Origin of the sequence: Pseudomonas sp. NY11955, from assembly GCF_048068035.1 — a bacterium.
Taxonomy (GTDB): domain Bacteria; phylum Pseudomonadota; class Gammaproteobacteria; order Pseudomonadales; family Pseudomonadaceae; genus Aquipseudomonas.
The window spans coordinates 111430-165904 of the sequence record NZ_JBLUPS010000004.1; the positions used below are offsets into that span (position 1 = coordinate 111430).

Genomic DNA, 54475 nt, shown 5'->3' on the forward strand with positions numbered 1-54475 from the left:
CTTTCCTTGTTCGCATATTTAATTTAGCCTAGAGCTAATGCAGCCACAAGAGTCAATTTAGCCATGCGCACATTTAGCAGCAAGCTAAACACTGGCATGCTTCGCTCCATGGACATCTACCAAATTCGCAAGCACAACCTGATCAAGCTGATCGGCAGCCAGAGGAAAGGATCCTGCGCAGAGCGCTGGGGGATGGCGCCTGCACACCTGAGCCAGATTCTTTCCGACAAGACCGCGAAAAACCTGGGCGATGACGTGGCCCGTCGCATCGAAAGCATCGAAGGCTTGCCACGGGGCTGGTTCGATGCGATGTCGCCAGGCGAACACGCGCAAGTTGCCGTCGATGCGGGTGACAGCAAGCTGTCTGCAGCCGACCTGGTCAAGCAGATGCTGGCCAGAAGCGGCAAAGGCATCTCCGAAGAAACTCGGCAAAGGTTACTGGCCGCTGCGCAAGAGCCTGCGGATGCCACGCTGCTGAAGGCCGAGCTGGTTCGCCCCGGCCTGGTCGGTGATGAAGTGTGGATTGCCCACTACGACGTGCGGGCAGCCATGGGTGGCGGCCAGATCCCCCACGACTACCCGGAAATGTTCAAGGACGTTCGCGTCAGCCCTAGCCACCTGCGCGAGCTGGGCGTGGAGTTCACTGAACACCATCACCTGAAGATGGTAACGGGCTGGGGCCAGTCGATGGAGCCGACCATCAAGCACCGCGACCCACTGATCGTCGACGTCAGCATCCGCGAGTTCGTCGGCGACGGCATCTATTTCTTCTCCTGGGGTGACCACATCTACATCAAGCGGCTACAGATCGCTGACGAGGAGCATTTCGAGATGATCTCCGACAACTCGCGGCACAAAGACCGCATGATTCGCCAGGAAGAGACTTACATACAGGCCAGGGTGCTGCTGGTGTGGAATGCCCACCTTGTGTAAAGCGAAGCCCGCCCTCCACGGCGGGCTTTTTCTGACACTCAGAAAGGTGCCGCCTGCTCGACCTGCTCCTGGCTATCCTGCTCGACGATAAAATCATCACGCGCTTCCACGCAGCTTCGCTCCCAGCGCACCATCACGCTCTCGTCATCGTTGAAGGTCAGGTCCAGCTCGGGCGTTTCCGAAAGCAGGCCCATCACCTCCTCCCATTCCACATCACCGTCGGTATCCAGGCGGTGCACCACAACCCAGCGCTGCGTCTGCGCGAGTGGGTGGTTGATCATTGCCGACACCCGCAGGCTAAGCCGCTCTATTCCGGTTATTTCCTGGCGCTGCTGGGGTTCTGACGTCATGTGCTTAGCCATATTCTCATCCTGATAGCTGTATGCTTGTACAGTACTCAGGGAAGCTTATCTCACCGCCAAATCCAGCGTAAAGCCCCCATCACGGAAAAATTTCGCCATCAGGTAATTTCTCTTAAAGCGAAATTTATTTAGCCAAAAGCTATTGACTGAACTTTAGCTTGAGGCTAACTTTCGTTCCGGCAGCCGCTTGCAGGGCTGCTAGCGCTAGACCATGTCGTCATTCCCCCAACTGTTCGTCTGGAGTATTCCCATGGCCGTAGATATCAGCAACCTCACCATTGCCACCCCAGTAGCCGTATCCTCAACCAACCCGGTTGCCCTCGAAGTGAACGGTGCCGAAGCGATTGCCCGCTTCCCGAGCATCGTGAAAGTGCTCAGCGATGGTTCGATCCAGTTTTCAGCCCCCACCAAAGGGGCTTCGAGCAAAAGCACACACAGGACCCGCTGCGAGTGGACAGAGACTGAAGACTGGTCGCTTTCCAGCGCCCAGGATCACTGGAACCGTCAGACAATGGCGCTGACCAAGGTCAATTCGGCGCAGAAGGTGGTCATCGCCCAGATGCACGTGCGCGGGGATGACAGCCCGCCGGTGAAGGTGTTCTGGAACAAGGGCAACATCACCCTGGGCTTTCGCCGCACCTACAACCAGACCGACCCGGTGAACTCGACGGTGCTGAAGGGGGTGCCGTTAGGGGTAAAGTTCAACATCAGCATCCACACCACGGCTGACGGCGTGGTCAACGTAACAGCCAAATGCAACGGGGTATCCGCCACGTCGGGCGATTTGCAGCTCGACAGTACCTGGGCCTCACGCCGGTTCGAGTTCCACGGCGGCATCTACAACCAGGTCGACTACACCGATGCAACGCCCGCCGATGACGGCTCGATCTGCATCATCAGCGAGCTCTCGCTGATCCATCGCTGAGCGCCGTGCGGTAGGAGGACACCCCGATGCACCGCCCCCACCACGCGGGTTGCATCGGGGCCCAAGCTCACAGCGGATACAAGTGACACGCCACGCCAGTGATTAGTCCCGATGAGTCATATTGTTGCCTTCCCGCTCTCAGACTAATAATTAGCTATCTGCCTGGGGAGGCGCGAAACATGCAACCAAGATTCGTTATTGTTCCTGCCGTGCCAGTGGAAGGCGAGTCCTTCCGCATCGGCAACAGGTTCTACGCCGCGACCACTTCGGGCGGCTTCGATATCTACGACAACCAGGAAAAACAACGGCTCAAACGCGGCTTTATAAACAAGTCACAAGCGGCGGCGGCGTGCGACCTGATGAACAGCGAATCACGCAATCCGCTGGAACAATTCCCGATACTGCGTACAGATTGATACGCCAGCAGCCTGGAGCCTGGCCGCGCCGGGTGGCCATTCAGCTAGGGGCTCGCAAACAGCTCAAGCGTCTCTGCGGGTTCAGTACTTCATTGTTTGCCGTTCGGCATAGAAGTGCCAAAAGTGGGGAGCGGATCATGGGGAGCAGATTCAATGCAGCTCTTGATACCTCGCCGCCAACATCACCTTGCAATATCGAGGGCGTGTTTAGCGATGGCAATAACTCGATTTCTTATCATTGGGATCAGAACGGGTGCCGCCGTAGTAGCTGCCACGAATCGTCCGCCTACGATCCAAAGGAGGGCGTTAGGCAAATTCTCCCATGCGTTTTCTATGACGTCGCTAAGCCAAGAGAGGGGTTGATATCCTCTATCAGCGTCTGAAGATTTTGCCTAAGTACTTTGCGAGGGTGATGAGATACTCGCCGGTGTCACCCCCAAGACTCTGGACAGGTCCACTTCGAAGTAATCGTAGGTTATCGGTTCAAGCGCGCCGACGATGTCGCTGTAGATAACCTGACGTTCGCCCAATGCAGTGACGTAGCGTTGGAGCTGGGGGGGGCTCATCAAATACGCTTCCAGCAGGGCTTGCGCTTCGATGATGTCGCTGTAGAGACAGTACGCGTCCGCAGATTCCACCCCGTTTGCTTTGGTGACAACAATGTTCTGCCGTAGAACGCCTCTCAGGAAAGTCGCCAGAATCATGATGTCGACAATGGGCGTGCCGGCGTAGGGAATGCCACAGTGGGACTGCCCGTTGAGCAAAATGAGCGGTTGGATTTTGAAGTCTTCGGGAAGATGGAAATTACGTCTCGCGCACGCTTCACGAAACTGTTTTTTGTATTTCTGGATGTAGCCTATCTTGCGTTGTAGTTGACGCTGAGCATCAATGACCTTCTCCCGATGTTTGAATACTTCATCGGGGTCGACCGGTTGCAGAAAGCATTTTGCTTCGCCAATGACAACGGCATTGCCGATACGCAGCACGATGTCGATGTCTTCGTATGGAGGCTCTCCCTCAACCTCCCCAGGTAAATTGAATTTCAACGCATGGGGCATCAGAGCAACGTCACGCTTTATCGGGGAGACGCCGATGGTGGAACTCAACACGTCGCGCAGATAGTTTTCGAATGACAGGCCACGGGCATCAAATTTTGCACCGAGTTGGCGGATCCAGATGTCTACGTTGCGCTGGGTTGTGCCCAGTGAGGGGGTATAGAGCACCAGCAGTTCGCTGTCGTTCAAGGCGATTAGGGGCTGGGCCCACAGTTCATTTTCCTCATGCCGCTGTGCTGCTGAGGGTGAATAGGTGAAGAATTCCAGCAGTTTGTGGCTGATGTCGACGGTGACGCACAGTGAGTCACTGATGGCTTCTATTAGCGCCCCTCGTGGGATTCTGGGCGTGGTGAGTTCGGCCAACGCTTGCGTGGGGGTTTGCTGGTTGTTCGATACGTGAGAACCCTTCTTCAGAAGTGCCACCAAGCTTTGCAGCACGGTCCAGCACTTGATCACGTCGATTATCGTGCCTCCTGCGAGCCGAGGGCTTTTAAAACGGGAAAGTTCTACGTAGTACGGCTGCAAGGCTTCTTGCATGAGAACGTAGCTTTCGCGGGACCATTCACCGATTGTTTCATCCGCTGACAGCACGAATGTGTAGTTTCCGTCGACGGTAGTCACTGCAACGATGGGCCTCGGTATGGCGAGCTCGCCGTGGCTGCTTGAGCGGCGTGCTTGCTCAAACATCAAGTGATGATGCAGGTTACTGGCATGATGAACGGCACTGCGACGACTTAAGGTTATCCACTTCCAATGTGCGTCGGCGGGCCGTGCTGGCGATAACTTGACACCTTCAGCAGACTCGGTGAGGACGTAGTTATTCCACAGGCATTCTTCCCATAAGTCTTCGATAATTTTGTAGAACGTTCCGATGGCGTAATCCACCGTGATATCGCTTTGTGACGCTGCTCTCGTTTGCGTTCCTTTGGCGGGCGACGACTTCTGGCTGAGAATCATTCGAAGCGGAAGTTGTAGCCCGTCGATATCCGATTGTGCAACCTGATCCAGCGAATGGGCTACGCCATCACTGTCATGCACGCTGGGCAGGATATGGCTTGCACTTTGGTGCGCAGGACTCTGCGACCTGGACTCGCGAACGATGTTGGCAATCGATAACTGGTAGCCGATGGCGTTCAAGTTAGCATGGCTGACAAACGCTAAAAGCTTGTCGTCTCGGCTGACTGTCTTGTCCGCCGCGAAGCTCAACTCGCCCCTGATGGTTGAGAAGGCCCGGGAAAACCAGACACCGGCTTCGTATAAATTTTTGGACGCTTGATCAATTCCGTCGAGTTCAAAAGCCGCTTTCCATTCAGCCAGATTGAAACTTCTCTGATTTGGACGGGCGACTTGGTTATCCCTGACACGCTCTGCAAAGGTCATCGAAACGCCTTAATCCTTGATCCAATTGCATTGATTTTAACACCTAGGGTCCTTCGACGTGATCTGTCGCTTGCGTCCTAGTTGACCAGCATACTGGGTATTCCTTGACCGGCAGAAGTCAGCCAATCACACCCTTCTACATCATCTGAGTGGAGCAGCCTGGCGCTTCAAGGTGCTTGGCCACTTTCATCGCCAGTTCGACAAAGGCCCTCGCTGCAGCCGTTTGGTAAGCCCCTTTTCGTTGCATCAGAACAGCAGTGCGTTGCAAGCGCTGCTGGTCCAGCTCGATAGCGACCAACTGCTCATGAGCCAGGGCGATAGTGGCCGGCAACAAGGTCGAGAGCGTGGTCCTGCTGACCACTTCGATAAGCGCACTGATGGTATTGGCTTCCACGTGTACGTGAGGGCGAATGTTGTGCTGGCGGCAGTAGCTGTCGATCTGCCCACGCGTGGCGAATTCGGCGCTCAAGAGTATCAATGATTCTGAGTTCAACGCCTCCAGGCCAATACTTCCCGTCGAGGCCAGAGGATGATGCTTGCTGACCACCAGCGCGAGGGTTTCGACCAGCAGCGCTTGGGCCTCCAGGTCCAGATGATGGCCGTTGTCGAACGCAATGCCCACATCAACCTCGTCGGCCAACAACAGTTCTTCCATCGCCTCTTGAGCGATTTCTCGCACCACCAGCGTGATGTTCGGGTACCGGCTATAGAACGCTTCAACCAACGGGCCAACCAGGTAGCTGGTGAATGTCGGTGTTACTCCCACCCGAAGTGATCCGCGGCTCAGATCGCCGAGGTCATCAATGGCTCGTTTTGCCTCCTGCAGTTCCTGCGCGGCTCGCCTGGCATAGCGCAGGTACACCTCGCCGGCATCCGTCAATCGCGTGGTCCGGCCGGAGCGATCGAACAACGGTGTGCCCAGGCTCTCTTCCAGCTGTCGGACCTGCTGCGACAAAGCCGGTTGAGACACATGCAAGGCCGCTGCGGCACGCGTGAAACTGAGGTGGTTAGCCACTGCGATGAAGTACTGAATGTGCCGGGCAAGCATGGTTGCATCCATAAGATTATCTGATCGACATTATCATAAATCAGACTTTTACCTTATTGAAAGCGCTGCGTAACCTTTGCTTCAACACATCGCGCCACTCAAGGAGTCAGCCATGAAAGACATCATCGACGGGTTTCTGAAGTTCCAGAAAGACGCCTATCCCGAGCGGGTCAAACTGTTCAAGGACCTGGCCAGCCAGCAGAGCCCACGCGCCCTCTTCATCTCATGCTCCGACAGCCGCCTTGTGCCGGAGCTGGTCACTCAGCGCGAACCCGGAGACCTGTTCGTAATCCGCAATGCGGGCAACATCGTGCCGTCCTACGGCCCCGAGCCTGGAGGCGTATCAGCTTCGGTCGAATACGCCGTGGCGGCCTTGCAGGTTTCCGACATCGTCATCTGCGGCCACTCCGATTGCGGTGCCATGACGGCCATCGCCACCTGTAAATGCCTGGACCACATGCCCGCAGTGGCTGGCTGGCTGCGCTACGCCGATTCCGCCCGCGTGGTAAACGAATCCCGCAACCATTTCGGCCCGCAGGCCAAGGTCGATGCCATGGTGCGCGAAAACGTGATCGCCCAGCTTGCCAACATCCAGACCCACCCCTCGGTGCGCCTGGCCCTGGAAGAAGGCCGCGTGACATTACATGGCTGGATCTACGACATCGAAAGCGGGCTGATCGATGCCTTCGATGGCAATACCGGCACATTCGTATCCCTCGCCGACAACCCCGAAGTGCACGCCGTTTTCCATCACCCCAAGCGCGTTGCCTGAACATCTTTCAACCACGGAGAAACACCATGATCCAATCGCAAATCAGCCAGAGCACCCGCCTTGCCCTGAGCGAAGTCATCCTTTTGGCCAAAGCCCGCAAAGACCTGTCGTTCGCCCAGATCACCGAAGGCACCGGCTTGTCCGAAGCGTTCGTCACCGCAGCATTGTTGGGCCAGCATCCGTTGCCGGCGAGCGCCGCCCACGTGGTGGGTGACAAGCTTGGCCTCGACGCGGACGGCATCGCACTGCTGCAGACCGTACCACTGCGCGGCAGCATCCAGAATGGTATCCCGACCGACCCGACCATCTACCGCTTCTACGAGATGTTGCAGGTGTACGGCACCACCTTGAAAGCGCTGGTCCATGAAAAATTCGGCGACGGCATCATCAGTGCCATCAATTTCAAGCTGGACATCAAGAAGGTCGAAGACCCCGAGGGCGGATCGCGCGCGGTGATCACCCTCGATGGCAAATACCTGCCCACCAAACCGTTCTGATTTGACTGCAACACATGGGCTCTGCCGCCATTTTGCGGCAGAGCCACAACCTAGCACCTCGATATCGCGCGCGTCATTTCCCCAAGTACCGCGTGAAGGGCAATGGTTGCGCCAACAACTGAGCCCGAACTTCGCTGCGCCGCAGCCCCAACGTAAGGACTGAAGTTGATGGACCTTATCTTTCGAAATGTACGCATAGACGACGCCCAGCCACTGGTAGATGTGGCCGTGCAAGCCGGCAAAATCGCCGAGATCGCGCCACACATCGCCGGCACGGCAGCGCGCGAAATTCAAGGCGACGGCAATGTACTTGTTGCCGGGTTTGTCGAAGGCCACCTGCACCTGGAAAAAGCCAACGTCATGCAGCGCAAGGTCAATCGTTCCGGCACCTTGAAGGAAGCGATCGCCGTCACCGCCGAACTGAAGCCCACACTGACCCGTGAAGATATCCGCGAACGATCGATCCAAGTGCTGCGCGCACTGGTTCAGGCGGGTACCACCCATGTGCGTGCCCATGCCGAGTTCGACCCAGCCCAAGGCTTCACCGGGCTCGAAGTGGTGCTGGAGCTGCGCGAGGAGTTTCGCGAGGTGATCGACATCCAGGTCGTGGCCTTTCCGCAAGAAGGCATTCTCAAGTTCCCTGGCATGCAGGCCATGATGGCCCAGGCAATGCAGATGGGGGCTGATGTGGTGGGCGGCATTCCCTACAACGACGTGTCGCCGCTGGCGCACATTGATTTCGTCTTTGACTTGGCCAAGCGCTACGGCAAAGACATCGACTTGCACCAGGACTTCGCCGATGACGCCGAGCACATGACCATCGAGTACGTGGCACGTCGAACAATTGCCGAAGGCTACCAAGGGCGGGTCTGCGTTGGGCATCTGACCAGCCTGGCCGCCGTCTCACCAGCGCGACAGGCACAGGTCATTGCGTTACTACGTGAGGCCGACATCAGCGTGATGTGCCTGCCCGCCACCGACCTGCATCTGGGCGCTCGGGGTGACAGTCACAATGTAAGACGCACCCTGACACCAGTGCGTGCGCTGCGCGACGGCGGTGTCACGGTTTGCCTGGCCACCAACAACATCCGCAACGCATTCACACCGTATGGCACTGGCGACCTGCTACATATTGCGCAACTGGCCATTCCCGCATGCCACTTGGGCGGCGCGGATGATCAGGCCACCGTGCTGTCGATGCTCACGACGAACCCTGCCAAAGCCTTGGGGTTGAAACGCCACGGTTTGGCGGTGGGTAATGATGCCGACTTGGTGATGGTCGATTGCCGAGCTGTGGCCGATGTCATTCTCGACCTGCCGACACGGCTGATGGTGCTCAAGCGCGGCAAAGTGGTGGCAACGGCTGAACATCGTAGGTCAGTCGCATTTTGAAGGGTTCGTAATCCAGGAGGCTCATTTATTTGCCTGTAGAAGTGCACAGGCTGCGCCTCAGGAAGATGGCTTTGGATCGAGGGCGGCGTGATAGCGAACCGTAGCACTATAGCGCCGCTACTTAGATCCGCGCCGCCAGTGCCTCAACGCTTGTCGTGCAACTCAGCCGGCCAAGCGCTGAAAAACAGGTATATACCTGGACCACCTACCCAAGCCCAGTTGCTGCTTGGCCACACTATCGTCGCAGCGATCCAGGCGACGATCAGCGCTATCCCGGTGCGCCGACGGCGCCTTGGAGTGAGCCACTCTTGCAAAGCCTTATGCCTCTCCCGCAACCTCATTACCACTCTCCCTGTTTGGTAAGCGGCGAAGCATACCACCACGAAATAATTCCGCTAACGACTGGGCCGAATTGGCGAAGCTGGAAAAGTACGTGATTGGTTCAAAATTGATACAGGATTAAATATCGTTCACGTTGCGCCCTTTAGTCATAAGGCATTCGACAGCAATTCAGCCATACTCCAGAATGCATCGGTTTTAGGGGGAAAACCCTTGCACAGCCAACGACATACCAACTTTTAGTGAGCCTCAACGTGAAAACATCCCTGTCCATCCTCAGCCTGCTGCTGTTGCTCACAGGTACCGCGACCCTTCCGTCGACTGCTGCTGCACAACCCCCGGTCCAGGCTCAACGGGACCCGTCAAAGCTGCACCTGGCTTCAGGCAGCGCACTGCTGATCGACCTGAACAATAACCAGGAACTGTATTCGAGCCACGCCGACCGCGTGGTGCCGATCGCCTCTGTCACCAAGCTGATGACAGCGATGGTGGTGCTGGATGCCAAGTTGCCCATGGATGAGATGCTCACCATGACCATTGCCAACAACCCGGAAATGAAAGGCGTGTATTCCCGCGTGCGCCTGGGCAGCCAGCTCGACCGTCGCGAAACCCTGCTGATCACCCTGATGTCGTCGGAAAACCGCGCGGCCAATAGCCTGGCCAACGCTTATCCCGGCGGCTACCCGGCGTTCATCAAGGCCATGAATGCCAAGGCCCGCAGCCTGGGTATGGCCCACACCCGCTACGTTGAGCCGACCGGCCTGTCGACGCAGAACGTGTCCACCGCCCGCGACCTGGCCAAGCTGCTGATGGCCTCGCGCAAGTACCCGATGCTGAGCGAGCTGTCGACCACCCGCGAAAAGACCGTGGCCTTCCGCAAGCCCAGCTACACCTTGGGCTTCCGTAACACCGACCACCTGGTGAACAAGAGCAACTGGGACATCAAACTGACCAAGACCGGCTTCACCAACGAGGCCGGGCACTGCCTGGTGCTGCTGACCCGCATGGACAACCGCCCGGTGGCCATGGTCATTCTCGATGCCTTCGGCAAGTACACCCACTTCGCCGATGCCAGCCGCATGCGTCAATGGCTGGAAACCGGTGCCGCCAAGCCGGCGCCGGCGGTGGCCATGCAATACAAGGCGGACCGGCAGAACAAAGGCCGCTTGGTGACCGAGTAACCACCACCTGGTACTGCATGCGCGCCTGCAGGGGCGCGCATGCAGACGGGATAATCAAGCCGTGGCGCTGACCATCCCGCCCGCACTGCTGCCACCCTCTTGCTGCAACAGCTCCAGCAGTTGCGCCGTCGCCGCCATGATCTGCCCGTTGATGGTGGCAATGCTCGCCTGTTTGGCGCCCACCGCAGCGGCCTTGGCAGCCTCGTCCATCTTGCTGTTTTGCAGCGCAGCCAGTTGCTTCTGTTCCTCGGCCAGTTGCTTCTGCAAATCCTTGATCAACTGACGCAGCTCGGTCACGGCCTGCGACTCGCCACTGTCTTCAGTGTCGGTGGATTGCGCCTGGCTACCCGCTGAAACTTTCATGCTGTCACTGCTGATACTCAGTGGCCCCAGTGCCTCACCGGCCTGCTTGGCCTGTTCGCGTTCGGTCGCGGCGTTCGCGCTCAGTGTCTGCGCTGAAACGCCATTGATCATCAAGTTGCTTGCCGTGATTCCACTCATGTCGATTCCCTGCCAGAAAGATCGGTCCTTGCCGTAGCCACCCTATCGGCCGGCTCACGCAGTTCTTTAGCCCGCTTAAATTCCCCCCCGCCTGGCTCGTTCCAACTCATGTACTTGCGCAGGAGCCGGAGCCCCGGCGGGCGTCCATATTCGACCATTCAGGGAATCGCAGCCATGAGCCAGCCCTCACAGCAGGAAACCATCAAAGATCTGATCGGCGTGGGCTTCGGCCCTTCCAACCTGGCCTTGGCCATCGCCCTGGAAGAACTCGCCGAGTCCCAGGGCCATGCCCTCGACGCACTGTTCATCGACAAGCAGCAGGACTACCGCTGGCACGGCGAAACCCTGGCCACCCAGAGCGAGCTGCAGATCTCGTTCCTGAAAGACCTGGTGTCGCTACGCAACCCCACCAGCCCCTACAGCTTCGTCAACTACCTGCACCAGAAGCAGCGCCTGGCCGACTTCATCAACCTCGGCACCTTCTACCCCTGCCGCCTGGAGTACAACGACTACCTGCGCTGGGCCGCCGAGCATTTCGCGACCCAGGCGGTGTACGGGCAGGAAGTGCTGCGCATCGAGCCAGAAGTACAGGCTGGACGGGTCGAACACCTGCGCCTGGTCTCGCGCGATGCACAGGGCCGCGAATACAGCCGCCGCACCCGCTCGGTGGTGGTCGGCAGCGGCGGCACGCCGAAAATCCCGGAAAAGTTCGGTGCCTTCAAGGATGACCCACGGGTATTCCACCACTCCCAGTACCTGAGCAGCCTGAACAAGCTGCCGTGCACCGACGGCAAACCGATGCGCATCGCCGTGATCGGCTCGGGCCAGAGCGCCGCCGAAGCGTTCATCGACCTCAACGACAGCTACCCGTCGGTCAAGGTCGACATGGTGCTGCGCGGTTCGGCCCTCAAGCCCGCCGACGACAGCCCGTTCGTCAACGAGATTTTCTCGCCGGACTACACCGACCTGGTCTACAACGAACCGGCCGACCAGCGCAGCAAGTTGTTGGGTGAATACCACAACACCAACTACTCGGTGGTCGACCTGAACCTGATCGAGCGCATCTACGGCATCCTCTACCGGCAAAAGGTCGCCCACCAGTACCGCCACAACGTGCTGTGCCGACGTCAGGTGGAAGCGGTGGTGGCCACCCGCGAAGGCCTGGAACTGACCCTGCGCGACCTCGCCACCGGTCAGCAGCAAACCCACCGCTACGATGCCGTGATCCTCGCCACCGGTTACGAGCGCCGCTCGCACCGTGACCTGCTGGCACCACTGGCCGGCTACCTGGAGGACTTCAACGTCGACCGCAATTACCGCGTACTGGCCAGCCCCGACCTGCAGGCCTCGGTGTACCTGCAGGGCTTCTGCGAAAACAGCCACGGCCTCAGTGACACCCTGCTTTCGGTGTTGCCGGCCCGTGCCGCGGAAATTGGCCGAGCGCTGTACCAGGACCTGGCGCTGCTGCACGGCAAGCCGCAAGCGGCGGTGGCGCTGACCCGCGTCTAAGCCCTCTGCAACAAGCCTTCAAGGCCGGACTGGCGCCTCGCGCGCTGTCCGGCTTTTGTCTTTTGAAACATTTGCTTTCATTTTAAAAGGCAGGTTCTCAATTCTCATTCGTCCTTATCAGTACAGCCCTCTTTGGTTGGGCACACGCTCGACCACCCATAGCAGAAGACCGTCTGATGGCCAAATCACCGAAAAAATCCAAATCCAGGCTGTGGTTCCTGGTCCACAGCTGGCTTGCCTTGCCGATCTGGTTCTTTGTCCTGATCGTCTGCTTCACCGGCATGCTTGCCGTGGTCAGCCAGGAAATCGTCTGGCTGGCCGACCCGGCCGTGCGCGCCAACAAGCCAGATGCGGACATGCAACGCATGAGCTTCCAGCAGGTGCTGGAGAGCTTGCACAAGGCCGAGCCAGATATGATCGTGGATCGGCTCAGCCAACCCGATGGCTCGCATTTCGCGGTAAAGGCCAGTGTCACCCTGCCTGACGGCACCAGCCCGACGCTGTACGTAAACCCCTACACCGGCGCCATCCAGGGCAAGACCCCAGACTTCAACTTCGAAGCGTTCACCCGCGCCCTGCACGGTTGGTGGCTGGTGCCGTTCACCAATGGCTTCAGCTGGGGCTGGTACCTGGTGTCGCTGCTCGGCCTGCCGATGCTGGCCTCGCTGGTCACTGGCCTGGTGGTCTACAAGAAGTTCTGGAAGGGCTTTTTCAAACCCGTGCGCACCGGCCATGGCTCGCGGATTTTCTGGGGTGACTTGCACCGCCTGGCCGGGGTGTGGTCGATCTGGTTCATTGCGGTGATTTCCATCACCGGTACCTGGTTCCTGATCCAGGCGATACTGTTCGACAACCACATCACCATTTCCAGCCGGCCCATCGTGCCGGTGATCGCCCGTGAGGACGTGCCGCAAACGCCAGATGGCAGCCCTGCCCCGCGCATCAACCTGGATGAGGCAGCACGCATTGCCGGCCTGGCGATCCCGGGGCTGGAGATCAACTTCGTCTCGCTGCCCGCCACCGCCTACAGCCACGTCACCCTGTCCGGGCCGGGCTGGTACCCGTTGATGTTCCAGAGTGCGTCAGTGAACCCGTACACGAGCAATGTCGACAGCCAGTTCGTGATCAGCGACCGCTCGGCCCTGGAGTTCGTCACCGAGTCCATGCGCCCGCTGCACACCGGCGACTTCGGCGGCTTGCCGATCAAGCTGGTGTGGTTCTTCTTCGGCCTGATCCTCACCCTGATGGTACTCAGCGGCCTGCTGATCTGGACCAAACGCACCGCCCAGGCCACCGCCGCCGCCCTCAAGCGCAGCGAGCGAGCACCGCGTGCGGCACGCAGCGAAACCACCGTGGAGATCCACCCATGAGCCAGGCCCAAGCCCTGCCCACCAGCCCGCTGAAGCAGCTGTGGCTGAAGTGGCGTTTTCACCTGAACATCCTGCTGATCCTGATTCCGCTGGGCTTCATGCCTAAGTACTTCGCCGACGCCAAGCTGTTTCGCGGCGACGCCGGGCTTGGCGCCAACGTGATCAACGATATCCAGGTCGGCCCCTACCGCCTCGACCTGGCCGAACTGCGTGACGAGGCGCCACGCGCCGACGGCCCGGCCGGCTACTTCAAGTCGTTCAATGCATCGCTGTGCAAGGCCTGCATCAAGGACGTCAAGGCAGCCTACCTACGCATCGGCAAGCCTCGCAGCCTGCGCGCCGCCGGCACCATCTTCTTCGGTGCACCGTACAACATGGGCACCTCGCTGCCGATTCCGCCGCGCACCAAACCCGACGCGCAGATCTGGATCACCCTGGAAGGCTGGGACGGCAGCATGCACCAAGCCTCAGTCCCACTGGCCAAGGCATCGCCAGCCACCGTGGCCTGGCTCGAGAAACAAGGAGGCAAGAAATGAAACACCTGATGCGCACCCTCGCCCTGCCCTTGATGGTACTGGCCGCCGGCCCTGCCCTGGCGCACAACCCGATGTGCGAATGCGAAGAACTGGCCAGCGGCCAGGTCAAGTGCACCGGCGGCTTCTCGGACGGCAGCGGCGCCCCAGGGGTGACCCTGGATGTGATTGGTTATGACGAGCAGGTGCTGGTTGGCGGCAAGCTTGGCGATGATTCGACGCTGACCTTCAAGCGACCGGACGGTGAGTTCTATGTGCTGTTCGACGCCGGCCCCGGGCACGTGGTGGAAGTCGACTACGCCGATATCGCCCAGCCATGAGCCGCGCCCAAGTGATTCGCCCGGCCGGTGCCGGGCACGAAACCCTGTACGTGCTGCTGACCAGCCTGCTCATCGTGGTGCTGGCCGCCAGCGTGGTGCTGCTGCGGGGTGAGCGCGAGGACGAACAGGCCATCGCCAGCCACCAGATCGACGCCCGCCGCGACCTCACCGCCGCCGAGCAAGGCCTGTACACCGACTTGCGGGTGGCCTTCGACGAGATCCAACTGCTGCGCGAAGAAAATGCCGGCGTGCCCAGCGTACAGGCCCTGGCCGAGGAAGGCCTGCCGCCGTTCGTGGTCGATGCCGGCAGCCAGAGCCGTGGCGGCCACCAATGGTCATGGCTGGAGCCCGGCGCCTACCTGGGCCGCAGCCAGGCCCCCGAGGTTGCCGGCAGCCTGCTGCTGATCCTGCCGGCCGACAGCACCGGCCAGGCCGACGTCTGGCTGCGCCGCGACAGCGCCGCCGTGACCCCGGACGACCTTGGCCAGGCCGCCCTGATCGCCGCCGGCTGGCAGCAGGTGGTCAGCCACTACGACGCCGGGGTTACCCGCGAACACCGTCACTGAACCCAAGGACTCCCCCATGTTCCGTTCCGCCCTCGCCCTGCTCCTGGCCTTTGCCCTGCCGTCACTGGCCCTGGCCGATAACGGCAAGCCGCTGCGCATCGGCATCACCCTGCACCCCTACTACAGCTACGTAAGCAACATCGTCGGCGACAAGGCCGAAGTGGTGCCGCTGATTCCAGCGGGCTTCAACCCCCACGCCTACGAGCCACGGGCCGAGGACATCAAGCGCATTGGCACACTGGACGTGGTGGTGCTCAACGGCGTCGGCCATGACGACTTCGCCGACCGCATGATCGCCGCCAGCGAAAAACCCGACATCAACACCATCGAAGCCAACCAGAACGTGCCGTTGCTGGCGGCCACCGGCATTGCCGCGCGTGGCGCCGGCAAGGTGGTCAACCCGCACACCTTCCTGTCGATCAGCACCACCATCGCCCAGGTCAACAACATTGCCCGCGAACTAGGCAAGCTCGACCCGGACAACGCCAAGTTCTACACGCAAAACGCCCGCGCCTACGCCAAGCGCCTGCGTGCCCTGCGTGCCGAGGCGCTGGCCAAGGTCACCGAAGCCCCTAGCGCCACGTTCCGGGTCGCCACCATCCACGCGGCCTACGACTACCTGGTGCGCGACTTCGGCCTGGAGGTAACCGCCGTGGTCGAGCCGGCGCATGGCATCGAACCCAGCCCGGCGCAGCTGAAAAAGACCATCGACCAGCTCAAGGCGCTGGATGTGCGGGTGATCTTTTCGGAAATGGACTTCCCGTCGGCCTATGTCGAAACCATTCAGCGTGAATCCGGCGTGCGCCTGTACCCGCTGACCCATATCTCCTATGGCGAATACACACGGGACAAGTACGAAGTGGAGATGAAGCGCAACCTCGACACCGTGGTCCGCGCCATCCAGGAGAACCGCGCATGACCGCCGCCGCCAACCTGGCAGCAGCCCGCGGGCCGCGCATCGAGTTCGCCGGTATCGACCTGACCCTGGGCCGCACTCGCATTCTCGAACAGGTCAATTTCAACGTTGCCGCCGGCAGCGTGCACGCCATCGTCGGCCCGAACGGCGGCGGCAAGAGCTCGCTGATCAAGACCCTGCTCGGGCAGATGCCGCACCAGGGCCAACTGACCCTGCACTGGCCAGGTGAGCGCGAGGTGATTGGCTACGTGCCGCAGGCCCTGGAGTTCGACCGCGGCCTGCCAATGACCGTGGACGACTTCATGGCCGCCATGTGCCAGCGCCGCCCCGCGTTCCTCGGTTTGTCCCGGCGTGTGCAACCTGCCATCGACGCGGCGCTGGCGCAGGTCGGCATGCTCGACAAACGCAAGCGGCGCATGGGTGCGTTGTCGGGTGGCGAGCGCCAGCGCGTGCTGCTGGCTCAGGGCCTGATCCCCGAGCCGCAGTTGCTGGTGTTGGACGAACCCATGTCGGCGCTCGATGAAGCCGGTATCCAGGTGTTCGAACAGTTGCTGCAGGGTTGGCGCCGGGCTGGCACCACCGTGCTGTGGATCGAGCATGACCTGGAAGCCGTGTTGCGCCTGGCCGATCGGGTGACGGGCCTGAGCCGCCAGGTGCTGTTCGACGCGCCACCCGCCCAAGCCCTGACCCCGGAGCGCCTGCTCGGTTTGTTCTCCGTTCACCCGCGCAGCGAGAGCCTTGCCTGATGAGTTTTGAAATCTTTCGTCAAACGGTCCAGGACTGGGCCACTGCCGGCTACCTTCCGGAGGCGCTGGCCTACGGTTTCGTGGTCAATGCCCTGCTGGCCGGCCTAATGATCGGCCCGGTGCTGGGCGGTCTGGGCACCCTGGTGGTGGTCAAGCGCTTTGCCTTCTTTTCCGAAGCGGTCGGCCATGCCGCACTGACCGGCGTGGCCATCGGCATCCTGCTGGGCGAGCCCTACACCGGCCCTTACGGCAGCCTGTTCGGTTATTGCCTGCTGTTCGGCATCCTGCTCAACTTCCTGCGCAACCGCACCGGGCTGTCGCCGGACACGCTGATTGGCGTGTTCCTTTCGGTGTCGCTGGCACTGGGCGCCAGCCTGCTGCTGATGCTGGCAGGCAAGATCAACGTGCATATCCTCGAAAACGTGCTGTTCGGCTCGGTGCTGACCGTCAGCGGCCAGGACCTGGTGGTGCTGGGCATCGTCGCGGTGCTGGTGCTGGCCCTGGCCGTGCCGCTGTACAACCGCATCATGCTGGCCAGTTTCAACCCGCAACTGGCGGCCGTGCGCGGCGTGGCGGTGAAAACCCTGGACTACCTGTTCGTGGTGCTGGTGACGCTGGTGACCGTGGCCGCCGTGAAAGTCATCGGCGCCATCCTGGTCGGTGCGCTGCTGGTGATCCCGGCCGCAGCCGCTCGCCTGGTCAGCCAGTCGCTCAAGGGCTTTTTCTTCCTGTCGGTACTGATTGCCACCATCAGCACCCTGTTCGGCATCCTGCTACCCATCGTTTTCGACCTGCCAGTGCCGTCAGGTGCCGCGATCATTCTGGTCGCCGGCATCTGCTTTGCCCTGGCCGCCTTGGCCCGCGCTCTCGTCCCCCGCCTGCAAGGAAACCCGGCATGAACTTCAAACGCCTGACCCTGGCGCTGGCCCTGGCCGGCCTGCCATCGCTGTCTTTCGCCACGCAAGTGCTGACGACCCTGCCCGTCACCCACAGCCTGGCCAGCGCCCTGCTCGATGGCACGGCAGTGCAACTCAAGCGTGCGGCGCCGGCAACCCTGCCAGCCAGCCGCCAGCCCTCGTATTTCAGCTCGCGCGGTGGCCCCAGCCTGGAGAAAGCCGCGCAGCAGGCCGACGCGGTGATCGGCGTGCGCTCGATCTGGCGTGACGACCCGCTGTACCCGATGGCCCGGCGCAGCAACATCCGTATTGTCGAAATCGATGCTGCGCGGCCGGTGGACGGCGCGCTGCCAGGTATTGCGGTCACGGGTGACGATGCCTATGGCGCCTATCCCTGGCTCAACCCGACCAACCTCGGGCGCATGGCTGATGTAGTAGCCAATGACCTGGAGCGGCTGGCACCGGACGAAAAGACGAAGATCCAGGGCAACCTGGCGGGGCTCAAGCGTCAGTTGCTGGAGCTATCGGCCAGCAGCCAGATGCGTCTGGCCAAGGTCGACAACCTGACGGTGGTGAGCCTGTCCGAGCGGTTGGGTTACCTGGCCAGCGGGTTGAATCTGGACGTGGTGGAGCAGCCGCTGCCAGCCGAGTGGGATGCTGCCGCGCTCAAAGCGCTGGGTGAGAACCTGAAGGCGCAGGATGTGGCACTGGTGCTGGACCACCGGCAGCCAGACCCCGCGGTGACAGAGGTGATCAAGGCGGCCGGGGCGAAGCTGGTGGTGGTTGAGACTGACCCTGAGGATGCGTTTGCAGGGCTGAAGGCTAGCGTGGACCAGGTGGTTGGGGCATTGGGCGAAAGCTGATGTCGCCTGTGCTGGCCTCTTCGCGGCTAAAGCCGCTCCCACAGGGACCGCGCAACCTTAGGGTCCGGTCACATTCCTGTGGGAGCGGCTTTAGCCGCGAAGAGGCCGGTACAGGCAGCACACTGCTACCGCTTCATGCACCGCTGGTAACGCTCATCCACCCGCCCGGCGAACCACGCGGTAGTCAGCTTGCGAGTGATCTTGGGGCTCTTCAGTTCAATCCCCGGCAACACCGCCCGTGGTACCGGCTTGCCAGTCTTGGCATCCGCCAGGGCAAACACCCCGCTGTATAGCTTGCTGTCCTCGAACGCCAAGCTGTCGCCCTCCTCCAGCTGGCTGCGTATCTGCGGGTTACGCAGCCCCAACTTCCCCCCCAGCTTGCGCGCCGCCTGCTCGGTGGTCCCCGGCATGATCGCCCCCGGTGCAATCAGGTCGCCGTCCAAAGCAAGCGGTGCGCCGGTAGCCTTGCTCAATGCCGCCTGGAACGCCGCATTGCGGCTGGCGTACCAGCCCGCGTTGAAATCGCCAAAGCGGTAGAGCTGGCGCTCGTAGTTGGCTGGGTAACCCAACAGGTGGGCAATACCGAAGTACATGCCGCCGCGCCGGGTGAACACTTCCTGGCGAATCGTACCGTCATGGCTGTAGGGGTAATCCGTTGCATGCTTTTCGGCAAAGTCGATGCTGACCTGCATCGGCCCGCCGGTGTGCACCGGGTTCAGCCCGCCCAACAAGGTCTTGCCCAACGGCACGCGGGCAATGACCTCGTCGTACAGTTCGCTCAACTGTTTCTCGCTGCGCACCGCCTGCAAACGCTGCTGGTAGCTCTGGCCGTTGCCCGACGGCGTCTTCAGCGCACCGTCGACCAGCAGCTTGGGGATATGCAGGCGCGCAGCGCGGCGGTCGATTTCCTCGCGGGCGATACGCCCCAGGTTGGGCACCTGCGGGTCGGCCGTGAAGGTGGACTCCTGTTCGGTCACCGCCAGCACTGCGCACAGGTTGCTTTTGCTTGGCGTAATGCGCTGGGCTTCAAATGCCACTTGAATGTCCCTGGCCCAGCCTTCGCGGTCCTTGGCCTGGGCCGGCAGCAATCGCAGCAGCTGGGCGCGGACCTTGGCCGGGTCCGCTTCCGGCGCTTCTTCGCGGCGCCCGGCGCAGCCTTGCAGCAGCGCCAGGGCCATCAACCCGACAGCCAGTAACCGACCGTTCAGGGCTGTTCACCGACCAGGTAGGTTTTGCTGATGTGGCGGAACAGCGGATGGCTGGCGCTGCCCAGCAGTTCGAACAGCACCATCTCGCGGGTCACCACCTGCGCCCCGGCGGCGCGCATGCGCGCCAGGCCCGCTGCCTTGCTAGCCGGGGTTCGGCTGTCGCAGGCATCTTCGACCACGAACACCTGCTTGCCCAGGGCCAGCAGGCCGAGCACGGTCTGCAGCACGCAGACGTGAGTTTCCATGCCACAGACGATCACCTGCTCACGCGCCATCAGGCTGGCTGGCAGGCACTCGGCGGCCACACAGGAGAAGTGGCTTTTTTCCACCACCTGGGCGGCCGGCGCTGCAGCCAGCAGTTCCGCCAGGGTATGGCCCAGGCCCTTGGGGTACTGTTCGGAAATCACCGTCGGCAGCTCCAGCTCGGCAGTCGCGGCCAGCAACCAGCGGGCCCGCGCCCGAGTGCCTTCGGGGTCGCTCATGGCGCCGATGAGTTTTTCCTGGATGTCGACGACCAGCAGCGTGGCCTTGTGTGGATCGATCAGCATTAGTCTGCCCCTTGCCTGGGAAAAGCCTTAGCCTCCCCCAGGCAAGCGGTGACGTCAATCAGGCGGACAGCCGAAGCGGCTGCAGCGACGCGGTCAGCGCGTCGAGCACGCGGTCTTCATGCTCATGGATGAAGAAGTGCCCACCCGGAAACATCTGCTGCGAGAACTCGCCGTGGGTTTCCTTGCGCCAGGCCTGCAGTTGCTCGTCGTTGGCCCGGTCATCCAGGCCACCCAGCACATGCAGTGGGCACTGCAACGCCGGCCGTTGGCGGTAGGCGTAGGTGCCGCACAACAGAAAATCGGCGCGCAGGGTCGGCAAGGTCAGGCTCATCAGCTCGGCATTGGCCAGCACTTCCTCGGGCGTGCCCTGCAGCTCGCGCAGCTCGCCGATCAGCTCGGCGTCGCTCTTGGGCTCGCGCCAGTCCTTGCCGTCGTAGTCCTCACGCCGGGTCGGTGCCGCCGTGCCGCAGGCAAACAGCGCCAGCGGCGCCGGGCAGCCCAGTGCCTGCAGCTCATGGGCCAACTCGAAGGCCAGTAATGCGCCCAGGCTGTGGCCGAGCAGTGCATAGGGGGCACTGGCCGCCAGGCGCTGTTCGCTGGCCAGTTGCCGGGCCAGGGCTTGCATGTCGGTGTGCAGCGGTTCGGCCATGCGCGCGCCCCGCCCGGGCAGCTCAACCGGGCGCACCTGCAACCATGCCGGCAGCTTGCGCCGCCAGCGGCTGTAGACCATGGCGCTGGCCCCCGAGTACGGCAGGCACAGCAGGTTCAGCGTGGTCACTGGGCGGTGGCTTCGGCCATTTTCTGGCGCAGGCTCAGCGGGCGCATGTCGGTCCACACCTCATCGATGTAGGCCAGGCAGTCCTTTTTCAGGCCGCTCTTGCCCACGGCACGCCAGCCGTTGGGAATGGCCTTGTAATCGGGCCAGATCGAGTATTGCTCTTCGTGGTTGACCACTACCTGGAACTGGATGTCGTCGCGGTCGAAAACGGAAGTCATTGCCTGTCTCCTTGAATGATGAGTACCGCTGCGGGCTTCGCGCAGGGGGGCTTTCAAGTAGACGTGGGAGGCTTCGGAAAAATTAAGGCGCTAGGGTTTGTTTGCGCCGCCATGTGCATGACAGCCCCCCAAGACGCCAGCCATGCACATACCGGCCTCACTCCTCGCTCAGCCGTCACGCAGCAGGTCGTAGGTATCGAGCAGCCGGTAGGCAACCTGCGGATTACGCTCCAACCCGCGTCGTATCGCTGCCGGGATCGACTGCCGGGTCTTGCGGCACAGCCCTGGCTGGTCATCCAATTCGATGACGATACCGCGCATGGTCCGTACTTCATTGAAGCCGGGAGCGATATGCACGCGGATGCCGAGATTTTCGTACAGGCGCTGCTGCAGGCGTTGCAGGTCTTCGAGGTCCTTGAGGTTTTCCAGGCGTTCGAGCAGGCGCTTTTCTTCCTGGCGGGTCAGCAGGAGGATGCGTTGGGCGGCCTGCGGGTGATCGACCAAGTGTTCCCGGCCGCAGTCGCAGGCGCCAGGGGGGCAAGGTTGGCGCAGAGGCGGTGGTGTGCTCATGGAGCAAGCATAGCCCGGCGAAGGCCTCTAAAAAACTTTCCTGACAGGATAAAAAATTTCACAAACCTCTAGACCACCAACCCTCACTTCGCCTATAAATCGCCAAAAGGAAATTTATATTCCTACCAAGAAACACCCTTCGCGCCCTCGCTAATCTTCTTTTGCCCTTGTGCCCGACCTGCCCTACTCCATCACGAGGCCTATCCAACATGCACCCCGCTCCCGATCACTTCATCCTGCGCGTCAGTTGCCCGGCGGTATCCGGCATCGTCGCCGCGGTGACCACCTACCTGGCCGAGCACGGTTGCTACATCAGCGAAATGGCGCAGTTCGACGACGAGGACAACGGGCGCTTCTTCATGCGCGCGGTGTTCCGCTTCAACGCCGGTATCAACAGTGACACACCCCAGCTGGAAGCTGGCTTCAGTGATGTGGCCCAGCGTTTCGACATGCACTGGAGCCTGCACAGCAGCGCCCGGCCGATGCGCGTACTGCTGATGGTGAGCAAATTCGACCACTGCCTGTCCGACCTGCTGTACCGGCATGCCAAGGGCGAACTGGACATGCACATCACCGCCGTGGTCTCCAACCACCTGGACCTGCGCCCGATGGCCGAGCGCCAGGGCATCCGCTTCATCTACCTGCCGGTCACCAAGGAAACCAAGGCCGAACAGGAAGCCGCGTTGCTGCGCATCGTCGAGGAAACCGGCACCGAGTTGGTGGTGCTGGCGCGCTACATGCAGATCCTCTCGGATGAGCTGTGCCGCCAGCTGTCAGGCCGGGCGATCAACATCCACCACTCGTTCCTCCCGGGTTTCAAGGGCGCCAAGCCCTACCACCAGGCCTACCAACGCGGGGTGAAGCTGATTGGCGCCACCGCCCATTACGTCACCAGCGATTTGGACGAAGGCCCGATCATCGAGCAGGAGGTGCAGCGTGTGGACCACGCCTACGCACCGGACGACCTGGTGGCCATCGGCCGGGACACCGAGACCATCGCCTTGTCACGTGCCGTGAAATACCACCTTGAGCACCGCGTGTTCCTTAACCATGACCGCACGGTGATTTTCAAATGAACGCCATTCCCAGCGTCAAGCTGATCGACGGCAAGGCCATCGCGGTGCGGGTGCTGGCCGAGGTACGCGAACAGGTAGAACAGCTGCACCAGGGCGGCGTGCAACCGGGCCTGGCGGTGGTGCTGGTGGGTGCCGATGCCGCCAGCCAGGTGTACGTGCGCAACAAAGTGCTGCGCGCCCAAGAGGTGGGCATCCGCTCGCTGGAGCATCGCCTGCCCGCCGACACCAGCCCGACCGAGCTACTGACCCTGATCGGCCGCCTCAACCGCGACCCCGAGGTCAACGGCATCCTCGTGCAATTGCCCCTGCCGCCGCACATCGACGAACACCGCGTGCTGCAGGCCATCAACCCGCTCAAGGATGTGGACGGCTTCCACAGCGAAAATGTTGGCGGCCTGGCCCAAGGGCGCGAGGTATTGACCCCGTGCACGCCCAGCGGCTGCATGCGCCTGCTGCGCGACGCCTGTGGCGAGCTGCGTGGCAAGCATGCCGTGGTGGTCGGCCGCTCGAACATCGTCGGCAAGCCCATGGCTGCCCTGCTGCTGCAAGCCGACTGCACAGTGACCGTGGCGCACTCGCGCAGCGAAGACCTGCCAACACTGTGCCGTCAGGCCGACATCCTGGTGGCCGCCGTGGGCAAGCAGCAGCTGATCGGTGCCGACTGGCTCAAGCCCGGTGCGGTGGTGATCGACGTCGGCATCAACCGCATCGATGAAGGCGGCCATAGCCGCCTGGTCGGCGATGTCGATTTCGCCGCGGCCCTGCCCCACGTCGCCGGCATTACCCCGGTACCCGGCGGCGTCGGCCCGATGACCATCGCCTACCTGATGAAGAACACCCTGCTCGCCCTCGACCTGCAACGACAGGCCGCCCACCAGGAGCGCACCACATGCCCTTCGCCCTGCTGAAATACGGCCTGAGCGCCGACTACCCGGTGGAGGTCGACCTGCCGCCTCCGTGCGAACTCAAGCCCCGCTATGACGTGGTGATCATCGGCGCTGGCGGCCACGGCCTGGCCATCGCCTACTACCTGGCCAAGTACCACGGCGTGACCAACGTCGCCGTGCTGGAAAAAGCCTACCTGGGGGGCGGCAACACCGCGCGCAACACCGCCGTGATCCGCTCCAACTACCTCACCAGCGAAGGTGTGCGCTTCTACGCAGAGTCGGTGCGCATGTTCCAGAACCTGTCGAACGAGTTCGACTTCAACATCATGTATTCCGAGCGTGGCCAGCTCACCCTGGCGCACACCGACGCCAGCGTGCGCGCCTTCCGTCAACGTGCCGAGGTGAACAAGCACTTTGGTGGCCGCAGCGAAATGATCGACCGCCAGCAGATCCGCGAGCTGGTGCCCAGCCTTAACCTGGACCCCGGCCACCTGCCGGTGCTGGCTGGCCTGTGGCACATCGACGGCGCCACCGCGCGCCACGACGCGGTGGCCTGGGGCTACGCCAAGCAGGCAGCCAAGCGCGGTGTGGAAATCCACCCACTGACCGAAGTGCAGGACGTGTTGATCCGCAATGGCCGTATCGAGGCGGTGAAGACCAACCGTGGCACGGTGCAGTGTGGCTGCGTGGTCCAGGCCGTTGCCGGGGCCAGTTCGCTGCTGATGGCCAAGGCCGGCATCCGCGCACCGATTCACACCTACCCGCTGCAGGCCATGGTCACCCAGCCGTTCAAGCCGTTCCTCGACCCGCTGGTGAGCTCTTCGGCACTGCACTGCTACGTGCAGCAGACCAGCCGTGGCGAAATCGTCTTTGGCGGCGGCTCCGACCCTTACCCGCTGTACAACACCCGTTCCACCCTCGACCTCAAGGAAAGCTTGCTGGCCCACGCCATCGAGCTGTTCCCGTTCATGGCCAACGCCAAACTGATGCGCCAGTGGGCCGGGATGACCGACATGACCCCGGACTACAGCCCGATCATGGGCCTGTCCCCGGTGCGCAACTATTACCTGGACGCAGGCTGGGGCACCTGGGGCTTCAAGTCGACGCCGATCTGCGGCAAGACCATGGCCGAACTGGTCGCCAGCGGCGGCAAGGTGCCCGAACTGATCGCACCGTTCGCCCTGGAGCGCTTCAGCCGCTTCCAGCAAGTCAACGAAATGGGCGCCACCGCGGCCAGCCACTAGGAGCACACGACGATGAAGATCCTGACCTGCCCCTTGAACGGCCCGCGCAACATCAGCGAGTTCAGCTACGGCGGCGAGTTCAAGCACATGCCCGACCCCGCCAGTTGCAGCGACCGCGAGTGGGCCGACTATGTGTTCAACAGCGACAACCTGGCCGGTGTGGTGCTCGAGTGGTGGCTGCACAACGCTTCCAGCTATTGGTTTCTGGCCGAGCGCCACACGGTGAGCGACCAGGTGCTGCGCACCTTCGACCCGAAAGAACTGTTCGACCGCCGCGTCGACTTCACCCCCGCCGCCACCCCGGAGATCGCCGGATGACCAGCCACACTCGCCTTCCCGCGCCCATGGGCCTGCTGATCGACCGCAAGCGGCCCTTGCGTTTCCAGTTCGACGGCCAGGCCTGTTCGGGCTTTGCCGGTGACACCATTGCCAGCGCCCTGCTCGGCAACGGCCGCTGGTTGCTGTCGCGTTCATTCAAGTACCACCGCCCACGTGGCCCGTTGAGCATGGCCGGGCAGGATGCCAACACCTTGGTGCAACTGCCGGACGAGCCCAATGTGCTGGCCGACCTGGAAGCCGCCCGTGATGGCCAGGTGATCGAAGGGCAGAATTTCAATGGCAGCCTGGCGCATGACCGCGACGCCTACCTGGGCAAGTTCTCGCGCTTCATGCCGGTGGGTTTCTATTACCGTTCCTTCTACAAGCCCAAAGGCATGTGGAAGGTGTGGGAACCCCTGATTCGCAAGAAGGCCGGCCTGGGCGTGCTCGACCTCGGTTTCAAACCCCAGTACTACGACAAGGCCTATCTGTTCGTCGATGTAGCGGTTATCGGTGCCGGTCCGGCAGGCCTGCGGGCGGCGCTGGACGCGGCCAATGCCGGGGCCAAGGTGCTGCTGATCGAGCAACAGCCTGTGCTTGGCGGCTCGCTCACCTACGCCCGTTTCGACATCGCCGGCACCCGTGCCGCCAGCCTGCGGCGGGAGCTGCTGGCTGCCGTCGAGGATCACCCGAACATCCAAACGTTGCTGCAGGCGACCTGCAACGGCTGGTTCACCGACAACTACCTGCCGGTGATCCAGCACAAGCGGCTGTACAAGGTACGGGCCAGCCGCTGCCTGGTGGCAGCCGGTTCGTTCGACCAGCCGGTGGTGTTCCGCAATAACGACCTGCCCGGCGTGATGCTGACCAGCGCGGCGCAGCGGCTGATGAAGCTGTATGCGGTCAAGCCGGGCCAGCGTGCGGTGATCCTGACCGGCCACGATGACGGCTACCTTGCCGCGCTCGACCTGCAGGAACAAGGCGTGGCCGTGGCTGCACTGGTCGATATGCGCGCCGCGCCGGCCGATGCCGCGCTGGCCGCCGAGCTGAAGCGCCGGGATATCCCCGTGCACCTGGGCAGCACGGTGTACGAAGCGCTGCACGAAACGGGCATGCGCCATGTCAATGGCGTGGACATTCGTCCAATCACCGGCCAAGGCACAGTCGGCCCGCATGGCCTGCGCCTGGCCTGCGACCTGCTGTGCATGTCGGCGGGCTACATGCCGGTGTACCAGTTGCTGTGCCAAGCCGGTGGCAAGCTGGCCTATGACGTCGACCGCGACGAATTCGCCATCAGCAACTTGCCCGCCGGGCTGGATATTGCAGGCTCGGTGAACGGCCGCCACGCACTGAGCAACGTGTTGGCCGATGCCAGCCGTGGGGCCGCCGCCGCAGTGGCAGCGCTGGGCCTGGTAGCACCAGTGCAGCCGCTGTTCAGCGCCGAAGCCAAGGTCAATTTCCCCTGGCCGATCTTCCCGCACCCCAAGGGCAAGGATTTCGTCGACTTCGACGAAGACCTGCAGGTGCGCGACATCGTCAACGCCACCCGCAGCGGCTACCGCGACGTGCAACTGGTCAAGCGCTTTTCCACGGTCGGGATGGGCCCGTCCCAAGGCCGCCACTCGGCGCTGCCCACCGCGCGCCTGGTCGCCCATGCCACCGGCCGCAGCATCAGCGAGACCGGGGTGACCACCGCCCGTCCACCGTTCCAGGCGGAGAAGCTGGCGCACGTCGCCGGCCGCGCCTTCGACCCTTACCGGCAAACGCCGATGCACCGCCGCCACCTGCAAGCCGGGGCGAAGATGATGCCCGCCGGCATCTGGCAGCGCCCGGCCTACTATGGCAAGCCGCAGGACCGCGAACGCTGCATGCAGGAAGAAGCGCGGCATGTGCGCGAAAAGGTCGGCCTGATCGACGTTTCCACCCTCGGCGGCCTGGACGTGCGCGGCCCGGATGCGGCCGAACTGCTGGAGCGCTTGTACACCTTCGGCTTCGCCAAGTTGCCCGTCGGCCGCACCCGCTATGCGCTGATGACCAACGAGCACGGCGTGGTCATCGACGATGGCGTCTGCGCGCGCCTGGGCGCGCAGCATTTCTACGTGACCGCCACCACCAGCGGCGTCGACCGCATCTACCAGCAGATGCTGAAATGGAACGCGCAGTGGCGCCTGGACGTGGATATCAGCAACGTCACCACTGCCTTGGCCGCCGTCAACCTGGCCGGGCCGCTGTCACGCCAGGTGCTGGCCAAGGTGTGCGATGACGTAGACCTGTGCGCCGAAGCGTTCCCTTACCTGGGCGTGCGCCAGGGCAAGGTGGCAGGCATTGCGGCGCGCATCTTGCGCGTCGGTTTTGTCGGTGAACTGGGGTATGAGGTGCACGTGCCGGCAAGGCATGCCGAACGGCTGTGGGACACCTTGATGCAGGCCGGTGCCGGGTTGGGCATTCGCCCCTTCGGTGTCGAGACCCAACGCCTGCTGCGCCTGGAAAAGGGCCATGTGATCATCAGCCAGGACACCGACGGCATGACCCACCCGGCGGAGATCGACATGCAGTGGGCCATTGCCCGCAAGAAGCCGTTCTTCGTCGGCAAGCGCTCGATCGAAATCCTCGAAGCACAACCCCTCAAGCGCAAGCTGGTCGGTTTCACCCTGCCCAAGGGCAGCCCGCAACCCCTGGAGGGGCATCTGGTGCTGGACGGCCCGGACATCAGCGGCAACGTCACCTCCTGCGAGTACTCGCAAACCCTGGGGCAGATCATTGGCCTGGCCTATGCCGGTGCCCACCAGGCCAGCCCTGGCATGCACATACCGATTCGCGTGGAGGGCGGCGCGCTGGTGCATGCCAAGGTGGTACCGCTGCCGTTCCACGACCCCGACAATCTGCGCCAGGAGCTCTGATCCATGACCCGTTTGCAAGCCGAAGCGTTTGTACCTCGCAGCCAGCAGGCCGAGCTGTTGCATGCCTGTGCGTTGACTGACCTGACCGCGTTGGCGCGGGTTGGATTTCGCGGAAGTGACAGTGCCGCCTATCTTCAGCGACGTGGCTACCAATTGCCCACGCAGCCGAACCAGGCCGTGCGGCAGGATGATGGAAGCTGGGTGGCGCGATTGTCGCAGGCCGAGTACCTGCTGCTGGGTAGCCTGGCCGACGATGGTGCACGGGTGGCGGGTGTAGAGGCCGAGTGGGTGCAGGATGCCCAGCGCAATTACCTGCTGCCGCGCCAGGACAGCCATGCCTGGCTGCAGCTGTCGGGGGTGCATGGCAGCGCGGTGATGGCCAAGTTATGTGGGGTGGATTTGCGTGCTGGGGCGTTTCCGCCTGGGGCGGTGGCGCAGACTTCGGCGGCGCGGGTCAATGTCGTTGTGGTGAATGTGGGCAGTGATGCGCGGCCGGTGTTGCAGTTGCTGTTTGATCGGGCTTCGCTGGCGTATATGTGTGAGGCGGTGCTGGATGCCATGGATGAGTTCGGTGGGGGGATGGTCGAGCGGGGGGTGTTCGCCGCATGATTTTTGCCGCCTGGGAGATCGAGCGCCGCCCGCGCGGCGCATCGCGAGCGAAGCTCGCTCCTACATTTGTTTCGGGCCAATTTCCCCTGTGGGATTTGCGCGCGAACGCCTTGGCGCTTAGCTCTATATCGCGTCGTACAAACAAGGCGGTCGCGCGCGCCTGTCACAGGCAATACTGGCCCGAAACAAATGTAGGAGCGAGCTTCGCTCGCGATGCGCCGCGCGGGCGGCGCTCGATCTCCCAGGCCCTAAAAATCTCACGTCGAACACACAAGCTGTACAAAAAATTCATCCTGTATAGATTTACACAGCAACCTGCACTATACCTTGTACAATAATTTAATCTTGTACAGGTATTGTGCATGTCCACCTACCTGCAATCCTTCGCCGAACGCTTTGCCACGCTCGATACACACAACCTCGACCTGCTGGCTGACTTGTACAGCGAAGACGTCACATTCCGCGACCCTTTGCACCAGCTTTCCGGCCTTCCCGCGCTGCGGGCCTATTTCGCCCAGCTGTATGCCAAAGTTCCCGACTGCCACTACCGCTTCGAAGGCACCGACGAACTGCAGCCAGGCCATGGCTACATTCGCTGGACCCTGCACTATCGCCACCCGCAACTGGCCAGCGGGCAACTGATCAGCCTGCAAGGCTGCAGCCATCTGCGCTGGCATGAGCGGGTGTACTTTCACCAGGACTACTTCGACGCCGGCGCCCTGCTGTACGAACATGTGCCAATCATGGGCCGCGCGATTCGCTGGCTCAAAGGCAGGCTGGCATGAGCCGCTGCTGGCTGACCGGTGCCAGCAGTGGCATTGGTGCCGCACTGGCATTGCAGTTGCTGGAGCAAGGCCACCAGGTAGCGTTGGGCGCACGCCGGGCAGAAACGCTCACAGCGCTGGCCGCAAGGTTCCCGGACCAGGTACTGCTGGCCGTCGGCGATATCGATCACCCCGGACAAGTGGCGCAGATCGCCGAACGGATCAAGCACGCCTGGGGCGCGCTGGACCAGGTGATCCTCAATGCTGGCACTTGCGAGTACCTGGAGCCGGGGCACTTCGACCCGGCTCTGGTCGACCGGGTGATGCGCACCAACCTGACCGGCACCAGCCTGTGCCTTGCCGCCGCCCTGCCCTTGCTGCGCCGCGGTCAGCAGCCGCACCTGGTGGTCATGGGCAGTTCGGTGAGCTGGCTGGCATTGCCACGCGCAGGTGCCTACGGCGCGTCGAAGGCGGCATTGCGCTACCTGGTCGAGTCCCTGCGCATCGACCTGGTCGGCGAAGGCATCGATGTCACCTTGGTCTGCCCCGGCTTCGTCGACACGCCACTGACCCGCCGCAACGACTTTCCCATGCCCCAACTGTGGAGCGCCGAACGCGCCGCACTCCACATCATCACGCGCCTGCCGCGTCGTCCGCTGGAAATCGCCTTTCCCGCCACGTTCACCCTGGTGTTGCGGCTGCTTGGCGCATTGCCGGCAAGCTGGCGCCTCAAGCTGGGCCGCCACCTCGCGCGCGCCCCACAGGGCTGAGCCATGCACATCGCCATCATCGGTACCGGTATCGCCGGCCTCACCTGTGCGCACCTGCTGTCGCGGCGTAACGAGGTCACCGTGTTCGAAGCTGCGGACCGAATCGGCGGGCATACCCATACCGTCGATGTGCAATGGCAGGGCCAGGACTACGCGATAGACACCGGTTTCATTGTCTTCAACGACTGGACTTACCCGCATTTCATCCGCCTGCTCAAGCAGCTGGGCGTCACTTTCCGCCCTACCGAGATGAGCTTTTCGGTGCATGACCCACGCACGGGTTTCGAGTACAACGGCCACGATCTCGCCACCTTGTTCGCCCAGCGGCGCAACCTGCTGTGCCCGGGCTTCTGGGGCATGCTACGCGACGTGCTGCGCTTCAACCGTGAGGCCCCGGCCGACCTCAGCCAGCAACGCATCGACGAGGCCACCACGCTGGGCAACTACCTGCATGCCCAAGGCTATGGGCGGCGCTTTATCGACCATTACATCGTGCCGATGGGGTCGGCGATCTGGTCGATGTCGCCGGCCGCCATGCTGGACTTCCCGTTGCAGTTCTTCGTGCGGTTCTGCGACAACCACGGCCTGCTTTCGGTCAACCATCGCCCGCAGTGGCAAGTGATCGAGGGTGGCTCGCGCGCCTACCTCGCGCCACTGTGCCAGCCCTTTGCCGAACGCATTCGGCTGAGTTGCCCGGTGCATCAAGTAGCGCGTGACGACCTTGGCGTGACGGTTAGCTGGGCAAACGGCAGTGCGCGATTCGACAAGGTGGTATTCGCCTGCCACAGCGACCAGGCACTGGCCCTGCTGGCACCGCCAAGCGAACGAGAGCGCAGCATCCTGGGTGCCATCCGCTACGCCAGCAACGACGTGGTGCTGCACACCGACACGCACCTGCTACCAGATCGGTGCAGGGCCTGGGCCAGCTGGAACTACCGCCTGGGCGACAGCACGCAGGCACCCGCCGCACTCACCTACAACATGAACATCCTCCAGGGCATCGAGGCGCCGGCCACGTTCTGCGTAAGCCTGAACCAGACCCCTCAGGTGGACCCTGCGCGGATACTTGCCCGCTTCGACTACGCGCACCCTCAGTACAGCCTTGCCGCCCTGGCGGCGCAGGCCCGGCAGGGCGAGCTGCAGGGGCGCATGCACAGCTATTTCTGTGGCGCCTACTGGGGCAATGGTTTTCACGAAGACGGGGTGCTCAGCGCGCTGAACGTCGCCCGGCACTTTGGAGAACAGCTGTGAACAGCAGCCTGTGCCGAGGCTGGCTCGGCCACCGGCGGCTGAGCCCGCGCTACCATGCGTTTCGCTACCGGGTGGGCATGTTCTACCTGGACCTCGACGAGCAACCCCAGCTGCTGAGCCTGTCTCGCTGGCTCGGGCCCTCCCGGCTGGCGCCCTTGTGCTGGCGCGAAACCGACTATCTGCCCGCGCTGACCCGCCAGGGTAAACCACTGGCCGAGGCCGCGCGGCTGATGGTCGGCAAAGCCATCGGCCAGGTGCCCGAAGGCGCCGTGCATCTGTTGACCCAACCGCGTTGCTGGGGGCTGTCGTTCAACCCGGTGAGTGTCTACTTCTGCCATGACCGGCAAGGCCAGCTCATAGCCGTGCTGCTGGAGGTTCGCAATACGCCATGGCGCGAGCGCTTCCACTATGTATTGCCCGTGAACGCAGACCTGAACCGGACATTTACCGTGGCCAAGGCCTTCCATGTCTCGCCATTCATGCCGCTGGACATGGCGTACCGCCTGCGTTTCACCCTCGATGCACAGCGGGTGCGCCTGCACATGGAGAACTGGCGCGCCGGGCACAAGGTGTTTGAAGCCGACCTGGCGTTGCAACGCCAGCCGCTGGACCGCGCGGCCTTGCAGCGACACATCCTCACCTTCCCGTGGATGAGCCTGCGCACGCTCACCGCCATTTACTGGCAGGCCCTGCGCCTGCTGCTCAAGCGCACGCCCGTACACGACCACGTCGCCAGCCAGCACGACCTGGCACTGGGCCAACCCACTTCCGAGGAGCCAGACCATGCCCGAACCGACCTTGAGCGTTAGCAAAACGGCAAGCATTGCCCCGCTGCTTGGCAGCCTGGCCAAGCGCGCAGTGCTCAGGCAATTGCGTCAACTGCGCCATGGCAACCTGCGGCTGATCTGCCAAGGCCAGCAGTGGACGTTCGGCGACGTCGCCAGCCGGCTGTACGCAGAAGTGGAAGTCATTGACGAAGCAGCCTGGGGCCTGGTCGCCGGCAATGGCTCTATTGGTGCCGGGGAAGGCTACATCCACGGTTACTGGCGCAGCCCGGACCTTGCTGCGGTCACCCGCTTGTTCGTTGCCAACCTTGATGTGCTGGATGCCATGGAGGGCGGCCTGGCATGCCTGGCGCGCCCGGCCCTGCGCCTGCTGCACCGCCTCAACCGCAACAGCCGGCGTGGCGCTCGGCGCAATATCCTGGCCCACTACGACCTGGGCAATGACCTGTTCGAGCGCCTGCTCGACCCCACCATGATGTACTCCGCTGCGCAATTCGACCGCCCCGGGCAAACCCTGGAACAGGCCCAGACCAGCAAACTGCGACGCATCTGCCAGAAACTCGAACTCAAACCCGACGACCATCTGCTGGAGATCGGCAGCGGCTGGGGCAGCCTGGCCATTCACGCCGCCCAGCAGCATGGCTGCCGGGTCACCACCACCACGCTGTCGGCGGCGCAGCACGCCCACACCCTGCGGCGGGTCAAGGCCCTGGGCCTGGAACAGCGCATCACGGTACTGCTCGAAGACTATCGCGACCTGCGCGGGCGCTTCGACAAGCTGGTCTCGATCGAAATGATCGAAGCTGTCGGCCACCGCTACCTGCCGACCTACTTTCGCCAGTGCGCCTCGCTGCTCAAGGATGACGGCCTGATGCTGGTGCAAGCCATCACGATCCGCGACCAGCGCTACGCCCAGGCCAGGCGCTCGGTGGACTTCATCCAGCGCTACATTTTCCCCGGTGGCGCCTTGCCCTCGCTGACTGTGCTGCTGGATACCGCCAGCCGCCAGACCGCGCTGAACCTGGTGCACCTGGAAGACTTCGGCCAGGACTACGCGCGTACCCTGCGCCATTGGCGCGACAACCTGCGCCTGGCGCGCTCGGAACTGATGGCCCTGGGGTATGACGATACGTTCCAGCGTTTGTGGGAGTTCTACCTGTGCTACTGCCAAGGCGGCTTCGAAGAACGCACCATCGGCGTGGCGCAATTGCTCTGGGCCGGGCCGCAGGCACGTCGGGCAGCGCTGCTGGACCGTTGAGCATGACCCGCCGGTGGCTAATCGGCAATGCGCTGTGGCTGCAGGCCGGCTGGTGGGCCTGTGTACTAGGCGCACACCTACCCTGGCTGCTGCTGGCCCCGATCGCTGGCCTGCTGTTGCACCTGCACCTGTGTACGAACCCAGGGAGCGAATTGCGCGTCCTGTTCGGCGTGGCGATTGCTGGTTGCCTGCTCGACAGCCTGCTGGGCATGCTGGGTGTGTTCCGTTTCGAACAATGGCCCTTGCCGCTCTGGCTGGCACTGCTGTGGCTGGTACTGGCCAGCGGGCTGCGCCACAGCCTGGCATGGGCCGGGCAGCCTGTGTGGCGCGCCGCGCTGCTGGGCGTGCTGGGCGGCCCATTGGCTTACCTGGCCGGGGCCCGCGTGGCAGGCATCGAGTTGCCTTTGGGGCCGCTGCGCACCGCACTCGTTCTGGCGCCGATCTGGGCGCTTGGCCTGCCGCTGGCATTGCGCCTGGCGGCAAGGGGCTGAGGCTGGCCTACAACTGCACCAGTCGCTCGCGCAGGAAATCGACAAACCCCTGCACCGGTCGCGCCACCTGACGGTGCTGCGGGTACACCGCCGACAGCTGCAAGGCCGGTGGCGTCCAGTCTTCCAGCACGGGCATCAGTCGCCCTGCCGCCAACGCCTGCCCGACAATGAACGTCGGCAGGTACGTCACCCCCATCCCGGCAATCGCTGCATCCCTGAGCAACTCGCCATTGTTCGCCCGCATCCGCCCGGCAACCTGAATCGCCTGCACCTTGCCGCCTTGGCGAAACTGCCACTGCACCTGCCGCGAATGCCCATATGGCAGGCAATCGTGCCCAGCCAGGTCATCAGGTTTTGCCGGTGTTCCCCGCGCTTGCAGGTAGGCCGGGCTGGCACAGTACACCCGCTCGACACTGGCAATGCGCCGTGCAATCAGGCTGGAGTCTTCCAGTGCGCCAATGCGCAGCGCCAGGTCATAACCCTCGCCGATCAGGTCCACGGCCCGGTCACTCAGGTCTGCCTCCACATCCACCAGCGGGTGCAATTGCAGGAACTCGGTCAGCAGGCAACCCAGGTGCGCCATGGCGAATGACAGTGGCGCGCTCAGGCGCAAGGTGCCGCGCAAGGCCTGGGCCTGGCCGCTGATGTCATGTTCCACCTGCTGCACTTCGCCCAGCAGGCGCAGGGCCGACTGGTAGTAGTGCTGGCCCAGTGGTGTGGCATCCAGGCGCCGGGTGGAGCGGTTGAGCAGGCGCACGCCCAGGCGCTCTTCAAGCTGCATCAGGCGCCGGCTGACCGATTGCTTGGACATGCCCAGGCGCTCGGCGGCAGCGGTGAAACTGCCGGCTTCCATGACCTGGGCAAAGATCCGCATGTCTTCGTAGGGGTTCATTGTCTCGCTCACAGTGACAGTAAAACGCTTTATAGCGGCTTTTTCCCACAAGTGCATCTGCCTAATCTACCCACAAGTCGCAGCGATGGCTCAGCAGGCCAGGCAAGACGCCCACTACCAACACTTGCATAGAAAAGGATTCGCTCATGAACATTGTCCACAAAACCCTCACCGCCTCCCTCCTGGCCCTGTCCGTTTCCAGTGCCTTTGCCGCGGGCAGCCTAGGTGTCGAACAACATACCCAGGCCTTCCTCGAAGCCCTGGAAAAAGGCGGCGGCAAGCCACTGGAGCAACTCAGCCCGAAAGACGCCCGTGCGGTGCTGACTGGCGCACAGGCTTCAGTCAAGGTCGACCTCTCCGGTATCGAGATGAAGGAACGCACCATCCAGGCCAATGGCGAGTCGATCAAGCTGCAAGTGGTGCGCCCGGCCAATGTGAAAGGTGACCTGCCGGTGTTCATGTTCTTCCACGGCGGCGGCTGGGTGCTGGGCGACTTCCCGACTCATCAGCGCCTGATTCGCGACCTGGTGGTCGGCTCCGGTGCGGTGGCGGTCTATGTGGACTACACCCCATCCCCAGAGGCGCACTACCCGACGGCGATCAACCAGGCCTATGCCGCAACCCGCTGGGTGGCCGAGCATGGCAAGGAAATCGGCGTGGACGGCAAGCGCCTGGCCGTGGCCGGCAACAGCGTCGGCGGCAACATGGCGGCGGTGGTTGCACTCAAGGCCAAAGAGGCCGGCACCCCTGCCCTGCGCTTCCAGCTGCTGCTGTGGCCGGTGACCGATGCCAGCTTCGAGACTGCGTCGTACAAGCAGTTTGCCGAAGGGCACTTCCTGACCACCGGCATGATGAAGTGGTTCTGGGACAACTACACCACTGATGCCAAGGCGCGGAACCAGATTTATGCCTCGCCGCTGCGGGCCAGCAGTGAACAGCTGAAAGGGTTGCCGCCAGCGCTGGTGCAAACGGCCGAGTTCGATGTGCTGCGGGATGAGGGTGAGGCGTACGCCCGCAAGTTGAATGCGGCGGGGGTGACTGTCACTTCAGTACGCTACAACGGGATGATTCATGACTACGGGCTGCTTAACCCATTGAGCCAGGTGCCGGCGGTGAAGGCGGCGATGAGGCAGGCGGGCACCGAACTTAAAGTACATCTGCAGTGAGTCGATGAGCAAAAGACCCGCCTAGGCGGGTCTTTTGCTTCTATTGCGGAAATGGCCCGCAGGCTTCAATGAATCTGCCGTCGGTGCGGCTATCGATGGCACCGTCTGCCCCGGTGTAGATATCGATACTTGGCCACTTGGGTTTGACCTGAATGCAGTGTTGAAGAACGGGCCCCCTGTCCTTTGCCGTGTATGGATACGCGTGTCATGGGTAGCTCCCTGCCTGGAAAATCTGGAAGCTATCACCTGAGCAACTGGAGGGAACCAAACAGCCAGCAAATCAGAATCACCTTACAAAGCTGGGTGACACTGTCACTTTTTATGAGACAGTAATTCCGCATAGGCACTATTTTTCCAACATAAAAGTGACAGTAAAGTGTTCTCCATCAGCAGCCCGCCAGCCCTCACGGCCCCGGCGTTCAAGGAGAATCACCATGCTCACCCTACGCAACGCCCAAGACCGCGGCCTGGCCTTCCATGGCTGGTTGAAATCCTTCCACACCTTCTCCTTCGGCCATTACCGCAACCCGGACGAGCAAGGCTTCTCTGACCTGCTGGTGATCAACGACGACCGCGTCATCGCTGGCAAGGGCTTTGGCCAACACCCTCACCGCGACATGGAAATATTCAGCTACGTGCTTGAAGGCGCGCTTGAGCACCAGGACACGCTGGGCACCGGTTCAGTGATTCGCCCGGGCGATGTGCAGTTGATGAGCGCGGGCCATGGGGTTGCCCATAGCGAGTTCAACCACAGCCAGACGCAGCCGGTGCACTTCCTGCAGATCTGGATCGTGCCCAACGTGCAAGGGGCTGCACCGCGGTATCAGCAACAGCATTTCAGTGCGCAGGAAAAGCGCGGCACGTTGCGCCTGATCATCTCGCCGGATGGCGCCGGGGGATCGCTGCAGGTGCGGCAGAATGCGCGGGTGTATGCCGGGTTGTTCGACGGCGACGAACGCGCCACGCTGACCCTGCCGGACAACCGCCATGCGTATGTGCATGTGGCGCGGGGTAGTGTCGAGCTGAATGGGCAGCTACTGCATGAAGGGGATGGGGTGCGGGTTAGGCAGGAACACATGCTGGAGCTGGGTAATGGGGTGGATGCCGAAGTGCTGGTGTTTGACCTGCGGCCGCATGAGCTGCCAGGTATGCCATAACCAGGACCGGCCCTTTCGCGGGTAAACCCGCTTCCACAGGTACACCACATAATTCGAAATCTGTGGTTTACCTGTAGGAGCGGGTTTACCCGCGAAAGGGCCATCAGCCCAAACTCAGGGCTCGAACCCTTCCACAATGATCACCTCAGCCTTCGCCACCCCTTGGCGATGGCTGCAAGCCTCCTGATACAGCGCCGACCGGTAGCACGCCACCGCCTGCTCGTACGAATCGAACTCGATCACCACGCTACGCTGAGGGGTGGGCCGCCCTTCCATCGCCTCGCTGCGCCCGCCGCGGGCCAGGAAGCGGCCACCGAACGCCTTGAAGGCAGCCGGGGCGCGCTGGGTGTACTGCTGGTATTGCTCGGGGTCGGTCACGTCCACGTGGGCGATCCAGTAGGCCTTCATGTGCTGCTCTCCTCTCAAGGCGATATTTGTGTATGATGGTATACCATAATAATCACCCCGCCACAGTGAGCGTGCAACATGGCTTTCAACACCATCGAAGAACTTCTCGAGGACTACCGGCAAGGCAAGATGGTCCTGCTGGTGGATGACGAGGACCGGGAGAACGAAGGCGACCTGCTGATCGCCGCCGAGCGGTGCGACGCCCAGGCCATCAACTTCATGGCCCGCGAAGCGCGCGGGCTGATCTGCCTGACCCTTACCGACGAGCACTGCCAGCGCTTGGGCCTGGAACAGATGGTGCCGGCCAACGGCAGCGTGTTCAGCACCGCGTTCACCGTATCGATCGAGGCGGCCAGTGGCGTCACCACCGGTATTTCCGCCGCCGACCGGGCGCGCACCGTGGCGGCGGCCATAGCCCCCAACGCCCGCCCCGAAGACCTGGTGCAACCGGGCCACATCTTCCCCTTGCGCGCCCGCGAAGGCGGCGTGCTGACCCGCGCCGGCCACACCGAAGCCGGCTGCGACCTGGCGCGCCTGGCCGGCTTCAGCCCGGCCTCGGTCATCGTCGAAGTGCTGAACGACGACGGCACCATGGCCCGCCGCCCGGACCTGGAAGTGTTCGCCGCCCGCCACGGCATCAAGATCGGCACCATCGCCGACCTGATCCACTACCGCCTGAGCACCGAGCAGACCATCAAGCGCATCGGCGAGCGGGAACTGCCGACGGTGCACGGTAGCTTCCGCCTGGTCACCTATGAAGACCGCATCGAAGGCGGTGTGCACATGGCCATGGTCATGGGCGACATCCGCCGCGAGCAGCCGACCTTGGTGCGGGTACATGTGATCGATCCGCTGCGCGACCTGGTCGGTGCCGAATACGCAGGCCCCGCCAACTGGACCTTGTGGGCAGCGCTGCAGAAGGTGGCCGAGGAAGGCGCTGGCGTGGTGGTAATCCTGGCCAACCACGAGTCTTCCCAGGCCTTGCTGGAGCGCGTGCCGCAGCTGACCCAGCCGGTGCGGCCTTACCAGCGTGGGCAGTCGAAGGTGTACTCCGAGGTCGGCACCGGGGCGCAGATTCTGCAGGACCTTGGCGTGGGCAAGCTGCGTCACCTGGGGCCACCGCTGAAATACGCGGGCCTGGCGGGGTATGAGCTGGAGGTGGTGCAGAGCATCCCGTTCGAGCCGGGGATGGTTGACTGATTCGGGTGCCTGCAGGAGCGGCATTGTGCCGCTCCTTCAAAAGCAGACCGCGATGGATTCAAAGGGGCCGAGTGATGGCCGGTCGCCTCATACCTCTTGCCAAAAGTTTGGAATACCATAATATGATATCCCGTAGACCTTAAATCTGCAGGCCGGTACCTACAATTACAAACGGCCCAGAACACTTTGTTTTAGCTGCTCCCCGAACACTGTTGGCGGGCGCACCACAAGCCCCGCCTCGAATAACAAAAGCAACGAGGGCGTAACCATGCTGTTGAGCAAACGTGTAACCGCAGTGCTGTCCGCCAGCCTGCTGACTTTGGCATGTCAGGCCGTCCAGGCCGCCGACAGCCTGAATTTCGTCAGCTGGGGCGGTACCACCCAGGACGCCCAGAAAGAAGCGTGGGCCATACCGTTCAGCAAGGCCACCGACATCAAGGTCGTGCAAGACGGCCCTACGGACTACGGTAAGCTCAAGGCCATGGTCGAAAGCGGTAACGTGCAGTGGGACGTGGTCGACGTCGAAGCCGACTTTGCCCTGCGCGCCGCCAGCGAAGGCCTGCTCGAACCCCTCGATTTCAACCAGATCAAGCGCGACAAGATCGACCCACGTTTCGTCTCCGACCACGGCGTCGGCTCGTTCTTCTTCTCGTTCGTACTCGGCTACAACGAAGGCAAGCTGGGTGCCAACAAACCGCTGGACTGGACCGCGCTGTTCGACACCAAGACCTACCCCGGCAAACGTGCCCTGTACAAATGGCCGAGCCCCGGCGTACTGGAACTGGCCCTGCTGGCCGATGGTGTAGCCCCCGACAAGCTGTACCCGCTGGACCTCGACCGCGCCTTCAAAAAGCTCGACACCATCAAGCAAGACATCGTCTGGTGGGGCGGTGGTGCCCAATCGCAGCAGCTGCTGGCCTCGGGCGAAGCCTCGCTTGGCCAGTTCTGGAACGGCCGCGTCTACGCCCTGCAGCAAGACGGTGCGCCGGTGGGCGTGAGCTGGAAGCAGAACCTGGTCATGGCCGACTTCCTGGTCATCCCCAAAGGCGCCAAGAACAAAGACGCCGCCATGAAGTTCCTGGCCAACGCCAGCAGCGCCGAAGGCCAGGCCGAGTTCGCCAACAAGACCGCCTACGCGCCGGTCAACGTCGACAGCGTGGCCAAGCTGGACAAAGACCTCGCGCCCAACCTGCCGACCGCCTACGCCCAGGACCAGGTCACCCTCGACTTCGCCTACTGGGCCAAGAACGGCCAAGCCATCGCGGCCCGCTGGAATGAGTGGTTGGTCAAATGAAAGTCGCCATCAACGCCCTGCATAACGCGCAAGGTGCCCCCACGGGGGCCGGCGCGCCGGGCACTGCCCCGCGCCGCGCAAGCCTGAGCCAGCGCTGGAAAGGCAGCCGTAACCTGCTGCCGGCCCTGCTGTTCCTTGGCCTATTCTTCTTCGCTCCGCTGGTCGGCCTGCTGCTGCGAGGGGTGCTTGAGCCAACCCCTGGGCTGGGCAACTACGAGCAGCTGTTCGCCAACTCGGCCTACGCACGGGTGCTGTTCAACACCTTCTCGGTGGCCGGCGTGGTCACCCTGATCAGTGTGCTGCTGGGCTTCCCGCTGGCCTGGGCGATCACCCTGGTGCCCAAGGGCTGGGGCCGCTGGCTGCTCAACATCGTACTGCTGTCGATGTGGACCAGCTTGCTGGCGCGCACCTATTCATGGCTGGTGCTGCTGCAGAGCTCGGGGGTGATCAACAAGGCGTTGATGGCCATGGGTATCATCGATGCCCCGCTGGAAATGGTGCACAACCTCACCGGCGTGGTCATCGGTATGAGCTACATCATGATCCCGTTCATCGTGCTGCCGTTGCAGGCGACCATGCACGCCATCGACCCGATGGTGCTGCAGGCAGGCTCAATCTGCGGCGCCAGCCCGTGGACCAATTTCTGGAAGGTATTCCTGCCGCTGTGCCGCTCGGGGCTGTTCTCCGGCGCGCTGATGGTGTTCGTGATGTCGCTCGGTTACTACGTCACCCCGGCGCTGCTTGGCGGTGCGCAGAACATGATGCTGCCCGAATTCATCATCCAGCAGGTGCAGTCGTTCCTCAACTGGGGCCTGGCCAGCGCCGCCGCCGCACTGCTGGTGGCGATCACCCTGGTGCTCTTCTACCTGTACCTGAAGCTGCAGCCGGAATCCCCGGTTGGCAACGCGAGGTAAACCGCCATGCTCCTGTCTCCCAATGCCATGGGCCGCCCGTTGCGTACGGGCCTGTACCTGACCACCGGGGTCATCGCGGCCTTCCTGCTGCTACCGGTCGTGTTCATCGTGCTGCTGTCGTTCGGCTCGTCCCAGTGGCTGGTGTTCCCGCCACCGGGCTGGACCTTCAAGTGGTACGGCCAGTTCTTCTCCAACCCGGAATGGATGGACGCCGCGCTGGCCAGCCTGAAGGTGGCCGTGCTGACCACCATCGCCGCCGTGCTGCTGGGCCTGCCCAGCGCGTTCGCCCTGGTGCGTGGCCGCTTCCCGGGCCGCGAACTGCTGTACGGGCTGTTCACCATGCCGATGATCGTGCCGCTGGTGATCATCGCCGTGGCGGTGTACGCGCTGTTCCTCAAGCTCGGCTACACCGGCACGCTGTTCGCCTTCGTGGTCAGCCACGTGATCGTCGCCCTGCCCTTCACCATCATCTCGATCATCAACTCGCTGAAGCTGTTCGACCAGTCGATCGAAGATGCCGCGGTGATCTGCGGTGCCTCGCGCCTGCAGGCGATCTTCAAGGTCACCTTCCCGGCCATCCGCCCCGGCATGATCGCCGGGGGCCTGTTCGCCTTTCTGGTGTCTTGGGATGAAGTGGTGCTGAGCGTGATGATGGCCAGCCCCGACCTGCAGACCCTGCCGGTGAAGATGTGGACCACCCTGCGCCAGGACCTCAGCCCGGTGATCGCCGTGGCCTCGACCTTGCTGATCGGCCTGTCGCTGCTTGTCATGTTCATTGCCGCCGCCTTGCGCCGGCGCACCGAAAACGCCTGAGCGCGGAGAAAACAACAATGAGTGCAGTGATCAAAGACAACGCGCACGGCAAGACCCTGGTCAGCCTGCGCGGCCTGAACAAGCACTACGGCGACTTCACCGCCGTGGACAACCTCGACCTGGAGATCCAGGACGGCGAATTCCTGACCTTCCTCGGCTCCAGCGGCTCGGGCAAATCCACCACCCTGTCGATGCTGGCAGGCTTCGAAACACCGAGCAGCGGCGAGATCCTGGTCGACGGCCAGTCGCTGGTCAATGTGCCACCGCACAAGCGTGACATCGGCATGGTGTTCCAGCGCTACTCGCTGTTCCCGCACCTGAACGTGCGCGACAACATCGCCTTCCCGCTGGCCATTCGCAAGCTCAATGCTGCCGAGACCGCCAAGCGCGTAGACGCCATGCTCAAGCTGGTGCAATTGGAGAAGTTCGCCCACCGCAAACCCTCGCAGATGTCTGGCGGCCAACAGCAACGCGTGGCGATTGCTCGGGCGCTGGTATACGAGCCGCGCATTCTGCTGATGGACGAGCCGCTCGGCGCGCTGGACAAAAAGCTGCGTGAAGACCTGCAGGACGAACTGCGCCAGTTGCACCGCCGCCTCGGCATCACCATCGTCTACGTCACCCACGACCAGGAAGAAGCCATGCGCCTGTCCCAGCGCATCGCCATTTTCAGCCACGGCAAGATCGTCGGCCTGGGCACCGGCTACGACCTGTACCAGAACCCGCCGAATGCCTTTGTCGCTTCGTTCCTGGGCAACTCCAACTTCCTGCGGATCAAGGCCAGCAGCAACGGCGCCGGCAGCTTCGAGGGTCAGCCGGTGGCCATTCGCCTGACCCCGGGCCTGGTTGCTTCGCAAGATGCACTGATCATGGTGCGCCCGGAAAAGGCCCTGGCCCTGACCGCCGAACAGGCTGCGCGCGAGCCGCTGCCAGCGGGCTGGAACGAAGTCAGTGCCAAGGTTGGCGAAGTGTTGTTCCTGGGTGAAAGCCAGACCTGCCATGTGCAGACTGCGGGGGGTACTGAGCTGACGGTGAAAGCATTGTCGGCCGCCGGCATGCCGATGCAACCGGGCGACAGCGTGAAGGTGCGCTGGGCGGTGGCTGATGCCTGCATCTATACCGAGTGGGCCGAGAGCGACCTGAGCAAATCCGCCGGGGCTCACTGAAATCGCCGGGGCCGCTTTGCGGCCCACGGACTGTCACAATATCATCACGCCACTGTCGTAATCTGCCGGCCAACTCTATGCCATAGGCCACCCGGCATGCCCCGCCTGTTTGTCTTGTTGCTTTCCCTGCTACCGCTAGCGGCACTGGCCGAGCCCTCGCACCTGCGTGTGCAAGGTTCCAACACGATCGGCGCGGCCCTGCTGCCGGCGCTGGTGCAGGGGCAATTGCGCGCGCAGCAGGCCGGTGCCATCGAGCAACGACCGGGCGAGTTGCCTAACGAGACCGTGATCACCGCGCGCGACGTACACGGGCAAGCGCTGCGATTCGACATCGCCGCCCACGGTTCCAGCACCGGCTTCATCGCCCTGGGCCGGGGCGAGGCCGACCTCGCCGCTGCCTCGCGGCCGATCAACGACAGCGAAGCGCGCCAGCTGCAGGCCTTGGGCGACCTGCGTGCGGCCAGCGCCGAACAAGTCATCGGCCTGGACGGCGTCGCGGTCATCGTCCACCCCGACAACCCACTGCCGCAACTCACCACCGGGCAATTGGCGCAGGTTTTCTCCGGGCAGGTCCAGCGCTGGGAACAATTGGGTGTTTCCGGCGGGGCGATCCACCTGTACGCCCGTGACGACCGGTCCGGTACATTTGAGACCTTCAAGGCACTGGTGCTGGAGCCGCAGCACAGCGAGCTGTCGAGCAAGGCCAGGCGTTTCGAGTCCAGTGACGAACTGGCGGCACGGGTGGGTGCCGACCGCCAGGCCATCGGTTTCAGCAGCCTGGCCGCGGTACACGGGGCCAAGGTGCTGGCGGTGGCCGAGGGCGATGCGCCAGCCATGCTCCCGGAGCGCGCACTGGTGGCCAGCGAGGACTACCCGCTATCGCGGCGCCTGTACGTCTACCTGCCGGCCAACCCCAAGCCCCAGGCCAAGGCCCTGGCCGATTTCGCCCAGAGCCCGGCGGGCCAGGCGATCGTCGCCCAGCAGGGTTTCGTTTCGCAGCAGATCCAGGCCCAGCCTGTCCCACCGCAGGCCGACATGCCACCGCGCTATCGCACCCTGGCCCAGCAGGCGCAGCGGCTGAGCGTGAACTTCCGTTTTCAGGAAGGCAGCGCAAGCCTCGACAACAAGGCCCTGCGCGATGTGCAGCGGGTAGCTGAATACCTGCGCCAGGCCGGCAAGTTGCAGAGCAAGGCGGTGTTGGTGGGGTTTGGCGACCCCAAGGAAACACCCGGGCGCGCCGCCCTGCTCTCCCGCCTGCGAGCCCAGGCAGTTCGGCGCGAGCTGGCGCGTGATGGCGTGGAATTACTGGAGGTGACGGGCATGGGCGATGAACTGCCGGTGGCCGGAAATGAGCTGGAGCAAGGACGCCTGCGTAATCGCCGCGTAGAGGTGTGGGTGTATTGATGCAAAACCCGCACACGTCCGTGTAATCGATGCGAAACCCGCACACGTCTGTGTAGGAGCAGCCTTGTGCTGCGAAGGGGCCGGTAAATCTTGTACAAATCGATTTGGCCATACCGTCCTCTTCGCAGCACAAGGCTGCTCCTACACGGCCCCCGCAAAGAAATGTAACAGCTCCCCATTCGGCACCACTGGCAAACGGGTCTAGGCTCAAACTCATGTGATACCGGGCCCCTCTGACGGCTGCCAAGCCGCCATGTCGGATCACTGTTGCCAAGCAACGTCGACATTCAAGGAGGGGCTCATGACAGCTCTGCAAGCATTCCTCACCACCCCGTTTCTCGGTACCAGCGCCTGGTTGTGGCTGGTGTTCATGGCCATCGTCATCGGCTTGCTGGTACTCGACCTCGGCGTGCTGCACCGCCACGACCGGGAAATCGAAATGCGCGAGAGCCTGCTGCTGTATTCAGGCTACTTCAGCGTCGGTGTGCTGTTCGGCGCCGGGGTCTGGTACCAGTTGGGCGCGCAGTCGGCACTGGAGTTCTACACCGGTTTCCTGGTCGAGCAGTCGCTGTCGATGGACAACGTGTTCGTCATGGCGATGATCTTCAGCTACTTCGCCATCCCCCGCCGCTACCAGCACCGCGTGTTGTTCTGGGGCATCCTGGGGGTGGTGTTCCTGCGGGCGATCATGATCGGCGTCGGCGCTGCGCTGGTGCAGAACTTTGCCTGGGTGTTGTACATCTTCGGTGCCTTCCTGCTGTTTACCGGGGTGAAGATGGCGCTGTCCAAGGAAGACAGCCACCCGGACCTGGCCAACAACCCGATCATCAAGTTCGTGCGCCGGCACATGCGGGTTACCGACCAGATCCATGGCTCGCACTTCTTCATCCGCCAGACCCCGCCTGGGCACACCAAGGCGCTGCGTTATGCCACTCCATTGTTCCTGGCGCTGGTACTGATCGAACTGGCCGACCTGGTGTTTGCGGTCGACAGCGTGCCGGCTATTTTTGCCATTACCCAGGACCCGTTCATTGTCTACACCTCGAACATCTTTGCCATTCTGGGGCTGCGCTCGCTGTACTTCGCGCTGTCGGCGTTGATGCACCGGTTTGTCTACCTCAAGTATGCGTTGGCGTTGGTGTTGATCTTTATTGGCTGCAAGATTTTCTACCACGGCATGGTCGGCAAGGTGCCTGCGTTGCTGTCGTTGGGGGTGACATTCGGGTTGTTGCTGGGTGGGGTGGTGGTTTCGTTGGTCAAGACGCGGGGGGAGAAGGCGACGGTCGTGGATTCTTCGCCAGAGCAGCCTTCAAATGCCGATTGTCCGGTCAGCCAGAAAGAGGAAGACCCGCAGATGCGGGTCTGATTTCCACTACTTGACCTTAAATAACACCCATACAATCACCATCCAGATGAATCCAGTCATGCTTAGCCACGCTGAAACCTTCAACCTGAATTTAAGCTTCTGCGGAAACGCATTTAACTCGCCAGCATCCAGTTGACCCATTCGCAGCGCTAGCCACGGAAATGCAACTAACCCACTTACCGTAGAAAGTGTCATCCAGCGCCACTTAAATGACCCAGAACCCCAGGCACGCTTGATGCTTTCAAAATAGCGGTTACTCGTGATGGCCGAGCAGGCGACGTCATAATCTTTGGTCAACGTCGAGACAGCACTAAGGACTAGCCCTGGTATGCCTATAGCAAAAGGACTTAGTAGAATCGCCACTTTAGCGAGTGGATGCCAGTCAGTAATGTCAATCACTTGTTGCCTCGTAAATAAACTCGCCTACCGACTCACCGAGCATCCCGCCCAACGCTCCTCCAGCCATGCCGCTGGCGCCCACCAGCACTATGCCGCATACCGGCGCAGCCAGACCTGCCGAGCCCATGGTAATAGCGGCACAGATTGTTCCAGATACAAGGTTTGCCCCTAAGGTGCCGAGCATTGCTCCGGCAGTCCCACTAGCAAAACCTTCCGTCTCGGTCAACCTGACCTTTTTACAATCTTCAGTCTCACCAGCGCGACAAACCTCTTGCACTTTCATGTAGGACGAAGCCCCACCGAGCCCAACTGCAGCATGCCCATCATAATTAAGGTACTTGCTAAGCCGCGCCACCTTATCCAGATGGGTCGCATACCCCGGAATCTGCCCCGGCCCGCCCGCTTTCGACCAATGGTGCACCAGGCTCTTTGTCGAAATATTCAAGCTCTTCCTCAAACGCTCATAATTTCCAAGGTTCAGTTGTTTGTTCAGAAATGCCGTTTTCAACTGCCCATCCAATTGCTGCAGAAGCCGTTGCCGCTCAGCGAAGAAGCTCGGGCTGTTCAGGTGGCCGTGGCGCATGAACTCCCGCTAGTGGAACAGCGGTTGATGGCTCGGCAAAGTGGCTATTTGCACTCCCCACAACGGGATGCCGGGAAGGCGGTGCTTCATACAATGGCGCGACCACCCGATTGCTGCCCGGCGAGCAGCCACAAAGAACCAGCGCACCATCCATGGCGACCCGCCGGCCATCAGAAATGCAAAAATCCATCCCTCCGGCAACGGTTCCTTCCTGCCCACAAAGTGGGCATGCCGTGGTGTGGTCACCTTCGCGGAGTACCATCCGACCCTCGTCAAGATAGCCGGCTCCTGTCTCAATACAGACCGCCCCCGTCGTGGTGACATCGCCATCTACCGCCTGAGCTTTTCCATTTAGACTGGCGCGCATATACAAACTCCCTGTGCATGATTGAGGTTGAAAAACCTAACATCCGCAGAGGGGGTTCAAATGCTCCGGAAAAAATCAGATATTTCCTACAAGTTACCGAGCAGATCCATGGTCCGCACTTCTTCATCCGCCAGACCCCGCCCGGGCACACCAAGGCGCTGCGTTATGCCACCCCATTGTTCCTGGCGCTGGTGCTGATCTTCATTGGCTGCAAAATCTTCTACCACGGCATGGTGGGCAAGGTGCCGGCGTTGCTGTCGCTCGGGGTGAAGTTCGGGTTGCTGCTGGGTGGGGTGGTGGTTTCGTTGATCAAGACAAGAGGGCAGAAGGTGGCAGTAGAGACTACCCAGCAGGGAGATGTTTCGAATGGGCAATAGGATGAAGACCCGCAATTGCGGGTCTGACCCCGCCTCACTTTTTAATAATAAAGTAACCCATCAACGACCAAAGTAATGCGATGAATATCAGCCATAGTGCGATAGTCATTTTTCGCTTCAAGTACGGCGGAAAATGCTTAAGTTCCTCTTCATCCAACCAGCCCATATGCAGATGTAGCCTAGGAAACGTGACCAAAGCACTCACTGCGCTCATCAGCAGACAGCGAGACCTCAGGCTTCCTCCACCCCAAACGGGTTTCATCTGCTCCAAATAGGGGTTGCTTGTGATAGCTGACAAGGCGACGTGAAAATCACGGGACATTGCAATCCGCACATTTATGGCAAGACCTGAAAATCCAGTGATAAACGGAACAATCAGAAAGGCTAGTTTAAGCAGCGGCGGCCAACTTTCGAAGTTAATCATCTATCACCTCATAAAGCATCTCTCCAGTCTTCTCTCCGAATGCACCAAGGCCGATAGAGCCTGCCGCAGAGCTGGCGCCAACGATGACAATCCCGCATACCGGAACGCCAAGCCCAACAGTACCGACCGCGAAAACACCGCATAGAGCAGTTGCAGCAGCACCACCTCCCCAAGCTCCAAGCATGCCGCTCCCCAGACCACCTGCGAATGCACACAAAGTGTGGCATGCGTGGCGTGGTCACCGATGACAACCCGCAGGCGCGAATCCAAACCTACTTAATCTTAAAGAGCGCCCACGCAATGACCATCCATGTAAATGAGATCATGACCAGCCAGGCTGCGATCACCAATCTACGCCGAATGCAAGGTGGTAATGCGTTGAGTTCACGAGGGTCCAACTTACTCCAGCGCAGGGCCAACCTGGGGTATGCAACCATTCCGCTTGCAGTACAAATCAACAACCAGCGCCACTTGACTGATCCTCCACCCCACGCAAGCTTTACACTTTCAAAATACGGATTTCTGGTAAGTGCTGAGCAAACGACCTCATAGTCCTTAGTAATCGTTGTATAAACGCTTAGCATGACCCCCGGCAAACCAATGATAAATGGGCTAAGCACGAATAGGAGCTTCGCAATTATAGGCCAGCCTGTAATATCAATCATTGCTCGCCTCATAAACAAGTTCGCCGGCCGACTCGCCAAAATATTCACCAAGCATCCCCCCTGCCAGGCCCCCGCTCCCCACGAGCGCTATGCCACATACAGGTACCCCAAGCCCTCCTGAGCCTACAGCGAAAACGCTACATAAGGACCATGCGGCACCAGATGCAAGCGAGGAACCAACCATCCCTCCTACCAACGCCCCCGAAAAGCTACCTGACTCCGTCAGACGCACTCTTTTACACGCTTCTGTCTCACCAGCCCGGCAAACCTCCTGAACTTTTATGTAGGACGAAGTCCCACCGAGCCCAAGCGCAGCATACCCTCCATATTTGAGGTGTTTACCAAGCTGCGCCACCTTATTCAGATGCGTCGCATACCCCGGAATCTGTCCCGGCCCGCCCGCTTTCGACCAGTGGTGCACCAGGCTCTTGGTCGAAATATTCAAGCTTTTCTTCAGCCGTTCATAGCTTCCTAGGTTTAGCTGCTTGTTAAGCAATGCCGCTTTCAACTGGCCATCCAGTTGTTGCAACAACTGCCGGCGCTCGGCAAAGAAACCCGGGCTATTCAAGTGGCCATGGCGCATGAACTCCCTTTGGTGTAATCGCTCGATACTGGTCAGTGTCTGACTGACCTGCTTCAAACCTTGGTCCAGCATGTCCTTGCCCACGCCCATCGACAGGCTTGCGTCACTGAGCAAGCCGGCGATTTCGGCCTGGTGCTGCATCATGAAATCCGCTTCGGCGTGGTCGAGTATTTCCAGCGCGCGGCGTGCATGCTGGGCAGCCGCCATCAGCTCACCCTCCTCGCGCGTGCAGGCATTCGCGTTGTCCGGATCACCGATAACGAAGATTTCCCCTGCCTTGAACCCGTGCTCGAACGTTGGGTTGAGTCGCTGCAACCGTGAGATCGGCAACGTGGCATCGTGCTCGGCCAGTTGCAGCAGCACCTGGGGGAACGACATGCTTCGAGGGACCACGTAAAAGCCAGGCTCCAGCGTACCGGGCAATGCACCTGCTACAGGTTGGGAGAAACGCTCGGGGTAGACAGCGGTTGATGGCTCGGCAAAGTGGCTATTTGCACGCGCCACAACGGGCTGCCGGGAAGGCGGTGCTTCATGCAATGGAGCGACCACCCGATTGCTGCCCGGCGAGCAGCCACAAAGAACCAGCGCACCATCCATGGCGACCCGCTGGCCATCAGAAATGACAAAATCCACCCCTTCGGCGACGGTTCCTTCCTGCCCACAAAGAGGGCATGCCGTGGTGTGGTCACCTTCGCGGAGTACCATCCGCCCCTCGTCGAGATAGCCGGCGCCTGTCGCAATACAGACCGCCCCCGTCGTGGTGACATCGCCATCTACCGCCTGACCTTTTCCATCCAGACTGGCGCGCATATACAAACTCCCTGTGCATGATTGAGGTTGAAAAACCTAACATCCGCAAAGAGGGTTCAAATGCCTTGGGGAGAAATTCAGATAATTCCTACAAATTACTAGAGCGCTATTTACTGAGAAATTAATAGATTTTTCCGAGTGATTAACCTCAACTTTCCTACAACATAGAATTTATTTATCTGATTACAGAGTAATAAAAATGGCAAAGACATTCGATCACTGCAGGAGCAGCCCTGTCGCGGCACAGGGTCACGACAGGTACTGCACATGACTTCAAGTTAGCGAAAAGTTCGCTAAATCACCGCCCGCTACGCATCATCTCCGCCGGCACATACTTGCCTATCTCATACTTGCCAATCGCCGCCCGGTGCACCTCATCCGGCCCGTCGGCCAGGCGCAGGGTGCGCTGCATGGCATACATGTAGGCCAGTGGAAAATCGCCACTCACCCCTGCCCCGCCATGTATCTGGATCGCCCGGTCGATCACCTTCAAAGCAACGTTCGGCGCCACCACCTTGATTTGCGCGATCTCGCTGCGGGCCACCTTGTTGCCGACGGTGTCCATCATGTACGCCGCTTTGAGCGTCAGCAGCCGGGCCATGTCGATCTCCATGCGCGAGTCGGCGATCTTGTCGACGTTGCCGCCCAGCCGTGCCAGTGGCCGGCCAAAGGCGGTGCGTTCGACCGAGCGCTTGCACATCAACTCCAACGCGCGCTCGGCCATGCCGATCGAGCGCATGCAGTGGTGGATACGGCCAGGGCCAAGGCGGCCCTGGGCAATTTCAAAGCCGCGGCCTTCGCCCAGAATCACGTTCTCATACGGCACCCGCACATTCTCGAACAGGACTTCGGCGTGGCCATGGGGAGCATCGTCGTAACCGAACACCGGCAGCGGGCGGACGATCTTCACGCCAGGCGCATCGGTGGGCACCAGCACCATCGAATGCTGCTGGTGGCGTGGCCCTTCAGGGTCGGACAGGCCCATGAAGATCATGACCTTGCAGCGCGGGTCGCAGGCGCCGGAGGTCCACCACTTGCGGCCGTTGATCACCCATTCGTCACCGTCACGCACGGCGGTGGCAGCCATGTTGGTGGCATCCGAAGAGGCCACCTCCGGCTCGGTCATGGCGAACGCCGAGCGGATCTCGCCGCGCAGCAGCGGCTCCAACCACTGGCGTTTCTGCGCCTCGCTGCCATAGCGCACCAGCACTTCCATGTTGCCGGTATCCGGCGCCGAGCAGTTGAACGGCTCCGGCCCGAGCAATGAACGGCCCATGATCTCCGCCAACGGCGCATATTCCAGGTTGCTCAGGCCGGCACCGTATTCCGACTCGGGCAGGAACAGGTTCCATAACCCTTCGGCACGGGCCTTGGCCTTGAGTTCTTCCATGATCGCGGTGGGCTGCCAACGGTCGCCCTCGGCGACCTGGCGCTCGAACACCGCTTCGGCGGGGTAGACATAGGCGTCCATGAACGCAGTGACACGCTCGCGCAGTGCCTGGACCTTGGGCGAATAGGCGAAATCCATCGGGGCTACCTTCACGGTTCGGAGTACATGGGCCAGAGCCTAGAGCAGCATGGCCCCATCCACCTAGTCTATTTTCCGCGTGTATAAACATTCATAACCGATATATGATCGAGCGATAATTCCAACAAAGAGCGGCGCCCATGAACCTCAGCAAGGTCGACCTCAACCTGTTCATCGTGTTCGATGCGATCTACACCGAAGCCAACCTGACCCGCGCCGGGCAAATTGTCGGCATCACCCAGCCGGCGGTGTCCAACGCCCTGTCGCGGCTGCGCGAAACCTTCAACGACCCACTGTTCGTCCGCACCGCGCAAGGCATGGTGCCCACGCCCATGGCGCAGAACATCATCGGCCCGGTGCGCAACGCCCTGGCGCTTTTACGCACGTCGGTGCAGGAAAGCCGTATTTTCAACCCGCAACAGGCCAACAAGACGTTCCGTATCAGCATGACCGACCTGACCGAGGCGGTCATTCTGCCGCCGTTGTTCCAGCGTCTGCGCCGCCTGGCGCCAGCGGTGCTGATCGAGAGTTTCCTGTGCAAGCGCCGCGAGACCACCAAGGAACTGGCCGCAGGCCGCCTGGACTTCGCCATCGACGCGCCACTGAACACCGACCCGCAAGTGCGCCACGTCAAGCTGATGCAAGACCGTTATGTCTGCGCCTTGCGCCAAGGCCACCCGCTGGCCGACAGCAAGCTGACCCTCGACAGCTACCTGGGCATGACCCATATCCATATCTCCAGCCGCCGCAACGGCCTGGGCTATGTCGACCTGGCGCTGGGCAAGATGGGTGTGCAGCGCAAGGTCGCCCTGCGTTCGCAGCATTACCTGATGGCCTCGCAGGTGTTGCAGCAGACGGACATGGCAATGACCGTTCCCGAGCGCTTTGCCCGCCGCCATCAACTGCGTTACCAGCCATTGCCGGTGGAGGTGCCAGCGCTGGAGACGCACCTTTACTGGCATGAAAGTACCGACCAGGACCCTGCCAACCGTTGGATGCGCGAGCAGATCACCGAGTTATGCGAACGCGTGGTGGCGGAGGAAGAGAAAGCGCTGGAACCTGCCTGAAAGTAGCTGGCGAGGAGCCGTTTGCAGCTGCTCGCCGGCGAAAGAAAAAAATCCTACAAAACCGATACTCCAGAGAATTTTTTATCGATTGAATCGAGAATACCGTGGTGGGAAGCGAAAAATATCTCCCAATTGGCGGGTACGCTTAGGCCAATGATCGCCGATTTCACGGCCACTCACACGGACCCGCACCAATGCCTAGCGCCCCGCTTTACTTCGATTACGCCGCCACTACCCCAGTCGACGACCGGGTCATCGAAACCATGCTCGCCTGCCTGGGTAGCCAGGCCAACTTCGGCAACCCGGCGTCCAGTGGCCACGCCTTCGGCCAAGCCGCCCGTCACGCCGTGGAACAGGCCCGCCAGCAAGTGGCCGAGCGCGTCGGCGCGCAGGCCGAGAACCTGGTGTGGACCTCGGGCGCGACCGAGTCCAACAACTTGGCACTCAAAGGCATTGCCCAAGGCATCGGCCAGCCCGGCCACCTGATCACCAGCCAGCTGGAGCATAAGGCCGTGCTCGACACGGTGGCCGAACTGGAACGCCAAGGCTGGGCCGTTACCCGCCTGGCGCCGGATGCCGCCGGCCTGATCCAGCCCGCAAGCGTGCAGGCAGCTTTGCGCGCCGACACCCGCCTGGTATCGCTGATGGCGGTCAACAACGAACTGGGGACGGTCACCGACTTTGCCGCGATTGGCGAGCAGGTACGGGCCCACGGTGCCCTGCTGCACGTAGACGCCGCGCAAGCTGTAGGCAAGCTGGCCATCGACCTGAAGGCGATGAGCGTGGACTTGATGTCGTTCTCGGCGCACAAGGTCTACGGGCCAAAAGGCATCGGCGCGCTGTATGTCGGGCCACGCGCCCGCACGCTCATGCGCGCGCAAATGCACGGCGGCGGCCATGAACAGGGTCTGCGCTCCGGCACCCTCGCGACCCATCAGATTGTCGGCATGGGCAGCGCCTTTGCCCTGGCCGGCCAGCCTGGCGACAGCGAGCACCAGCGCCTGGAGCAACTGGCTGCACGTCTGCGTGAAGGCCTGCTGGCTTTACCCGGCGTCACCCTGAACGGTTGCGTCAGCCAACGCATTCCCCATACGCTGAACCTGTGCATCGACAGCAAGGGTTTCAATAGCACGGCACTGGCCAGCGAAATGGCCTTGTCCACCACCTCGGCCTGCAACTCGGCGAGTAACGCCGCCTCGCATGTGCTGTTGGCATTGGGGCTGGATGAGCGCCAGGCACGCAACAGCGTGCGCCTGAGCATCGGCCGCTTCAGCACCGAAGCCGAAGTGGACAAGGCACTCGAAGTGTTTGGCCGGACGCTGACGGCAGCATCGGCGGCACTGTGGTGAGTACGCGTTAGAACAAACGGCTGTCCGGGGTGAAATCCTCCACCTGGATTTTCGCCTTCTGCGCTTGCGGGTGCCGTGGGTTGAACAGGTAATTGGTGGTACTGGGCATGATCGCGCTCGGCACTGGCAGCAACAAGGCCGAACAGTCATCCAGAAAGCGATTGCCCAGCGCCCGGGTCACCTCGGGCTGAGCGGACCAGCCAGGCTGCAAGGCGGGCAACCGCGCTTGTGAAACCGTGTCGGGCAATTCGATGCGAATCAGGCGCATGCTGGTGGGGAAATCCTCGGGGTCGATCTCCAGGTGCACCAACACCTCAAGCATCGCCCCTGGCGGGCTGGTGGCGGCAT

58 protein-coding genes and 1 pseudogene (1 of these 59 cut by a window edge) are annotated in these 54475 nt (G+C 62.0%); 41 read left to right on the forward strand and 18 right to left on the reverse strand.

What is annotated here, in order from left to right; translation table 11 throughout:
• The first annotated feature begins 108 nt into the window (after positions 1-108).
• Complete coding sequence (locus tag ACNFBR_RS09065) at positions 109-933, forward strand: S24 family peptidase (RefSeq protein ID WP_416734602.1); 825 nt, start codon at positions 109-111, stop codon at positions 931-933.
• Between the two features lie 38 nt (positions 934-971).
• Here ACNFBR_RS09065 and ACNFBR_RS09070 read toward each other — a convergent pair whose 3' ends face one another.
• Positions 972-1295 (reverse strand): DUF1654 domain-containing protein, encoded by a 324-nt coding sequence (locus tag ACNFBR_RS09070; RefSeq protein WP_416734603.1) that lies wholly within the window; start codon positions 1293-1295, stop codon positions 972-974.
• A 250-nt stretch (positions 1296-1545) separates the two neighbouring features.
• Between ACNFBR_RS09070 and ACNFBR_RS09075 the strand changes: the two genes are divergently transcribed.
• Together ACNFBR_RS09075 and ACNFBR_RS09080 are read left to right on the forward strand one after the other, a co-directional pair.
• Complete coding sequence (locus ACNFBR_RS09075; protein WP_416734604.1) at positions 1546-2220, forward strand: polysaccharide lyase family 7 protein; 675 nt, start codon at positions 1546-1548, stop codon at positions 2218-2220.
• Between the two features lie 179 nt (positions 2221-2399).
• A complete protein-coding gene (locus tag ACNFBR_RS09080; RefSeq protein ID WP_416734605.1) occupies positions 2400-2636 on the forward strand; it encodes an Arm DNA-binding domain-containing protein in 237 nt (78 codons plus the stop codon).
• Positions 2637-3028: 392 nt separating this feature from the next.
• Here ACNFBR_RS09080 and ACNFBR_RS09085 read toward each other — a convergent pair whose 3' ends face one another.
• Together ACNFBR_RS09085 and cynR are read right to left on the reverse strand one after the other, a co-directional pair.
• Positions 3029-5071: a hypothetical protein gene (locus tag ACNFBR_RS09085; protein WP_416734606.1), complete on the reverse strand. Its 2043-nt coding sequence runs from the start codon at positions 5069-5071 to the stop codon at positions 3029-3031.
• A 136-nt stretch (positions 5072-5207) separates the two neighbouring features.
• Positions 5208-6119, reverse strand: coding sequence for a transcriptional regulator CynR (gene cynR / locus ACNFBR_RS09090; protein ID WP_416734607.1), 912 nt, complete (start codon positions 6117-6119; stop codon positions 5208-5210).
• A gap of 112 nt (positions 6120-6231) precedes the next feature.
• Here cynR and ACNFBR_RS09095 point away from each other — a divergent pair, with 112 nt between their 5' ends.
• From ACNFBR_RS09095 to pbpG, 4 genes are all read left to right on the forward strand, one after another.
• Positions 6232-6891 carry a carbonic anhydrase gene (locus tag ACNFBR_RS09095; RefSeq protein ID WP_416734608.1) on the forward strand — a complete coding sequence of 220 codons (660 nt, stop codon included), beginning with the start codon at positions 6232-6234 and terminating at the stop codon, positions 6889-6891.
• A 26-nt stretch (positions 6892-6917) separates the two neighbouring features.
• Complete coding sequence (gene cynS, locus ACNFBR_RS09100) at positions 6918-7388, forward strand: cyanase (RefSeq protein WP_416734609.1); 471 nt, start codon at positions 6918-6920, stop codon at positions 7386-7388.
• Positions 7389-7556: 168 nt separating this feature from the next.
• A complete protein-coding gene (locus ACNFBR_RS09105; protein WP_416734610.1) occupies positions 7557-8780 on the forward strand; it encodes an amidohydrolase family protein in 1224 nt (407 codons plus the stop codon).
• 593 nt (positions 8781-9373) lie between these two features.
• Positions 9374-10300 (forward strand): D-alanyl-D-alanine endopeptidase, encoded by a 927-nt coding sequence (gene pbpG / locus ACNFBR_RS09110; protein WP_416734611.1) that lies wholly within the window; start codon positions 9374-9376, stop codon positions 10298-10300.
• 54 nt (positions 10301-10354) lie between these two features.
• Here pbpG and ACNFBR_RS09115 read toward each other — a convergent pair whose 3' ends face one another.
• On the reverse strand, positions 10355-10801 hold the full coding sequence (locus tag ACNFBR_RS09115; RefSeq protein ID WP_012271772.1) for a hypothetical protein: 447 nt from the start codon (positions 10799-10801) through the stop codon (positions 10355-10357).
• Between the two features lie 174 nt (positions 10802-10975).
• On the opposite strand from ACNFBR_RS09115, the gene ACNFBR_RS09120 reads away from it, so the two are divergent.
• The 9 genes from ACNFBR_RS09120 (at position 10976) to ACNFBR_RS09160 (ending at position 18520) form a co-directional block, all read left to right on the forward strand.
• Positions 10976-12310, forward strand: a complete 1335-nt coding sequence (locus tag ACNFBR_RS09120) for a lysine N(6)-hydroxylase/L-ornithine N(5)-oxygenase family protein (protein ID WP_416734612.1) — start codon at positions 10976-10978, stop codon at positions 12308-12310.
• A gap of 176 nt (positions 12311-12486) precedes the next feature.
• Positions 12487-13680 (forward strand): PepSY-associated TM helix domain-containing protein, encoded by a 1194-nt coding sequence (locus ACNFBR_RS09125; RefSeq protein WP_416734613.1) that lies wholly within the window; start codon positions 12487-12489, stop codon positions 13678-13680.
• Positions 13677-14216, forward strand: coding sequence for a thiamine pyrophosphate-binding protein (locus tag ACNFBR_RS09130; protein ID WP_416734614.1), 540 nt, complete (start codon positions 13677-13679; stop codon positions 14214-14216). Before ACNFBR_RS09125 ends, ACNFBR_RS09130 begins: the two co-directional genes overlap by 4 nt.
• Positions 14213-14533 carry a hypothetical protein gene (locus tag ACNFBR_RS09135; protein ID WP_416734615.1) on the forward strand — a complete coding sequence of 107 codons (321 nt, stop codon included), beginning with the start codon at positions 14213-14215 and terminating at the stop codon, positions 14531-14533. The genes ACNFBR_RS09130 and ACNFBR_RS09135 overlap by 4 nt, the downstream gene beginning before the upstream one ends.
• Complete coding sequence (locus ACNFBR_RS09140; protein WP_416734616.1) at positions 14530-15099, forward strand: DUF6162 family protein; 570 nt, start codon at positions 14530-14532, stop codon at positions 15097-15099. Before ACNFBR_RS09135 ends, ACNFBR_RS09140 begins: the two co-directional genes overlap by 4 nt.
• 16 nt (positions 15100-15115) lie before the next feature.
• Positions 15116-16018 (forward strand): metal ABC transporter substrate-binding protein, encoded by a 903-nt coding sequence (locus ACNFBR_RS09145; RefSeq protein ID WP_416734617.1) that lies wholly within the window; start codon positions 15116-15118, stop codon positions 16016-16018.
• Complete coding sequence (locus tag ACNFBR_RS09150) at positions 16015-16761, forward strand: metal ABC transporter ATP-binding protein (RefSeq protein WP_416734618.1); 747 nt, start codon at positions 16015-16017, stop codon at positions 16759-16761. Before ACNFBR_RS09145 ends, ACNFBR_RS09150 begins: the two co-directional genes overlap by 4 nt.
• Positions 16761-17660, forward strand: coding sequence for a metal ABC transporter permease (locus tag ACNFBR_RS09155; RefSeq protein ID WP_416734619.1), 900 nt, complete (start codon positions 16761-16763; stop codon positions 17658-17660). Before ACNFBR_RS09150 ends, ACNFBR_RS09155 begins: the two co-directional genes overlap by 1 nt.
• The gene (locus ACNFBR_RS09160) at positions 17657-18520 is read left to right on the forward strand and encodes a metal ABC transporter solute-binding protein, Zn/Mn family (RefSeq protein WP_416734620.1); all 864 of its coding nucleotides are present in this window, start codon (positions 17657-17659) and stop codon (positions 18518-18520) included. The genes ACNFBR_RS09155 and ACNFBR_RS09160 overlap by 4 nt, the downstream gene beginning before the upstream one ends.
• A 125-nt stretch (positions 18521-18645) precedes the next feature.
• On the opposite strand, the gene ACNFBR_RS09165 is transcribed toward ACNFBR_RS09160, so the two are convergent.
• The 5 genes from ACNFBR_RS09165 to ACNFBR_RS09185 form a co-directional block, all read right to left on the reverse strand.
• Entirely contained in the window at positions 18646-19698 is a 1053-nt protein-coding gene (locus tag ACNFBR_RS09165; protein WP_416734621.1) for a DUF1615 domain-containing protein, read from the reverse strand.
• Positions 19699-19724: 26 nt separating this feature from the next.
• Positions 19725-20276 carry a hydrolase gene (locus tag ACNFBR_RS09170; RefSeq protein WP_416734622.1) on the reverse strand — a complete coding sequence of 184 codons (552 nt, stop codon included), beginning with the start codon at positions 20274-20276 and terminating at the stop codon, positions 19725-19727.
• Between the two features lie 58 nt (positions 20277-20334).
• Entirely contained in the window at positions 20335-21054 is a 720-nt protein-coding gene (locus ACNFBR_RS09175) for a thioesterase II family protein (RefSeq protein WP_416734623.1), read from the reverse strand.
• Positions 21051-21272, reverse strand: a complete 222-nt coding sequence (locus ACNFBR_RS09180) for an MbtH family protein (RefSeq protein ID WP_416734624.1) — start codon at positions 21270-21272, stop codon at positions 21051-21053. Before ACNFBR_RS09180 ends, ACNFBR_RS09175 begins: the two co-directional genes overlap by 4 nt.
• Positions 21273-21440: 168 nt before the next feature.
• Positions 21441-21842: a hypothetical protein gene (locus ACNFBR_RS09185; RefSeq protein ID WP_416734625.1), complete on the reverse strand. Its 402-nt coding sequence runs from the start codon at positions 21840-21842 to the stop codon at positions 21441-21443.
• 209 nt (positions 21843-22051) lie between these two features.
• Here ACNFBR_RS09185 and purU point away from each other — a divergent pair, with 209 nt between their 5' ends.
• The 12 genes from purU to ACNFBR_RS09245 all read left to right on the forward strand — a co-directional run bounded on the left by purU (position 22052) and on the right by ACNFBR_RS09245 (position 34195).
• Positions 22052-22918, forward strand: coding sequence for a formyltetrahydrofolate deformylase (gene purU / locus ACNFBR_RS09190; RefSeq protein WP_416734626.1), 867 nt, complete (start codon positions 22052-22054; stop codon positions 22916-22918).
• Complete coding sequence (folD, locus tag ACNFBR_RS09195; protein WP_416734627.1) at positions 22915-23826, forward strand: bifunctional methylenetetrahydrofolate dehydrogenase/methenyltetrahydrofolate cyclohydrolase FolD; 912 nt, start codon at positions 22915-22917, stop codon at positions 23824-23826. The genes purU and folD overlap by 4 nt, the downstream gene beginning before the upstream one ends.
• Positions 23808-25049 (forward strand): FAD-dependent oxidoreductase, encoded by a 1242-nt coding sequence (locus tag ACNFBR_RS09200; RefSeq protein WP_416734628.1) that lies wholly within the window; start codon positions 23808-23810, stop codon positions 25047-25049. Before folD ends, ACNFBR_RS09200 begins: the two co-directional genes overlap by 19 nt.
• A gap of 12 nt (positions 25050-25061) precedes the next feature.
• Positions 25062-25367: a sarcosine oxidase subunit delta gene (locus tag ACNFBR_RS09205; RefSeq protein WP_416734629.1), complete on the forward strand. Its 306-nt coding sequence runs from the start codon at positions 25062-25064 to the stop codon at positions 25365-25367.
• A complete protein-coding gene (locus ACNFBR_RS09210; protein ID WP_416734630.1) occupies positions 25364-28267 on the forward strand; it encodes a 2Fe-2S iron-sulfur cluster-binding protein in 2904 nt (967 codons plus the stop codon). The genes ACNFBR_RS09205 and ACNFBR_RS09210 overlap by 4 nt, the downstream gene beginning before the upstream one ends.
• A gap of 3 nt (positions 28268-28270) precedes the next feature.
• Positions 28271-28876, forward strand: coding sequence for a sarcosine oxidase (locus tag ACNFBR_RS09215; RefSeq protein ID WP_416734631.1), 606 nt, complete (start codon positions 28271-28273; stop codon positions 28874-28876).
• Between the two features lie 362 nt (positions 28877-29238).
• The gene (locus ACNFBR_RS09220) at positions 29239-29661 is read left to right on the forward strand and encodes a nuclear transport factor 2 family protein (RefSeq protein ID WP_416734632.1); all 423 of its coding nucleotides are present in this window, start codon (positions 29239-29241) and stop codon (positions 29659-29661) included.
• Complete coding sequence (locus tag ACNFBR_RS09225) at positions 29658-30410, forward strand: SDR family NAD(P)-dependent oxidoreductase (RefSeq protein WP_416734633.1); 753 nt, start codon at positions 29658-29660, stop codon at positions 30408-30410. Before ACNFBR_RS09220 ends, ACNFBR_RS09225 begins: the two co-directional genes overlap by 4 nt.
• 3 nt (positions 30411-30413) lie before the next feature.
• On the forward strand, positions 30414-31661 hold the full coding sequence (locus ACNFBR_RS09230; RefSeq protein ID WP_416734634.1) for an NAD(P)/FAD-dependent oxidoreductase: 1248 nt from the start codon (positions 30414-30416) through the stop codon (positions 31659-31661).
• Positions 31658-32470 (forward strand): DUF1365 domain-containing protein, encoded by an 813-nt coding sequence (locus tag ACNFBR_RS09235; RefSeq protein WP_416734635.1) that lies wholly within the window; start codon positions 31658-31660, stop codon positions 32468-32470. Before ACNFBR_RS09230 ends, ACNFBR_RS09235 begins: the two co-directional genes overlap by 4 nt.
• Positions 32445-33704 carry a class I SAM-dependent methyltransferase gene (locus ACNFBR_RS09240; protein ID WP_416734636.1) on the forward strand — a complete coding sequence of 420 codons (1260 nt, stop codon included), beginning with the start codon at positions 32445-32447 and terminating at the stop codon, positions 33702-33704. The genes ACNFBR_RS09235 and ACNFBR_RS09240 overlap by 26 nt, the downstream gene beginning before the upstream one ends.
• 2 nt (positions 33705-33706) lie before the next feature.
• Entirely contained in the window at positions 33707-34195 is a 489-nt protein-coding gene (locus ACNFBR_RS09245; protein ID WP_416734637.1) for a DUF2878 domain-containing protein, read from the forward strand.
• Between the two features lie 7 nt (positions 34196-34202).
• On the opposite strand, the gene ACNFBR_RS09250 is transcribed toward ACNFBR_RS09245, so the two are convergent.
• Positions 34203-35087 (reverse strand): LysR family transcriptional regulator, encoded by an 885-nt coding sequence (locus ACNFBR_RS09250; protein WP_416734638.1) that lies wholly within the window; start codon positions 35085-35087, stop codon positions 34203-34205.
• A 146-nt stretch (positions 35088-35233) separates the two neighbouring features.
• Between ACNFBR_RS09250 and ACNFBR_RS09255 the strand changes: the two genes are divergently transcribed.
• Positions 35234-36253, forward strand: a complete 1020-nt coding sequence (locus ACNFBR_RS09255; RefSeq protein ID WP_416734639.1) for an alpha/beta hydrolase — start codon at positions 35234-35236, stop codon at positions 36251-36253.
• A gap of 434 nt (positions 36254-36687) precedes the next feature.
• Positions 36688-37410, forward strand: a complete 723-nt coding sequence (locus ACNFBR_RS09260; RefSeq protein WP_416734640.1) for a pirin family protein — start codon at positions 36688-36690, stop codon at positions 37408-37410.
• 114 nt (positions 37411-37524) lie between these two features.
• On the opposite strand, the gene ACNFBR_RS09265 is transcribed toward ACNFBR_RS09260, so the two are convergent.
• The gene (locus tag ACNFBR_RS09265) at positions 37525-37818 is read right to left on the reverse strand and encodes a DUF1330 domain-containing protein (RefSeq protein WP_023049469.1); all 294 of its coding nucleotides are present in this window, start codon (positions 37816-37818) and stop codon (positions 37525-37527) included.
• A gap of 78 nt (positions 37819-37896) precedes the next feature.
• On the opposite strand from ACNFBR_RS09265, the gene ribBA reads away from it, so the two are divergent.
• The 7 genes from ribBA to ACNFBR_RS09300 all read left to right on the forward strand — a co-directional run bounded on the left by ribBA (position 37897) and on the right by ACNFBR_RS09300 (position 45975).
• Positions 37897-39018 carry a bifunctional 3,4-dihydroxy-2-butanone-4-phosphate synthase/GTP cyclohydrolase II gene (ribBA, locus tag ACNFBR_RS09270; protein WP_416734641.1) on the forward strand — a complete coding sequence of 374 codons (1122 nt, stop codon included), beginning with the start codon at positions 37897-37899 and terminating at the stop codon, positions 39016-39018.
• 268 nt (positions 39019-39286) lie between these two features.
• The gene (locus ACNFBR_RS09275) at positions 39287-40312 is read left to right on the forward strand and encodes a polyamine ABC transporter substrate-binding protein (protein ID WP_416734642.1); all 1026 of its coding nucleotides are present in this window, start codon (positions 39287-39289) and stop codon (positions 40310-40312) included.
• On the forward strand, positions 40309-41226 hold the full coding sequence (locus tag ACNFBR_RS09280) for an ABC transporter permease (protein ID WP_060492782.1): 918 nt from the start codon (positions 40309-40311) through the stop codon (positions 41224-41226). Before ACNFBR_RS09275 ends, ACNFBR_RS09280 begins: the two co-directional genes overlap by 4 nt.
• 6 nt (positions 41227-41232) lie before the next feature.
• Positions 41233-42039, forward strand: a complete 807-nt coding sequence (locus ACNFBR_RS09285; protein WP_003256236.1) for an ABC transporter permease — start codon at positions 41233-41235, stop codon at positions 42037-42039.
• Between the two features lie 17 nt (positions 42040-42056).
• Complete coding sequence (locus ACNFBR_RS09290) at positions 42057-43205, forward strand: ABC transporter ATP-binding protein (protein WP_416734643.1); 1149 nt, start codon at positions 42057-42059, stop codon at positions 43203-43205.
• A 96-nt stretch (positions 43206-43301) separates the two neighbouring features.
• Positions 43302-44609: a substrate-binding domain-containing protein gene (locus tag ACNFBR_RS09295; RefSeq protein ID WP_416734644.1), complete on the forward strand. Its 1308-nt coding sequence runs from the start codon at positions 43302-43304 to the stop codon at positions 44607-44609.
• A 301-nt stretch (positions 44610-44910) separates the two neighbouring features.
• Positions 44911-45975 carry a TerC family protein gene (locus ACNFBR_RS09300; RefSeq protein ID WP_416734645.1) on the forward strand — a complete coding sequence of 355 codons (1065 nt, stop codon included), beginning with the start codon at positions 44911-44913 and terminating at the stop codon, positions 45973-45975.
• A gap of 6 nt (positions 45976-45981) precedes the next feature.
• Here ACNFBR_RS09300 and ACNFBR_RS09305 read toward each other — a convergent pair whose 3' ends face one another.
• The 3 genes from ACNFBR_RS09305 to ACNFBR_RS09315 are packed head-to-tail and all read right to left on the reverse strand — an operon-like array spanning position 45982 to position 47324.
• Positions 45982-46374 (reverse strand): hypothetical protein, encoded by a 393-nt coding sequence (locus tag ACNFBR_RS09305; RefSeq protein WP_416734646.1) that lies wholly within the window; start codon positions 46372-46374, stop codon positions 45982-45984.
• The gene (locus ACNFBR_RS09310) at positions 46367-46957 is read right to left on the reverse strand and encodes a hypothetical protein (RefSeq protein WP_416734647.1); all 591 of its coding nucleotides are present in this window, start codon (positions 46955-46957) and stop codon (positions 46367-46369) included. Before ACNFBR_RS09310 ends, ACNFBR_RS09305 begins: the two co-directional genes overlap by 8 nt.
• The gene (locus ACNFBR_RS09315) at positions 46917-47324 is read right to left on the reverse strand and encodes a PAAR domain-containing protein (RefSeq protein WP_416734648.1); all 408 of its coding nucleotides are present in this window, start codon (positions 47322-47324) and stop codon (positions 46917-46919) included. The genes ACNFBR_RS09310 and ACNFBR_RS09315 overlap by 41 nt, the downstream gene beginning before the upstream one ends.
• Before the next feature lie 74 nt (positions 47325-47398).
• On the opposite strand from ACNFBR_RS09315, the pseudogene ACNFBR_RS09320 reads away from it, so the two are divergent.
• Positions 47399-47701 (forward strand): annotated as a pseudogene (locus ACNFBR_RS09320) (hypothetical protein); the annotation flags it as partial.
• Between the two features lie 34 nt (positions 47702-47735).
• Here the strand turns inward: ACNFBR_RS09320 and ACNFBR_RS09325 are convergent.
• Positions 47736-48125 (reverse strand): hypothetical protein, encoded by a 390-nt coding sequence (locus ACNFBR_RS09325; protein WP_416734649.1) that lies wholly within the window; start codon positions 48123-48125, stop codon positions 47736-47738.
• Positions 48126-48350: 225 nt separating this feature from the next.
• Here ACNFBR_RS09325 and ACNFBR_RS09330 point away from each other — a divergent pair, with 225 nt between their 5' ends.
• On the forward strand, positions 48351-48677 hold the full coding sequence (locus ACNFBR_RS09330) for a hypothetical protein (RefSeq protein WP_416734650.1): 327 nt from the start codon (positions 48351-48353) through the stop codon (positions 48675-48677).
• A 105-nt stretch (positions 48678-48782) separates the two neighbouring features.
• Here the strand turns inward: ACNFBR_RS09330 and ACNFBR_RS09335 are convergent, their stop codons facing one another.
• Both ACNFBR_RS09335 and ACNFBR_RS09340 read right to left on the reverse strand, forming a co-directional pair.
• Positions 48783-50183: a PAAR domain-containing protein gene (locus ACNFBR_RS09335; RefSeq protein WP_416734651.1), complete on the reverse strand. Its 1401-nt coding sequence runs from the start codon at positions 50181-50183 to the stop codon at positions 48783-48785.
• Positions 50184-50481: 298 nt separating this feature from the next.
• Positions 50482-51711, reverse strand: coding sequence for an acyl-CoA dehydrogenase (locus tag ACNFBR_RS09340; RefSeq protein WP_416734652.1), 1230 nt, complete (start codon positions 51709-51711; stop codon positions 50482-50484).
• 140 nt (positions 51712-51851) lie between these two features.
• Between ACNFBR_RS09340 and ACNFBR_RS09345 the strand changes: the two genes are divergently transcribed.
• On the forward strand, positions 51852-52778 hold the full coding sequence (locus ACNFBR_RS09345; protein WP_416734653.1) for a LysR family transcriptional regulator: 927 nt from the start codon (positions 51852-51854) through the stop codon (positions 52776-52778).
• A gap of 194 nt (positions 52779-52972) precedes the next feature.
• On the forward strand, positions 52973-54127 hold the full coding sequence (locus ACNFBR_RS09350) for a cysteine desulfurase family protein (RefSeq protein WP_416734654.1): 1155 nt from the start codon (positions 52973-52975) through the stop codon (positions 54125-54127).
• Positions 54128-54134: 7 nt separating this feature from the next.
• Here the strand turns inward: ACNFBR_RS09350 and ACNFBR_RS09355 are convergent, their stop codons facing one another.
• A protein-coding gene (locus ACNFBR_RS09355) for an RES family NAD+ phosphorylase (RefSeq protein ID WP_416734655.1) crosses the window boundary here: on the reverse strand, positions 54135-54475 show its 3' portion. 97 nt of this gene lie beyond the right edge of the window; the window shows 341 of its 438 coding nt (coding positions 98-438); its start codon lies beyond the right edge, outside the window; its stop codon occupies positions 54135-54137.

Bases quoted from the DNA above. Each gene is read 5' to 3' on its own strand.
- ACNFBR_RS09065 (WP_416734602.1), top strand. From the start codon at position 109: ATGGACATCTACCAAATTCGCAAGCACAACCTGATCAAGCTGATCGGC.
- ACNFBR_RS09070 (WP_416734603.1), bottom strand. From the start codon at position 1,295: ATGGCTAAGCACATGACGTCAGAACCCCAGCAGCGCCAGGAAATAACC.
- ACNFBR_RS09075 (WP_416734604.1), top strand. From the start codon at position 1,546: ATGGCCGTAGATATCAGCAACCTCACCATTGCCACCCCAGTAGCCGTA.
- ACNFBR_RS09080 (WP_416734605.1), top strand. From the start codon at position 2,400: ATGCAACCAAGATTCGTTATTGTTCCTGCCGTGCCAGTGGAAGGCGAG.
- ACNFBR_RS09085 (WP_416734606.1), bottom strand. From the start codon at position 5,071: ATGACCTTTGCAGAGCGTGTCAGGGATAACCAAGTCGCCCGTCCAAAT.
- cynR (WP_416734607.1), bottom strand. From the start codon at position 6,119: ATGCTTGCCCGGCACATTCAGTACTTCATCGCAGTGGCTAACCACCTC.
- ACNFBR_RS09095 (WP_416734608.1), top strand. From the start codon at position 6,232: ATGAAAGACATCATCGACGGGTTTCTGAAGTTCCAGAAAGACGCCTAT.
- cynS (WP_416734609.1), top strand. From the start codon at position 6,918: ATGATCCAATCGCAAATCAGCCAGAGCACCCGCCTTGCCCTGAGCGAA.
- ACNFBR_RS09105 (WP_416734610.1), top strand. From the start codon at position 7,557: ATGGACCTTATCTTTCGAAATGTACGCATAGACGACGCCCAGCCACTG.
- ACNFBR_RS09115 (WP_012271772.1), bottom strand. From the start codon at position 10,801: ATGAGTGGAATCACGGCAAGCAACTTGATGATCAATGGCGTTTCAGCG.
- ACNFBR_RS09120 (WP_416734612.1), top strand. From the start codon at position 10,976: ATGAGCCAGCCCTCACAGCAGGAAACCATCAAAGATCTGATCGGCGTG.
- ACNFBR_RS09125 (WP_416734613.1), top strand. From the start codon at position 12,487: ATGGCCAAATCACCGAAAAAATCCAAATCCAGGCTGTGGTTCCTGGTC.
- ACNFBR_RS09130 (WP_416734614.1), top strand. From the start codon at position 13,677: ATGAGCCAGGCCCAAGCCCTGCCCACCAGCCCGCTGAAGCAGCTGTGG.
- ACNFBR_RS09135 (WP_416734615.1), top strand. From the start codon at position 14,213: ATGAAACACCTGATGCGCACCCTCGCCCTGCCCTTGATGGTACTGGCC.
- ACNFBR_RS09140 (WP_416734616.1), top strand. From the start codon at position 14,530: ATGAGCCGCGCCCAAGTGATTCGCCCGGCCGGTGCCGGGCACGAAACC.
- ACNFBR_RS09145 (WP_416734617.1), top strand. From the start codon at position 15,116: ATGTTCCGTTCCGCCCTCGCCCTGCTCCTGGCCTTTGCCCTGCCGTCA.
- ACNFBR_RS09150 (WP_416734618.1), top strand. From the start codon at position 16,015: ATGACCGCCGCCGCCAACCTGGCAGCAGCCCGCGGGCCGCGCATCGAG.
- ACNFBR_RS09155 (WP_416734619.1), top strand. From the start codon at position 16,761: ATGAGTTTTGAAATCTTTCGTCAAACGGTCCAGGACTGGGCCACTGCC.
- ACNFBR_RS09160 (WP_416734620.1), top strand. From the start codon at position 17,657: ATGAACTTCAAACGCCTGACCCTGGCGCTGGCCCTGGCCGGCCTGCCA.
- ACNFBR_RS09165 (WP_416734621.1), bottom strand. From the start codon at position 19,698: ATGGCCCTGGCGCTGCTGCAAGGCTGCGCCGGGCGCCGCGAAGAAGCG.
- ACNFBR_RS09170 (WP_416734622.1), bottom strand. From the start codon at position 20,276: ATGCTGATCGATCCACACAAGGCCACGCTGCTGGTCGTCGACATCCAG.
- ACNFBR_RS09180 (WP_416734624.1), bottom strand. From the start codon at position 21,272: ATGACTTCCGTTTTCGACCGCGACGACATCCAGTTCCAGGTAGTGGTC.
- ACNFBR_RS09185 (WP_416734625.1), bottom strand. From the start codon at position 21,842: ATGAGCACACCACCGCCTCTGCGCCAACCTTGCCCCCCTGGCGCCTGC.
- purU (WP_416734626.1), top strand. From the start codon at position 22,052: ATGCACCCCGCTCCCGATCACTTCATCCTGCGCGTCAGTTGCCCGGCG.
- folD (WP_416734627.1), top strand. From the start codon at position 22,915: ATGAACGCCATTCCCAGCGTCAAGCTGATCGACGGCAAGGCCATCGCG.
- ACNFBR_RS09200 (WP_416734628.1), top strand. From the start codon at position 23,808: ATGCCCTTCGCCCTGCTGAAATACGGCCTGAGCGCCGACTACCCGGTG.
- ACNFBR_RS09205 (WP_416734629.1), top strand. From the start codon at position 25,062: ATGAAGATCCTGACCTGCCCCTTGAACGGCCCGCGCAACATCAGCGAG.
- ACNFBR_RS09210 (WP_416734630.1), top strand. From the start codon at position 25,364: ATGACCAGCCACACTCGCCTTCCCGCGCCCATGGGCCTGCTGATCGAC.
- ACNFBR_RS09215 (WP_416734631.1), top strand. From the start codon at position 28,271: ATGACCCGTTTGCAAGCCGAAGCGTTTGTACCTCGCAGCCAGCAGGCC.
- ACNFBR_RS09220 (WP_416734632.1), top strand. From the start codon at position 29,239: ATGTCCACCTACCTGCAATCCTTCGCCGAACGCTTTGCCACGCTCGAT.
- ACNFBR_RS09225 (WP_416734633.1), top strand. From the start codon at position 29,658: ATGAGCCGCTGCTGGCTGACCGGTGCCAGCAGTGGCATTGGTGCCGCA.
- ACNFBR_RS09230 (WP_416734634.1), top strand. From the start codon at position 30,414: ATGCACATCGCCATCATCGGTACCGGTATCGCCGGCCTCACCTGTGCG.
- ACNFBR_RS09240 (WP_416734636.1), top strand. From the start codon at position 32,445: ATGCCCGAACCGACCTTGAGCGTTAGCAAAACGGCAAGCATTGCCCCG.
- ACNFBR_RS09245 (WP_416734637.1), top strand. From the start codon at position 33,707: ATGACCCGCCGGTGGCTAATCGGCAATGCGCTGTGGCTGCAGGCCGGC.
- ACNFBR_RS09250 (WP_416734638.1), bottom strand. From the start codon at position 35,087: ATGAACCCCTACGAAGACATGCGGATCTTTGCCCAGGTCATGGAAGCC.
- ACNFBR_RS09255 (WP_416734639.1), top strand. From the start codon at position 35,234: ATGAACATTGTCCACAAAACCCTCACCGCCTCCCTCCTGGCCCTGTCC.
- ACNFBR_RS09260 (WP_416734640.1), top strand. From the start codon at position 36,688: ATGCTCACCCTACGCAACGCCCAAGACCGCGGCCTGGCCTTCCATGGC.
- ACNFBR_RS09265 (WP_023049469.1), bottom strand. From the start codon at position 37,818: ATGAAGGCCTACTGGATCGCCCACGTGGACGTGACCGACCCCGAGCAA.
- ribBA (WP_416734641.1), top strand. From the start codon at position 37,897: ATGGCTTTCAACACCATCGAAGAACTTCTCGAGGACTACCGGCAAGGC.
- ACNFBR_RS09275 (WP_416734642.1), top strand. From the start codon at position 39,287: ATGCTGTTGAGCAAACGTGTAACCGCAGTGCTGTCCGCCAGCCTGCTG.
- ACNFBR_RS09280 (WP_060492782.1), top strand. From the start codon at position 40,309: ATGAAAGTCGCCATCAACGCCCTGCATAACGCGCAAGGTGCCCCCACG.
- ACNFBR_RS09285 (WP_003256236.1), top strand. From the start codon at position 41,233: ATGCTCCTGTCTCCCAATGCCATGGGCCGCCCGTTGCGTACGGGCCTG.
- ACNFBR_RS09290 (WP_416734643.1), top strand. From the start codon at position 42,057: ATGAGTGCAGTGATCAAAGACAACGCGCACGGCAAGACCCTGGTCAGC.
- ACNFBR_RS09295 (WP_416734644.1), top strand. From the start codon at position 43,302: ATGCCCCGCCTGTTTGTCTTGTTGCTTTCCCTGCTACCGCTAGCGGCA.
- ACNFBR_RS09300 (WP_416734645.1), top strand. From the start codon at position 44,911: ATGACAGCTCTGCAAGCATTCCTCACCACCCCGTTTCTCGGTACCAGC.
- ACNFBR_RS09310 (WP_416734647.1), bottom strand. From the start codon at position 46,957: ATGCGCCACGGCCACCTGAACAGCCCGAGCTTCTTCGCTGAGCGGCAA.
- ACNFBR_RS09315 (WP_416734648.1), bottom strand. From the start codon at position 47,324: ATGCGCGCCAGTCTAAATGGAAAAGCTCAGGCGGTAGATGGCGATGTC.
- ACNFBR_RS09325 (WP_416734649.1), bottom strand. From the start codon at position 48,125: ATGATTAACTTCGAAAGTTGGCCGCCGCTGCTTAAACTAGCCTTTCTG.
- ACNFBR_RS09330 (WP_416734650.1), top strand. From the start codon at position 48,351: ATGCGTGGCGTGGTCACCGATGACAACCCGCAGGCGCGAATCCAAACC.
- ACNFBR_RS09335 (WP_416734651.1), bottom strand. From the start codon at position 50,183: ATGCGCGCCAGTCTGGATGGAAAAGGTCAGGCGGTAGATGGCGATGTC.
- ACNFBR_RS09340 (WP_416734652.1), bottom strand. From the start codon at position 51,711: ATGGATTTCGCCTATTCGCCCAAGGTCCAGGCACTGCGCGAGCGTGTC.
- ACNFBR_RS09345 (WP_416734653.1), top strand. From the start codon at position 51,852: ATGAACCTCAGCAAGGTCGACCTCAACCTGTTCATCGTGTTCGATGCG.
- ACNFBR_RS09350 (WP_416734654.1), top strand. From the start codon at position 52,973: ATGCCTAGCGCCCCGCTTTACTTCGATTACGCCGCCACTACCCCAGTC.